The following is a 57,671-nucleotide window of genomic DNA, read 5'->3' on the forward strand; positions in this document are numbered from 1 at the left end:
ATATGTTTTACTTACCTAGTAAATTTCAACAGTTATCTTTGATATAAAAAATGCTCATAATGACGAAGTATAAAAATTTATTGATTGAAACACGAGGAGTATTTAATGAGAAAAAAAAATAGAAGCAGATCTACAGGAAAAACAGGAAAAGTCTCTTCAAAACATTTCAACTGTAGATAAGTTAGATATTGCTCCTTATGATGAATTAATGCGTTCTCTTCCAGCAGAAGAACGGGAATATATTATTACTGAATTGGATAGTAATGTGGTTATTGAACGAGCTCGATTACTCTGCAAAGAGCTTTCAAAAAATGAAATGGTGGGTTTAAATCTTGAGGAGTCACGAATTTTATTTTTGGCAGCATTAAGGAATTTAAAAGAGAACAAAATATCGGTAAATCAATTAGCAACACTCCATATTATTGATTCAGAAATTCGTACTTTATATGTAAATCCCATGATATATTTTATTCATAAATATGTGGATGATGATGAACTCACAAGAACATTTAATCTGTTTTCCTTAGCGAATCTACAAGGGATACCTACTTCGGTTAAAAGATATATTTATAACGCGATGATTCTACCCAAAACTGGTATGTCAGTATCTGATATGCCATGGCAAATGCGAAAACCATTAATGCAACGTTTTTTCAATTTTAATAACTCCGAATGGAGTCATTTTTGTGAAGAAATGAACAAAGCTCCTTCTACAGAGCAATTTTTTCATGTTCTGGTCGCTCCTGAAGAGGGGTGTTGGTCCAGTATTATTGCCAATATACAAAAAGTATTAAAGTGCATGCGTGTATTGGATTGGCTTGTTGATTCCAAAGATGGATTAGTAACAGAAAAAATAATGCTTGTGCCAAGCTTTAGCATGTTTCAGGCTGCCATCAATGCAAAAGCAAAGACTTTAGGTAGAAATCCCGTAGAATTAATTCCCACTTATGGTTATATTGACCCTGAACATTACGCTGATTTAAAATCTTTCGGAAAAATTGCTATGGCTATGTATATGCCAGAAAGAAGAATAACAAGTAGATATCAAAATGAGCGGGGCGGATTTAGAACAAAAATTGATGGCCATCCATCAGAAACAGCCTTTGCTGGTGCCATTCATGATGTGTATCATGCAATGCGCGAAATAGCAATGTCAGAGAATGTCGCTAAAGCCAGAATGCGGCTAGCATGGATAGCAAAAAACCATCCCAAAAATAAACTGAATTCTAGTAGTCGTCCAGTTGATGATATTTTGGTAGATGGTGAATTAATTCGCTCCTATCCCCCTGAGATAGATACAATCTTTGATCCTGAATATCGATCACCGAATGCGGAATCCTTTGGTGATTTATTTTATGATACTTCTTTAAAATCTGCTTTGCATGAAGATTTGAAACGTGCTTTTATTGAAGATATGGTTGTAAATAAAGAAGAATGGAAAAAACAATATCATTTAGGTAAATCAGATTTAAGAAATAAAGACCAGAAAATCTATGAAGAAATAGAATCCCAACAACTTGCAAAGCATATAGATGATACCGTTGTTAGTTTTAGAGATGTACAAACCATGAATAGAATTGGTTTTTTAGGAAATAATCCTCAAAGAAATTCGAATTTAGATTCCTCGTCAAAAAATTTATTAAGGTTCTAGAAACTATTCAGAGCTTTTTCGCAAATACTCGATCCCCTAGGCTTATTTCAAGCTAGGGGATGTGAACCTCCTCGATTATAAGGCCTAATTTAGAAAATTGATTTGCAATAATAACTTCTATTTCGCTTTTACCAAGATTTTGAATTGATGAACAAAATCCAACCTTGAGTATAGTTGAGGGTAGTATTCAATAATTTTTTCAATGCCTGGCATTCCAATAAAAATAAAGCGAATACCTGCATCATCATAGAATTCTCTAATTAATTCAAAAAATAGGTTTTACATGAGAATGTTACAACCAATTTTCCTTAACTCATCTAACCATGGCATAGACATAAGTTTATGGTTACAACGTAAATCAATTTTTTCTAAATACTTTAGTTGCAATAATGACGTAGGCAATTCTGATAAATCATTATTGCGAAGATCTAAATATAAAAGGTTTTCAAGATGACCCACCTGTTCCGGAATTTTCTTAATATGATTATTTCTTAGGTTCAGTATCTTTAAATTCTTTAAAAATCCCACACTTTCAGGAATAACTTCCAATTCATTATCTGAACAATCAAGGATACGGAGCATATTAAGTTTTCCAATTTCAGCTGGAAGTCTCTTCAATTGATTCTTCATTAAATGCAACTCTCTAATCAAAGTAAGATTTACTATCGTTTCGGGAAGATAAGTCAGTTTGTTGTTATAGGCTCTTAGCTCAATCAATGATTGCATATTGCCAATCTCGTCTTGAAATTTGGTAAGTTGATTTCCAGAGCAATTCAAATATTTTAACTGTGACAACTTACAAATTACATCCGGAAGCTCTTCAAAACAATTGTCAGCTATGTAAAGATATTCATCTAAGGGAATTTGATCTAATGTATCCGGTAAACTAGTAAGGTAATTTCCGTTCATATCTAGAGTCCTTAAATTAATAAGCTTTGCAATTTTCTCAGAGAGCGTCTTAAATTGATTTGCTGAAATATTCAATCGTTCTAAATTAACAAAATTCTATAAATAGTCTGGCAGTGAATCTAAATTATTGTTGTAAGCACTTATATGTCTCAAAAAAGTCATACTTTCAACTTCTTTGGGTATTTCAAAAATATTTTTATTATCTAAAATTAGTTGCTTATTTATAAACATAGTTAAATCTCATCGTTATTATTCAATCTAACTCTTTTAACAAAAACCGTGAAAAATCCTTTGAGAATATTGGTAAAGGCCATATAAGTTTCTTAAAAAGATAATTGAAACCGTTGCATAATCACACGCTCATTGGGACGGTTTCTCACTTTACTTGTTGACGCAGTTGCATAGGTACCGGCAGTTAAGCATCCAGGAGTATCAGGGGCATTTAATGCTCCTGTTGAACAACCTCCAATAAAATTAGTTTGATCATATTCTGTCATAATGACTATATTTCTATTAAAAAACCAATTAATCCCTATTCCCCAGGTATTAGCTTTTTGTACGGATAACCTAGGATCAGCAAAAGTGTAATTCGTTTGCTCTCCCTCTGTAGTAAAAGAATTAAAAATATGATTGTCCATCGCTAATTGTGACCACCTAGCTATTAATTGAAATGCCCCCAATGAGCCCTTCTCCCGAGGAGAGAAATTACGATTAGGATTTAATGATCCGAATGTAAAAGATTCTTGAGTCAAATTATAAACAACTTGAACTTCTGCCGCATGGTTCGTCACCGTAGCGAATTGAAGATCATCCGCATTGGAGAAAACCAGTCCTTTAGACAATGTTTGCTGAGTTTGTGTCCACTCCCCAAATACTCCAAAAGGGCCGAGGAACCAAAAAGCTTGAGGATGCAGCCGTTTTCTTGGGCCATTCCCATTTACATTCATTTCATAAAAGAAAATTGGATTTTGACCAACAGAAACTAAAGCTGGTGGATTGCGTTGATTGTTTACATCTTCTGTACTGCCCGCGATACCAAGTCCTAAATTTCTTAAAAACGGCACTGAACTGTTTAAAAAAGGATTAGTGAATAATCGAACCTCAAATGCTTTATTCGCTAAAGTTGCTGTCTCTGAATTAAAAGTAGTGGGCGAAACAGGATTTAAACCGGGGTTGCTATTATCAAAAGTGCCTGTTAATACCCCAAGTTCATAAGAAAACCAGTCATTGAATCTATTGTATTTATACTTATAAGGAGACCGATCTGTTTTTCGCTTTGGCCCCAAAGATCCATAGAATACGAAACCATATTCTCTATTTGGCCCCATCATCGTTGCATAGCCACGTTCTACTGTATTGTTCGTAGAGGCCCCCCTCAATCGATCAAATCCTGCTAAAAGACTTCTTTGTTTTCCTGCTCTTAAACTAAATACTTTAAAATAATGCAAATCAATAATGGCATCAAATAAGCGAGTTTGGCCTTGACCAAAATCCGGAGTAAATAAGAAATCATTATATTTCAAAAAAGTACCATTAAAAACGGGGCGTACACGCCTCATCCAAAATCGATCAATATTATCTTGGTTAATCATCTCTGTACTTGAGGCACCATTATTTATAGTTAATCCCTTTACATTGAAAAAAGCATCTTGGTCAAATTGATAAAGACCATGCAGAAATAATTTGTTTTGGTTATCATTTGAAATGAAGCCAAATCCATCTTGGCTAGCTATTACATGACCATATTGCGAAGTATTTTTTTCTTTTATATTAGGAGTTCCGGCAGTAATAATGTAACAGAAAGAGAATAATATGCTCCCTAATAGGTATCTAAAATAGTGGGAATTTAGATTTATAAACAACACGATCTTCCTTAATCCTCAACAGAGGCCAGATATTGCCAGAAATTGTAGATAAGTGCAAAACACAAATAAACCATCCACTGCAATTTATTGGTCTTGATGGAGCATAGCGTAATCAAGGTCTATTTCTACGCTTACTAAATTTATAAACTTTACTTTGAATTATTTTATTAGGTTTACATAATAATAGGCTGTACGGTGCTTAATCATATTGCGTGTCAGTAGGATTGATAATGAGTTGATACAAACGCTCTAATTGCTTTTGTGTAACCCTATGGATGGATAGCTCAGGAAGTTGATGGAGAGGAAAATAATCCAAATCAAGGATTTCTGTGTTAGGCTCAAAGTTTCCGGATAGAATTTGGGCGTAAAAAAATAATTTATAAGTATGCGGCCATTGTGGTGGATGATTGTGCTTTAATTTATCCCAAACAGCCAGTAACTTTATAATTTTGACCTCATAACCCGCCTCTTCGCGAACTTCACGAATAATTGCCTCTGAAGGTGATTCAGATACATCGATCCAACCGCCTGGCAAAGACCAAAGATCATCTGATCTTTCTTTGACTAATAATATCTTTTCATTCTGGAGAATAACTGCGCGAACATCTACTTTGGGTGTAGGATAGCCTTTTTCTACTTGAAAATGCTCTTGGATAATATGGGCCGATTGTGAGGAACAGTAAGCAGCCATTTGTGCCGCAATTTGCTCAATTCGCTGAAACCGTTCGATGTCGTAGCTATTCTTCGAATAAGCTAGGCCCGCTTGGCAAAGTCCCTGCAGTTCAGTTACCCATTTGAACCAATACTGTTTGTCCATTATCACATTCATTGATAAAATTTATAAAATCATGAATTACATGATGCTTTATAGATAAGATACAATATTTTTCTATTGATTCCAATTAAAAGCTCTATCCAGTTTACACAATCCTGTATGTTGTGATTTACCTAAAATCTCGATGATTTCCAAGCAGTTTAATCGCTTAAAACTATTCTATACTTTCATAAATAACGCAATTTTCATTATTAAGGAGATCTAAATGAAAATAGCTTCGATAAGTTTGCCTAGCAGATTTAAAACAGGATTTGGTCTCCTAATGGTTTTATCCTTTTTTTCACAAAATACTTCTTCTGCTGAACTTGAAAATAACTCCTGTGCTTATGCATGTATGGATTGGACCTTAGGCAGCACACAAATGGAAAAAGCAGAACAAGACTTCAAAAATAAGACTGGGCAGGATGTAAATTTTGGTGTCGGTACATTTATGGGAGAAGGTGATCAAGTTGGCACAGATAAGCATTTAGGGAGTTGCTTTCGGTTAGTATTTACAGAGAGTCAAAAAGATATCATAGCACAAGTAGTAAATACAGGATATGACATGACCAATCCTAATCAATTTGATTTACAAATGGGCGCTGGTGGGATGGGAGCCTTCAATGCCTGTGCAGGGGATCCCAACATTAGCATGTATTCCGGAAATAAATTTCAATGGGGTCTTGTATACGGTGGCATTCAAAATGAAATTGATTGCAGTAATTTGCCAGAATATCCAACGGTAGTAAGTAGCAATGGTCAAACGAATAATCTGCAAATGTTATGTAAATATGGCTTTGACAATAAATATAGAGGCGAGAGCGGTTTAAATTATAAATTTAAATATGTACCAGAGCGAGTAAAATGTCCTGATGAACTCACTCAACTCACAGGATTTAAACGTAAAGATGATCCATCTAATTATGAATTATTGCTTTTTAAACCCTGTAACCTGGGAGATAAATACTCAATTGCTTGCGCTATGACTCGTATGATGGATTGTGCGAAACCCACAGCCTCCTGGACTGATCACGTTAAAAATTTAGCTGTTTCAGGACCATTACCTGCCTGCCAAAGAGATGGTTATACACGACAGAATAACGTAAATGCCCCTTCAGCCGCCTCACCTCAGTGCACTTCCGGACCACAACAAAGTTCTTATTGTAAAGAGCATACAGGTTCGAATGTAGTTTTTTGTAGTTGGGATGAAGGAAACTCTACTGGTGGTGACTATTGCAATATTGATAAGTCCCATTGTTTAAGTTGCGGTGGTGGCAGCTGGTGTACTTGTAATAATGGCCAACTTAGCGGCTGCACTAACTCCTAAAAGAATTTAAAGCTGTGAGGTGAAATTTGCTTTTTCTTTAAAGATAGTGCATCGTTTATTAATGCTCATAAGCCAGTCAAAAGAAAGGATATCAAATGCCAACACAAGAGTGGCCAGCTCATGATTATGCAATTGGCTCCTATATTCAAGCAAGTGTAGCAAGTAACTATTTAAAATATTTAGACATACAACCAACAGATTATGTTTTAGATATTGGATGTGGCAATGGATCATTTAGTCGAAAAATTTTGAATAAATTTCCTCAAAACCATTTTTTAGGCATAGACGCTTCAGAAAATATGTTGGCATTAGCAAGAGAAGAGTTTGCTGATTACCCTAATGCTAAACTGCAACATGCTGATGCATTAACCCTAACATTTACCAATGAGTTTCACTATATTGTCTCCTTTTGGTGCTTACAATGGTGTGCATTCGCTATAGAAAAAGCATTCCTCAATATTCACAAAGCATTAAAGACGAACGGAAAAATATTCGCTCTCTTCCCTTCTGGCGATGATCCCTTTATTCTCAGCTATTATAAAGTAAAAGAATCGAACCAATTTTCTTATCTCAACGAATTTAAACCGCCTGTAGATTATCAGCATTTCCGACACTTAGAAGAAAAAATACAAAAACTCCCTTTTAAACACATCAAACTTGAACGACTCAAGCATCAAATTCGTTTACCTAGTTTGGATATTTTTCGTAATTTTGTAAATGGTATTGCTTTTTTTCAAGGCCAAGTCCCTAATGAACAAATAAACCTTATTAATGAGTCTTTAGTGAAAGTTTATGCGCAAGAATGTCAAGAGAAGTTTGCCGGTGAGTATTGGTTTATTTTTTCTGTTTATGTGGTACAAGGCGAAAAATAATTACGCTCAGGTAAAGTGAGCCTGTGTAACGAGTTTAGATACCACAGGCTGCCTTTATCCACTTTAAAATGATTAGTCTCGGGTATTTATATTGAGAAATTCTTGAATATTTTTTAATGTTAATAACCCTTTTGATCTAAGTGCTTCCTGAGTATTAAAACCTATATGTGGGGTAGCTATCAGATTAGGAGCCTCAAAAAGGTTATAGTCACTGGGTAATGGCGGTTCCATATCAAATACATCTAATGCTGCACCAGCAATTAATTGTTGTTCTAACGCTTGTTTGAGATCACTACTTACTACAATAGGACCTCTGGCACAATTAATTAAATAAGCAGTTTTTTTCATTTTAGATAAAAGTTTTAAATCAACCATTCCTCGGGTTGCATTAACAAGAGGAACATGTAACGTTATAAAATCCGATTGTGAAAATAAATTTTCTAAAGTTAATTGCGAATTTTTACCATAATCTACTGTTTTCATTTGAAATGCTTCAGCAAGTCTTTTGACTTCTGACCCAATCGCTCCTAACCCTACAATACCTAAGGTTTTATTTTTTAATTCAATACCTGTATTTGTCGTAGCTTTTTGCCTCACTTTCTGATTATTACCAGGAATATCGCGTGCTAAAGAGATCATAAGCCCAAACACAAGCTCCGCAACCGCAGTATTTGCATATCCGGCGGCATTTTTCACTAAGATATTTCTCTGATTCACAGCATCCATATCAATATGATCAATTCCTGCAAATGCAACAGCAATAAATTTCAATTCAGTTGCGGCATGAATCACTTTTGCAGACAAGGGGCGATTGGTAAGCGCAACAATATGAGCATCTTTGATATGATTGATTAATTGCTCATCAGACCAATTGCGACTATCACATTCCGTAATGGCCTGATTAAATAGTTCAGAATGGATTTCATCGCTAGTAACACCTATTGGTTCAATAATCGCTATTTTCATTTTTAATCCTTTAATAATTGGCCTAGCAGTCTAGATAATTACTCTGAATTTTAAGACACATTCATTAAATCAATTACATGCGTTAACCGGCCCCAAATTTCATCCATCCAATCTAAATGTTCCGATTTCATCAAGCAAGAACGTAAAAGTGTGACATATTCATCATCCCATTCCAGGAGCGCCCAATGCGATTTTAATATTGATTTTGGTAACCTGATTAATGCTAAATGTAAATCTGATTGTGCCGATAAATCAAAAAATTGTTGGCTAAGATTTGATATCGCTTTGACATTTGGTGCTTTAGGTGCCCACACAACGATATCTAACTCAGGAGGCATTGCCACTAAAAACTTAGGATGATGAGCAAGATTATGATACAGCATCGATGCTGCCTGTTTTGACTTTTCCAAATCCATAGCAAATTGAGCATTTCGTATTAAAGGTAAAAGCTGATGCGTTGCCCATAATGCTACTGCAGAAGCACCTGGTCTTGAGCATTCTAAACTAATCTCTCCAAGATGTAGTTCAGAGGAACTAAAATAAGTATAAGGAGAATCATGTTTATAAAACTGCCCTACCGACGTATCTTTAAATAAAATGCATCCGCATCCATAAGGTTGCAATCCATGTTTATGGGGATCGACTACTAAAGAATCTACCTCAATCAGATGATTAAAATGCTCTGTTGCAGAAGCTGCTAAATTACTACATAGAGTAAAATAACCGCCATAGGCACAATCCGCATGAATTCGAAAAGAATAAATCGATTTGAGCCTCAAAATTTCAGTGAGCGGATCAAGCGCTCCAATGCTAGTGGTACCCAAAGTAATGACTACTGTTCCTACATCCCCGACTTTCAACTTATTTTCAAGATCGACTAAGTCCATTTGTCCTTTATCATTAACATCTACTGTCTCAAAAGGGATTCCTAAAACAGAACAAAGACGCTGATGTGTATAATGTGCTTGCGATGAGGCGAGAATTTTTTTACCTGGATTAAGTTTACTGGCAATCCATAACGCTTCTAAATTTGCCATTGTTCCACCACTACAGAGATGACCTAAATGTGTTTGCCAACCAAACATCTGTGCAATATGAGCAACAGCTTGTTTTTCCATGTATGAACTGGCTCTCCCTCCATCAATGGCATGATTATTAGGATTTATCCACAAAGCAAGAGTATAGGCTAAACGTGCAATAGGATGTGGCGGCTTAAGCATTTGACCCGCATATAGAGGATGAGGATAAGGAAAGTTATCACGCATTTTTTCAGCTACTGTGAGTAAAACGTTCCGTATCGATTCTCTATCTACCTCTTGCATATAAGGAGGTAAATGGCTAAAACCAGCCTCCAGACAATTAAGAATTTCAGGCATCAAAGATAATGAATTTTTTTCTAACATAAAGCATCCTTTGCAAATGGTTATACTAGAGGCTGCTTAACAGCCCCTAATCAAATCCTACCACATATAAACATGCTTTATGTTTAAGTTATTCAAGAAAAAAATTTACCTTTTTTATTATAAATAGCAATTAGATAGCAACATCAATACAAGAGTGAAATCGTTCATTGGTGCTCTGGTCCCTTCCCCATTCCGCGTATATGACATGATGGCCTGCACGCTCTGGAACATTGCAGATCATATGAAATTTATTATTTGCCTTATCGGCCCAAATAGTATTTTTATCTTGAGGCGGATTTTTATCATCCCATCCATACTCACAGAAAGGCTCTGTTTCAAAATCACTCCATTTGAGAGGTTCATTTTTATTAAATTGGTAATCAGATTTAGTGATCCAATAACGAAAATGCTCCGTATCACTAAAGTGAGGACCATAAGAAACATCCCACACAAATTCTTGAGGATTGTTAATCCCTTTATTGGTTGGCCAATCAATCGCAGCATCCCAAGGAGAGGCTTTTCCTTTAAATGTTTCACTATCAAAGCCACAAACATGTTGTGGTAAATTAACATTTTGATAATAGCCACGAGTATGACTTAATACACTCATAAATTGATAGACATCATGATTATAACCCCCATCTTCTTTTGTCAAAATAGGGCGACACTCTTCATAAGGGAGTTTATTGCCAGGTTCGATATGATGTGGTTGGGTTGTTTTGCCACAGAAATATTCTCGCGACATTGGCTTTTCTATGAGTCCATGACTGTGTGCTGAAAGTTGGAATAACATTAAAAAACCGCCGATAAATAACAAATCATACCGAGTAATAAACATACTAAAACCTCAATAATTAATTACAACGGTTTAATTTAGCACAAAAACAAACAATATGCCGTTTTTTTTAAAAATTTCTAGCGTCATTTTTAAATTTTCAAGTGAGATCTTACATGCTGAGCAATCATCAACTCTTCATTGGTTGGTATCACACCAACTAAAACGGTACTGTCTTTTTCACTAATAATTGTTGCATTATTGTTGTTCGCTTCGTCATTAATTTTAATTCCTAACCAACTTAAATGCTCACTGATTTTTTTTCGTATCAATGGAGCATGTTCACCAATCCCTGCTGTAAATACGAGTGCATCACAACCAGCAAGAGCCACTAATAATGAGCCTGTTTCCAGAGCCGCACGATAACAAAATAAATGAATAGCCTCTAATACACGTTCGTCATCTAGATGTTTTAATAATTCACGTACATTATTACTCAACCCTGATACACCTAATAAACCTGATTCATTGTAGAGCAAATGAGTTATTTGTTCCGTTGAGTACTTTTTTTGCTCCAATAAATATAAAAGCACTCCAGGATCAATACGCCCACATCGAGTTCCCATCATTAATCCATCCAATGCCGTAAACCCCATTGACGTAGTTACACTTTTTCTTTGATGCATAGCGCACATGCTTGCTCCATTACCTAAATGAGCCATAATTACACGTTTATTTCCTATTTCACCAATATACTCTGTGATTACTGAGGCTATGTATTCATAAGATAATCCATGAAACCCATATCGTAGGATTCCTTCATCGCTTAATGATCTTGGCAGGGCAAAAAGTGTTGCTAATTTCTTTTGAGTCCGGTGAAAAGTAGTATCGAAACAAGAAATCTGCGCTAAGTCTGGATATAACTGCTTAATGATTTTAATTGCCTCCAAATTATGGGGCTGATGTAAAGGAGCCAATGGTATTAAACTTGCAATTTTTTGCATTACATCATCAGTAATCAAAGTAGGATAGGAAAAAAATGTCCCTCCATGCACGACTCGGTGCCCTACTGCTTCGAGCGTAATGGAATCAGATAAATCATCTAACCAGTTAAAAAGTATCTTTAAACCTGCTTCATGACCCTGTGAAGTAATCACTTGAGTCAGTACTTGATTTTGGCTTGCATCAAAAATATTAATTTGAGGTGACTCATAAAGATCTTGAATTTGGCCATGATAATACAAATTCAAATACTGTTTATCACAAGTAAAAAGCGAAAATTTAATGCTTGAGGAACCTGAATTAATCACCAAAATAAGCTTATTCATTGATGATATCCTGATTTCGTGCATATATTAATGCCATAGCACAAGATGCTTTACGAGAATTCCCGTCACTGCTTCGGCTCGTCAAAATGATAGGAACTCGTGCTCCAATTACAATGCCTGCTGCCTCAATACCCGACAAAAAAGTCATTTGTTTGTACAACATATTACCTGCCTCTAGATCGGGTACAACAAGGATATCCGCATCACCTGCAACCTGGGAATAAATTCCTTTTTCTCGAGCTGATTCAATGGAAATTGCATTATCAAATGCAAGTGGTCCATCCACAATTCCCCCGGTAATTTGGCCTCGCTCTGCCATTTTACATAATGCGGTGGCATCTAAAGTGGAAGGAATTTTCTCATTAACTGTCTCTACTGCCGATAGGATTGCTACCTTAGGCTGTCCCAGACCTAATCTACAAAATAAATCAATTGCATTTTGCACTATATCCTTTTTAATTTGTAAATTGGGTTGAATGTTTATAGCAGCATCAGTAAGAAACAATGGTTTAAAATAGTTCGGTGTTTCTAAAGAAAAAACATGGCTCATTCGTCGCCCTGTACGCAGGCCTTTTTCTTTATCCACTATAGGACTCATTAATTCATCAGTATGAATTTTTCCCTTCATAATCGCCTCTGCCTTCCCTTCCTTAATCATTTTAACAGCAATTTCCGCTGCTTCATGACTGTGTTTCGTTGCTACTATTTCATAGGAGGAAAGATTAATATTAGCCTCTTTCGCGGCACTTTGGATTTTTTCGACTGGACCAAGAAGTATGGGGACGATTAAATGTTCTTCTGCAGCCTCAATTGCGCCTCGAAGTGAAAGCGCATCAACTGGATGCACCACTACTGTTTTAAGGGGCTCATAATTTTTTTTCATTTTAATTAGCTGCTTATACCATGAGTCCTTAGATTCTTGAAAAACTACTTTAGGCAGTTCAACACATTCTCTTTTCACTTTTTGAGTTGGCGCAATTACCATTGCAATTCCTGCTATGACTATTTCTCCATGTTGATTGGTACATTTACAGTCCAAATTAATTCGATGTTTTTCAGCTATTTTCTCCAATACAGTCACAGTAACCGTCACCGTGTCACCAGGAACTACTGGTACAGTAAATTTAAGTGATTGATCCAAATAAATCGTTCCCGGACCCGGTAATTCGGTTCCCAACACCGTAGAGATGAGGGAGGCACCCCACATCCCTTGAGCAATAATTTTATGAAATCGAGTATCTTTCGCATATTCAGCATCCACATGAGCAGGATTAACGTCACCCGACATAATTGAAAATAGCTCGATATCCTTTTCAGTAAGTGTTCGTTTTAAACTGGCGAAATCGCCAATTTTAAGTTCATCGAACGTACGATTTTCTATGTATCTCATGATAAAAGCGCTCCTAATTCAATAAAATATGCTCGATTGATTGTACTAATAAAACAATTTTAAAACTTATGCTAAGGGAAAACTCGGAAACCCATAAATTGGTTTGCTCGATTACAAATCATATTGACAACATAACACTAAAATAGACCGCTTTAACTATGAATATAGACATACGCACTAGATCCGACACTTAGCGGATATTTTTCGGGATCATAATCAGTTATTAGAATTTGAACTGGGAAACGTTGTGGTAATAAAAACCAATTATTTTCACTATTCGTAACAATTTGCTCTTGACTTCTTGGATCGGTTACTTGACGACTCGCAGCCCAATTTTTAGAAATAATAACGCCATGATAGGTTTTTTTCCAAAAATAAATTCGTGGATAAATTGTAACTTTATTGCCTGCTTTAACATTTCGTAAATCAGTTTCATTAAAATTAGCCTGAATGAACATGTGATCCGTATCAATGAAAGAAAATAGTGGCTTTCGTATTTCAACAGGTGCTCCTAATGCAACAAACATATTTTGTACAATACCATTATTTTTTGCATAAACTGTTGTTTCATCTAAATCTACTTTAGCATTATGCATATGCGCGATTAAAGACTTGATATTCATCCGTTGAACAATAACATCTTGTTTGTCTTTTTCGAGCGTTTTTTCTAATGCCTTTAACGTACTCCAAGCTGTATTTTTTTCTTGTAACAAATTATGTACGGTAACTTTAGGCACAGCACTGTCTCTAAGCGCTAATTGATAATGTTGGTATTCAAATGCAACTTTCTTATAAACATCACGTTGTGCTTGCACACTATGTTGCGTTATTTCAACTTGTTTTTGTAAGGAAATTAATCGTGCTTTTGCACTAGCGACCTTAGCCTTATAATTTTGATAGGCTAATTCATAAGGTTTTTTAAATACAGTAAATAATGGCTGGCCAAGCTTAACATACTCTTCATTTTTTACATAAATATCAGTGACATAACCTGATACATTTGCGGCAACCGGACGAATGTTAGCAGCCACAAAAGCATTATTAGTGAAAGGAAAATAATAGACAAAATAAAAAATTAACACCACGATGAAAACACAAAGAACCGTTTTAACTGGAAAATTATTTCTAATTTTAGATATCCTAAATGAAATCTTAGATAACATGAGTAAGCCCTATGTTAAGCAATATTTATTCGAACGAATTAAAAGAACATCATCGATTATCTGGTTTAATTGTCCTAATTCCTTGCCCAGCTCGACAAACATAATATCCAGGAATACCTCTGGATCATCTTCTTTTAACGAATCTTTTTTTATTTTATTAAGTACTAAGGGTGCTGATTGTGGTAATACAGGAGGTTCAACATTAAGAAGTCTTACTCGCAAAACGCTTAAATAATCGCGTACCTGAGTAATATTATCATCGATAATGATATGAGATCGTAACTCATCATTTGCTAAATGAAAAACAAGCACACTAACTAAATGATAAATACGTTTTGTATAGACAAGAGCACTCGTATTCTTACTGGTAAATGAAGGGGCTTTTCGAGTTTCAAATCGGGCTTCATCATTAAAACGATTAAAATTCGTGAGATCAGTAAGAAACTTATTTTCATGCACAAGAAAATTATCTTTAATTGTTTGTACTGATTGAGATTTATTCAGAAAATCATTCAAGATATTTATAAGCTGAAGAAGCATATCTGCTAGAGTTCTGATGACTAGATCGCGCGCATATTGCGGATAGAAATACCGCATAAGACTTAAAGCGATGATAAGTCCAATAATGATATTAAAAGGTCGCAATACAACTACATCGAGGTTGTTGTAATTAATAAGCATCATCACTAGGGTTAAATTTCCTAAAAAGCCTCCATACTGAAATTTACTTCCCATAAAAAAGTATGCATAGATAAATATACCCCCAATTAAGGCAATAAGATTTAGAATTGCAATATTTGCAAAAAAATAAACAATGATAATGCTGTAAATAACCGCTGATAGTGTTGCCGTTATACGTAAAAAACTCTTCGTAAGCACTCCACCTACAGTAGAATATTCAAATAGAACAGATAATGCTGTTACATAACACCAGCCAGGCTCTGGAATAACTAAATAAGTAGTTATCCAGAATATAATCAAATAGGCCAAAGATAAGCGCATCGAACGGAGTAATTTCTGCGAATCAAACCCCATGATAGCCACCACCTAAATCTTGAAATAATACAACGAGCGTTAGCATTTTTTCCAATTTATTTTGATTGATTACCAACTTGAAGTAATCCAACTTAATCTGACAAGACACTACCTCCGATAAACTGACAATACCACGACGGTAACGAGAATCAACCAAAGCACAACGTTTTTTTTCATCCAAAAATCCAGATTGATTTTTGAGTAATTGTTCGCTATACGCCGAATAAGCAGATAAAGCATTATCCACTTCTTGCAAAGCCTTTTTTACCGTATCAAGGTACGCATAATAGATTGCTTGTGATCGTGCTTTACTTGCTTGAATAAGCCCAAAGACTGGTGGATTAATCGCCGGTGTATTTATATAGGCTTCATTTAAAGTAAAAGCTCCGTTTGATATTTGACTGAAGCCTAAGAGTGAATCAAGGCGGACAGAAGGTAATAAATTAGCCCACGCAACTCCTATATCTACATTGGCAGCCTTTAATTTTGCTTCTGCTTCACGTACATCAGGACGATTTTTTAGAACTGTTGCCGGTAAATTCCCAGGGACTATCATTAAATCGTTCAATTGATTAAATGAAACTTTAAAAGGTAGAGTTCCTGGATTTTGATTTAATAAAAAATGTAAGGTGTTTTGACTTACAATAATATTGTGCTGTGTAATAACATATTGTGATTGTGTTTGTTTTATTTGACTGCTTAATGTATCTATTTTATCTTTCGAAATGAGACCAGCACGGTATTGGCTTTGATATAATGAAATCAATTTATTTTCATCATGTAATAAACGTTGATATATTTGTTGTGCTTCACGCTGTGCCAGAAGGGTAAAATAACTGGCTGATACTTGACCTATAAGGACCAACCTTATGCCATCTTGAGCATGAGAACTTGCTTCGACCTGATATTTAGCGCTTTTTTGTTGCTTTATTTGCTGAAAAATATTGAGAACATATTGTGGAAATAAAGCCACAAATGCGCCCGGATCTCCTAAATTAGGCATTTGGCTATAACCAGACAGGATATTCATTCCGGGGATCCAATTTAATTTGACTTGCTTTAGTTGTGCTTGTGCATATTGAAGATTAGCTGCGGCGATGTGAATACTATTATTATTACGAAGTGCTTGTTGAATCATTTGATCTAATTCAGGGTTATTCAATTGTCGCCACCATGCCATGTCAGGCAGATCGATACGATCATCCATTTTTACTTGAGTGGTTTGCTGAGGCCATTTTTTAGGAACTTGAAGCGATGGTTGATTCTGTCGCGGTGATAAACACCCTTGTAGAAAAACTCCCATCAGAAAAAGTACAAAAAAAAGAGGATTAAATTTCGCTAGACCGTGCACAATGATGAATGGAAGTTTTGATATCGTGGTTTTTATCATAATGTCATCATCTTAATAAATAATAGATTTTGATGATAAAGTTGATTTATCCATGAGCGAATAGTACACATTAGGGAGTTTCGAAAAATTACATCATTTGCAATATACCAGCGGGTTTATAGGATCGCAACAAATCGTTTTATCTCTTGGAACTCATTAAAATAGGGTTTTTCAAGGTGTACACAGTATTATATCATTGCTATTTTTTTATTTAATAATAACTTATGTTTCATATTGCTCTTTACCAACCTGAAATCCCTCCAAATACGGGAAACATCATTCGCTTATGTGCCAATACTGGAGCAAAATTACATTTAATACATCCTCTAGGTTTTTCATTACAGGAAAAAGCATTACGGCGTGCGGGATTAGATTATCATGAATGGGCTTGCATTTCACAATATGAAAATTGGGAAACATTTATTCTGCAGCATCAGCAAAAAACAATTTATGCGTGCAGTGCTAGAGCTGAAAAATGTTACTCGAAGGTGCAATATGCCTCCGAAGACATGTTTTTATTCGGACCAGAATCCAAGGGATTACCCAAAGAAATTTCACAAAAATTCACCTCTCTTAATATCCCGATGCGTGAACATAATCGCAGCTTAAATCTTTCTAACGCGGTTGCTGTCATTTTATATGAAGCATGGAGACAATTAGGTTTTGAATAAAACACCAATATAATTGCAACGCTCTCCCAACAAATTAAAAATATCATGCAAATACACGTTTTATAAAATGATTCTATTTTTAACACGCAATCCATTGAATCATATAAATAATTCCAATTATTTTAGTTTTATGTTAAAAATACAAAGTTTTATTGAGATGTCCTCATCATATTTTCATGAAAAACCAAGAGTTCATCTACATATCAAGCCTATTCTAGTTTTTGCCTACATAAAATTATATTACATCTCGAATAAAACAAGGATAAAACGACTAACGAATAAGGAAATTGCCGTTAAATCATAATCCTAGAACGGAAACAAACTGTCCAACTAAAAGGAATAAGAACAATGAAAAAAATAAATCTCTTCATGATCCTATATGTCATGATTATCATCCCATGTTATTGCAACAACCGTTATTTTCTCTGTGGCCCTGATGAAAATGGTTGTTTTCCTGATATCTACCGGTACTGCGCATGCATCCCTTATCATGAGTGGGAAGCTAATAACGCATATTGTCTGGATTTCGATAAACTCATTTGTACTCCTTTATCGCAAACAAAGCATTGCGACTCAGCTTTAATTTTTAAGAATCAAGGAGAATGTTTAGCAACCATTTTCCAAAGCGAGCCTAGCCCTCCTTGTCAAATAACCACACATCAATTTTGTGTTGAGCACCATACACCTATCTGTGATAAGACAGGTCAACCAAACTCATGTCATTAAGGGTTATTAAAAATAATGAAACAATGTAACTTCGATATAAAAGGCATGAAAATGCCTTTTCACTAAAAAACGTTATTTCGTATCTTGGAGAATTGTCAGAATGAAAGCACGGATTTATATTGGCAAAGTAACCAATAATTCCTTTTATCACAGAGAAATGAGCTGTCTTATTGCCACTATCCCAAACAATATAAATTTCTAATCATAAATCTCTGGATTTTGTAGGCATATAGTGAGTAGATCTTCAGGTTGTTTCACAAGATAAGTAGGTTGATACTGTAATAAGACTCTCTCGGAATTATAGCCCCAAGTCACTGCAATTGATGGAATATTATTCCTTTTTGCAGCCTCAATATCTCGAGCCTCATCCCCTATATAAAAAACTTCATTTTTATCAATCTTATACTTTTTTAAAGTCCTTTTCAGCAAAGAACGTTTAGAGAAATGATTTGATTCATCATGGATAAAACTAAAAAAGTGGTGAATTTGGTTCATCTCCAACCAAATACGAACATTTTCAATCGAATTAGAAGTCAAGATACCAAGACAACATCCAGACTTATAAAAAGTCTCTAATACTGTAGAAATATTGGTAACTGGTTGTATATTCACCATTTGATCGAATAAATGCCGTCTAATTTCTCGTATTAACGAAGGTATTTTATAAAAGGGAACTCCCAAAAAGCTTTTTACTTCTAGAAATGAAAGATCGCGTAGATGTTCGATTTCATGTTTCTCGATCTTTCTTAAATTAAATTGTTCAGCCAATAAATTGGTTGTTTCAATAACACAGTCATAACTATTTACTATCGTTCCATCAAAATCAAAAAGTAAATACATAAGTAAAAATCCCAAACCCTCGATCGATTATTCTAAGTGTGACATGGTATAATGGATTTGACCATATCAATTTAGTGCCAATAACCATCTAATAGTCTATTTCAGTGGGCTATGGAATAGATGTTACAGCTTACAACGCTCCTTTTCTTTATTCATTATGAAATGTTTTATAAATCAAGAACAAGCAAAAAGAGGAGCAGGATCATGTTCAGGGTCAAGATTAATGGACTCCGATAAAGAAACTAAAGCACAACCCACAGTAAAAACAGTAGCGGCTAAAGCCCACCCAGCCAATAACGCGACACCAACTTGAGGTACACCTAAAGCAAAAGATAAACCTACAGCAATCAATGAGGTTATAGGAGAAACAATAAGAAGTGGTAATGGTTCAACTCTTGGCCCCCAAAACATAGTTCCTAAAATCCATCCGGTCATAAAATCATTATGATGCTTTTCGGCATATGTCAGTAATACAAGATCAATAGCTATGGTTCCTACAACAGCCATAACTAATAGACCAGCACCTCCACCATAAATTAAACCTTTGCCAATAATTAAACTAAAATCCGCAATACCCTTTTGAACTGAAGACTCCAAAGACATATAATATTAGCCTTATAAAAAATGGTTTATTTTAGAACAACTGCAAGAGAAACTCAACATAGAGCCAAGACAGAGATTTATGTAATCGAAGATAAGTTAAAAAGAAATGCTTCAGCACAACTCATCTCATTGAAAATAATTTATTAATTAATCAATTTGATTTACTATACACTACATTTTTCAATGTGGTGACCGTATTGGCATCTCCAAATATTATTTAAACTAAGGGGGCTATAAATGCGAAAATTATTGGCGTCATGTTTGTTTTTCCTATTTGCACTGTCTGCAACTGCTCATAGTTATGGCGTTCACGAAGATCATCCTTATGATTTCATCGTTACAAAACATATTTATAAACTTTCTGAAATTTATCAGATCAAGTCAACTCAAAGAGAAACCTATCCTGGCTCAGTAAAAAAAAGCGCTTTTCGTATCCGTACAAATTATGATTTATCCAATAAAGATGGATGGCAAGCTACCGGAATTACACGAATTATTTCCTTAGGCTCTTTATACAATTGGGCTAAAGAAATTGATGTTTATGACACTCGTGGCGTACAAATTGGATTCATAGACGGAAATTTAGCAACACTCGAATCAGCAAAATTCACAATTTATGAATATGATGAATCAGGAAAAGCGACTGCAATCGGCTTTGCCTACGCCAATTCAAGCTTTGACCGATTTGTCATTTTACCATCCACAAATAATCCCCACCCAATTGCCGAGTTCAATCGAAATTTCCATGACAACAATTGGAGTGTCACTGTGCACTATCCAGAACAAATTGATGATCGAATCATTCGAATTTTTGCCGCTTTTGTGATTGATCATGAAGATAAGTTTTTAACAAACTCAGATGACTTCAAAAAAGAATGAATAACTCCATAAATCATTCAAAATATGATTAACAAAGAAAAATGGGATAGGTTAACAGAGTTAATGATGAGATTGAGCATTAGCGAAGCAGATCTCGTCGAAAAATTTATATTGGGCAGTGGCAAAGGAGGACAGAAGCTGCATAAAACAGCTTCAACAGTCTATTTAAAGCATGAACCTTCTGGCTTGGAAATAAAATGCCAGGAATCACGAAGCCGTGAAGACAATCGATATTTTGCAAGAATGCGGCTTTGTGAAAAATTAAATGCGATTTTGAGCCTTGAAAAATCTCAAAAACAGCAAAAAATTGAAAAATTAAAACGCCAAAAGAAAAGGCGCTCAAGGCGCGCCCAACAAAAAATCTTAGATGATAAATCCAAACAAAGTGCGCTAAAAGTACTGCGAAAAAAACCTGAATCCCATGAATAAGTAATTTTTGTCGATGCAATTAATGTTGGACCTATGCTCAAACTGCAAGGCTACCCTAATAAATTATTAATCCCCCCAGTTATAAAATAAAAGATATTTCAATAATTGGAGTTTCATAATGGCTGCAAATGAAGAAGTGATGAAAGAATACTTAAACAAAGATTATTATAAAATTCTTGGTCTTGATGACAAAGACAAGGCTAATGATAGTCAATATTTAAAGCAAGCTTATAAGAACAAATCAAGAGAGGTCCATCCAGATAAGCATCAAACAGAAAAAGAAAAATGGACTGAGGCATTTCAAAAAGTGAATGAAGCATATACGGTTCTGTCCGATCCTGATAAAAAAGCATTATACGATCAATCGATTGCTCGTAATGAAAAATTACGTCCGGAAGTTTATAAACGGTTCTTTAATAGTGCCAAAGACTCAGCCAATAAGGATAATGACGCAGGATACTCTGCATTGAACCCCAATGAGCTAGCATCAGATCTTACAAATGGTAACACCAGAGTCTATGTTTATATTCCCCCTGATTTTCTCAATATGGGAGTTGCTACAAGAACTCATTGTCATGGACGTGACACTTCCGTCAGTTTTGAGGTTGATTTTCCAGAAGGTTATTACACAAGTGCTCAAAATTTATCATATAACGAAAGCCAGGACAGTATTAATATTACAATCAGAAAGTTCAGAAATTTTACAGACACATTTCCATCAATCAATTATAATTTAGAAGCAAAGACCTTTTTACTCGCAATGCAGAAAAAGGATGATTATGACTCGTCTCCATTGGTTATCGGACTTATCACTGTAAGTGAAAATCATAAATTTGCAATTTTTAGTTTTATTGAAAATCTACCCGAAGAAACCATCATCGAAGGATTATTATGGGATGGTTTTAAAAGTCTTCCTAATCAATTCGGAAGTGCATACAGAGCAGATAAGAACGGCTATTTTAGCATTACTCAAAATTTAGTGACTTCCAATGAGCATGCAACTTTACTACGCCAAAAACAAGAAAAACTAGAGAATCCAGGGGAAAAACCCAAATTTAGTATGGAGTTATTCAAAAAAGAACTTGCACAAGCGCAAGAAAACAGCATGAGAGTCAAATTTTTTGGCACGAGTGAATTTGTTTCTGATCTATTAAAAGGTAAGCCAATTAGTTTTCATGAGATACATGCTCATGCTCAAAGTTTCCCATTGGGTACAGTGAAAAAGGTATTGGATAAATTTGATATTAGTAACCAAAAAATAGCACTTGATTTTAAACCTTGAATGTTTAAAAAAGGATAAATCAAGTGCATGGCTATCCCGTATAAACACGATGTATACGGGATAGTAGCTATTGATAAGCAGTGATGATCTCAGGATTTAATTTTCTACCCATTGCAAGATAATCCGTATTATGCAGCAATGACATTGCATCGATAATCGTTTTAATGCCACGAACATCAACACCTAAACTTTCGCCTAAGGTATACCAAGGAACTAATATAAATGGCACATCTTCTTGGACATATCGAGTTTTTGTAGACGCAGGAAAAAATGAAATGGAATTATGAATCGGTGAGTTTTTAAAATAATCATAAATGGATGTAAATTGATGCCCATAATACCTATTTAAGACTTCATAATGAGAAGGTATGGTATATCCCAGCTTGCTGCCTATTGACAAACGCTCTTGATCTAAACGCATCAATACTTGCGCTGTTTCTTCTGAAATCCCCTGATTATAAAAGTAAAACATATCTTGATTGCCAATTCTCGCTGCATTAAACAAAATTGCTGGAGTATGACCAATACCGCTTGTATTATAAAGACCCACTTCAAGCACACTCGATTTGGCATGCAATGGGCAGGGTATGACATCTGATAATTCTTTGATTATTTCATGAATCTGATTTTTAGGTACACTTGCAATACCAACAAATTGTTTGGTGGCGACGATGTGTACACCGCCTTCATTATTTGCTCTACACGCGTAAGGAAAAGACGTAAGCTCAGCTAATCTAATCTCTTTTTCGTAGGAACTATTGGCTATCAATTGATGGGCAAAAACAGAGGAAAAATATCCTGCTAAATTAACAATGATTTGGCCTGCACGAAGATGGGGTAATAAATCAGGCATTAACTGATCGCATGCAAAAGCAGGCAAAGCCATAAGAATAACCTCTGCTTTTTCTATACAAGGTTGTAAATCAGTATGCATCGCATGGATTGGTGCAAAACCCTCTATTTCACCAGTTAAGTAAATGCCTTTTTGCTGGTAAATGGCATGAAAAGCGCCTGGATGTTGCGGATGGGCATACAAAGATACGTCATGTCCCATGAGACTTAAATGCCCTGCCAGTGCTTGACCACCATGACCACAACCTAATACTGCTATTTTTTTCATATGCATCTCCAATATCAATTAGCTATGGCAATGATCTCTTTAGTTGGAGTATTGCCTAAAAACCCCGTTTGAATTCCTTCTTGATACATTAATGTCAAAGCTTTAAGCCCATGCGACTTTCCCCATATGTTACGATCCGCGAAATAAACTTTATGATTTTTAACCGCAGTGAGTTGTTGCCATAATGGATTTTTCTGAAAATTAACAAAAGCACTGCGATCATTACCTGTAAGCAAGATAACGATTTGATCGGGATTTTTTCTTAGTAAGCCCTCCACTGAGAGTTCATACAATTGACTCGAAGTGCTTTCAGAGATCATGTTATGTTTTCCAAATTGGTCGAGAATTTGGCTGGTAATTGAATTATGAGCAAGAGCATTGAAGCTGTTGTTGGCTGTAGGGAATCCGATAAGCACTTTAGAACTCCCTCCTTTTTTAGCAAGCTTTTGCGCCACTGTATATTGCTTTTGGTAGTTTGCTACAATTGAAGGAACTTGAGATATAGTATTAGTTTTCTGAGCGATGATTTTAAGGTTTTCTATCTGTTGTTCTGGCAAGCCAAAAATCCCTTTTAACAAAATGGTAGGTGCAATTTTTTCTAATTGCGCTTGAATGGCTTGATTAAAATCAATATCTCCAATGATTAAATCAGGTTTTAAAGAGGCTATAGCCTCAAGATTAGGTGCTTCACGCGCACCAACACTCGGAGTTTTCGCTATAATAGGCTCTAAATACTCTGGATCAGCACCCTCATATAAGAATCCACTAGTACCAACCCCCACTGGTTTTAAACTGAGCTGATTTAAATTATCCAACAGACTAAATTCTAATACTACAATGCGCTTAGGAGTTACAGTCTGATTCATTTGAGCTTGAGTGCTAGCATGAGCAAAATTGCATAAGATTACAACGAAAGAAAAACAGATTGCTTGCCAATATTGTTTTATTTTAAACATCATTTCACACATTTGTCATTTTGAATGAAATTGCATTCTAGATCAGCAAAATTAATATTGCAAATGATAATCATTATCATTTATGATGAAGAACTTTCAAATCATAACTCGGGGAAAGTAGTGAGTTGTAGCATTCTAAGTCGTGTAGTAATACTCGATCTCTTTTCCGGGTTTAACCGAAATGGAGAAATTTTATGAACAATAAACGCATTGATTTTATTGGTGATTTATTAACTGTGCGTTTATTACCAATAGAGATACTCAAACCTCATGAAAAATTTTGCCCAAATAATTTTAGTTATTGGTTGAAAAAAATTACGTCCATGCAGTGTTGGACTCATCCTCTATTGGTTGATAAAAACACTAAAGTTATTATGGATGGTCATCATCGCCATCAGATTGCACAAGAATTAGGACTAAAATACATTCCTTGTATTTTGACTAGCTATAAAAACCCTTACATTAAAGTTTATTTCTATAAAGATAATTCAGAAATCGATAACCAATTGATCATCAACGCCGGACAAAGCGGTAAATTATTCGATAGCAAATCAACACGACATGAAATAACCATTAATTGTATTCCACAAATCAACGTCCCTTTGGTTTTACTACAGTAGATAGAAATTATGAAAAATAAATTACAGCGTATAGATGAATTAATTGGTAACACACCAGTTATAGAATTTACTCATCCACTTTTATCGAGTAGAAAACAACTCTTGTTAAAGCTGGAGTCTTTTAACCCAACTTTTAGCATTAAGGATAGAACTGCATTAGGCTTAATCCAACATGCTTTTTCATCAGGAAAATTACAACCCGGCGGAATAGTTATTGAATCAACGTCGGGTAATTTAGGTAAATCATTGGCCATGCTTGGTGCAGTGATGAACTTTAAAGTGATATTAGTCGTTGATCCCAAAGTTCCACAAACATTTAGAAATTGGTGTGAGGCCTATGGAGCGGAAGTGGTGATTGTGACAGAAACCGATGACGAAGGAGGATACCAAAAAACCAGAATTCAAAAGGTACGAGAGTTGCTGGAACGCTATAACCATGCTTACTGGCCCAATCAATACGACAATCAAGCTAACCCAAACTTTCATTTTTCCCAAACAGCTAAAGAAATCTTGGATCTTGAGATGAATAGCATTTTTGGAGCAGTCAGCACTGGTGGACATATGACGGGCATTGCTCGATACATCAAATATCATAAACCCGATGTTGAGGTGATTGCTTGTGATGTTATAGGTTCAGCAATATTTGGTAAGCCATTTAAACCTTATTTATTAAATGGTGTTGGCTTGTCTTGGAGAAGTGGGAATGTCGATTTAGATGTTTTTAATAAAGTTTGTCATGTGAGCGATCAAGATGCAATTTCAATGTGTCATTTAATGGCAAAACATGCAGGAATGCTGCTCGGTGGATCCGGTGGTTTAGTCATTTTTGCCGCAATGAGTTATTTATTACAGGATTATGCAGATAAAGCGGTATGTATTATTCCAGACAGTGGCATCAATTATTTACATCAGATTTACGATAAAGATTGGTTGGTAAAACAGCAAATTTGCTTATTGAATCAGACCCAGTTAGCAAGCAATTTACAGAACTTTTCATTTCGAGCTGATTAAAAAATGAAGCTATTTGCCACTTATTTTATGCTGGGTATGGTTTTACTTGCTTTAATACTCTTTTCTTTAAGCGTTGGAACTATCCCCATTTCTATAAGCAAGATCATTAATTTCATACACCATAAAGATATGACTGTAGAATCGATTCTTTTAGAGAGCATACGTATTCCTCGTACTTTTTGTGCTGTCATTGTCGGGGCTTCTCTGGCATTAACAGGGGTAATCTTATTTTATATTTCAGGCAATGAATTAGGCTGTCCCAGTTTACTTGGTATCAATCAAGGTGTTTTTGTTGGCATCATCGCCAGTGTTGTGTTGACGCAGTCCATGATGATGAAGAGTCTATTTCTTAGTGGCGTTTTTGCAGGAGCAGGTGCAGGGTTAGTCACTTTTCTCATGTCGTTCAAACTCGGTTTCTCTCCGTTGAAATTGATACTCATAGGGCAAGCAATCAACTTGTTCTGTTATGCGCTCTGTCAATTATTACTTATGCTTGCCCCCCAATATGCAGACTCATTATTAATAAGTTTGAATGGATCATTAGCAAACAGTAATTGGGCTTTATTAGAAATTTTTGGTTCGGTTCTTTTATTAACAAGCTTGTTAGCCATAGTTTTTATGAAGCACGGTTATCTCTTATCTTTAGGAACCGATGTTGCAAAAAATATAGGTATACACGTGAATAAAATACTGTTCTTATTTTTAGGTGTTATTTTGATCCTAAGCACAGGTTCAGTTTTGATTGTTGGACCGTTATTATTTTTTCCTCTTCTAGCCCTACATTGTAGCAAGTTATTTATTTCAAGTAATAAACCACATCATTTTGCTTTAGTCACTGCATGCGTAGGGAGTATATTGCTGTTAGCTAGTGATCTGTGTATGCGCGTCCTCTACCCAGATTGGGAAGCACCACTCAATTTATTTATTGCCATCCTGGGGGTACCTTTATTAATCATGCGTGCGAGGAGTTTGCACTAAATGTTTTTTAAAATTGTCCTATTAATTACTATGGTCATTGTTTTATCAATTGCTACCCTACTCTTTGGTAAAACAACATTCACATTGTATGACTTATGGCAAATGAATCACTTGGATAAAAGTAATTATTTCATTCTCTTTGACATGAGAATACCACGTTTAATCACCAGTCTTTATACTGGGGGATTATTTGCTTTAGCGGGCAGTATTTTTCAAGCAATACACAAAAATCCTGTAGCCTCTCCAGATATTTTGGGAGTCAATGCTACTGCAATCTTTGCCATTCTATTTTTTTCTCATGTCTTTGATACTCAGCATGGCTTATTGGGATATGCCTTAGTAGGGGCCCTCGTTGGTTTTGGATTAACCACTATACTAAGTACAAACAATCGGCAAATTGATAACACGCGTTTAATTATTATTGGCATTGCCTTGAGTATTTTATTCAAAGCATTGAGCCAGTTTTTAGTGATTGAATCCAAGGAAAATATTCATACCCTCTTACATTTTTTAAATGGGACTTTGTATCAAGCCAGTTGGCAACAACTCAGTTTTATGACTTACTCTGTTCTTATTTGTGTCACTCTCTGTTTATTCTGTGCGCCCTACCTAGATATCATCATGCTTCACACAGATATTTCTCGATCTGTTGGATTACAATTGAGATTTTGGCAAATTTTTTTCATTGGATTAGCGTTATATATGTCAGCAAGTGCTATAAGCACTTGCGGCAGTTTAGGCTTCATTGGATTTATTGCTCCTAATATGTCTCGAATTCTCTTTGGACATAGTCATCGCTTTAACTTATATGGCTCTATATTGATTGGTTGCAGTTTAGTCCTCGGAGCAGATTTAATCAGCCGCGTTATTTTCTACCCTTTAGAAATTCCCATAGGAATAATCTTAATTTTTATAGGAACACCCTTTTTTCTCTATTTATTAAAAACAATGCACAGGAACTATTATGGTTGAAATTAACGCAACAGATCTTAATGTTTTTTTAGATCGCAATCATATTATTAAAAACTTAAGCCTAACAATTCCTGCAAATCAAGTGACTGCAATTATTGGACCCAATGGCTCTGGCAAGTCCACACTTTTGAAAACACTATCAGGTTTGATGAAACCGCATAGTGGCAAAATATACATTGATAAACAATCAATCGATTTTTATAGCCGCAAGCAATTGGCACGAAAAATGTCTTTTTTAATGCAAAATCCAGAGGCCCCGGGATCAATGACCGTTAAAGAGTTAGTCAGTTTCGGGCGTTTTAGCCATCAAACATGGTTTGGTTCCAATAATACCGATCATGATCAAATCCAGTGGGCGATCAAACAAGTGAATTTAGAAGATAAAAGTAATCATTGTTTGTCTAAATTATCTGGAGGACAACAAAAGCGTGCATGGATAGCTATGGCCCTTGCTCAAAATAGTGATGTTTTGTTACTTGATGAACCCACCGCTTTTTTAGACATACGTCATCAATTAGAAACTTTGTTGTTGTTGCGAAAATTAAAACGAGATTTAGGCAAAACTATTGTGGTTGTATTGCATGACATCCCACAAGTTATTCAATTTGCAGATTATTTGATAATTATTGATCAGGGCAAGCTGATCCATCAGAACCCAATTCAGCCTAACCTCGATCCCCAATTATTTGAAAAAGTGTTTGGCATTGAAGTGGAACTCAAACACAACCAACTTCAAGGAACCTCATTAACCATACACGGAGTAGCAGAAACCCAAGGCAGTTAAAACCGTTTCTATTCAGAACTAACTGTCACATTTAAAGTACGATTGAGAGTTTATAAATATGTTGCAATTATCGAGCTATTCTACCAAACAATTATTTGCTGTAATTATTATTGGTACCATGATGATGATGGAAAGTATTGATACCAATATTTTAAATGTAGCTATTCCAGCTATGGCACAATCTTTAGGAGTTCCCACCCTAAGTTTAAAACTCCCTATTACGAGTTATTTAATTAGTTTGTCTGTCTTTATTCCCATTAGCGGCTATTTAGCAGATAAATTTGGTACTAAAATCATTTTAATGATTGCAATTTTTTCCTTTGGCTTATTTTCTTTATTATGTGGTTGGGCAACCTCTTTATTCCAACTCACTTGTTTTCGCGCTTTACAAGGAGTTGCAGGAGCTTTATTAGTTCCTGTAGGCCGACTATTGATGTTACGGGTATTTTCCAAACAAGAATTAGTCAAAGTTTATATGTTCATTTCTATGCCTTTATTATTGGGCCCTTTATTAGCCCCTTATATTGGAGGATTATTAGTCAGTCATTTAAGTTGGCGCTTTATTTTTTATGTAAATATTCCCTTTGCGCTTTTGATGTTGTTTGCGACCTTACGCTTTGTTGACAATTACACGCAATCAACTCAACCCTTTAATTGGTCTTCTTTCATTCCACTAGCTCTATTTTTGGCAATTACAGCTTATTGGTTAGATACCACCTCCGAAATCACCAGCATCATCAATCAGTTATTAATCATAATGCTTATCATAATTAGTTTTGTTATTTATTTAATTATTGAACACAAATCAAAACATCAGATAATTCATTTTAAATTGTTTAAAATTAGAACTTATAGACTGTGTTTTTTTAGCAGTGCGCTAAGCCGCATTACTTTAGGAGCACGAGCATTTATCATTGTGCTGTACTTACAACTTGCGTTGATAATGTCACCTACTGAAAGTGGTTTATTAATTTCCTCCATGGCCATTGGATATCTATTTAGCCGAATTTTTATTGCTCGATATCTAAAAAGATTTGGATTTAAAAAAACGCTACTTTGGTCTAACTTTGGAACATGTCTTGCTACTGTGCTGTTATGTTTCATTGAACAAGCGAATATGTTTGCATGGTCGGTAATGATTGCACTAGGCTTTTTTTCTGCCATTATTTTATTATTACTCAACGTATTATGTTTTTCAGACATTGAAAGTGAGAAATATGCTGCGGCAACCAGTTTAAACAGCACGACACAACAATTATTCGTATCGCTTGGAATTTCTATTGCAGCTTGGAGCATACATTTATTCAATTACTCATTTGGTACTTTTACTATGACCTCCTTCCATGCAACTTTTATCTGCATTGCGGTGATTAGTTTAATTGGGCAAATTCCTTTTTTAAAACTACAAAACTCAGATGGGAGTAATTTACTGTGATACATCCAAAAAGTACGAATGTTCATACCCTAAGATCACATTTTTATTCTAAACTTTGAGTAACAAGCAGTGATTAAAGAAGTGAAAAATGTCTCCAATTACAAAAAATTTACAAACACAATTAACCATTGATCAGCAAACTATAGAATCAATCGAAAACGCTTTAAAAGCAAAAAAGATTAAATGTCTATTACAAGCTTATTTTGCTGAGTTGGATACAATTCGCCTTCAAAAACATGTCAGTCATGGTGAAAAACAAGCAATTGATCGTGCTAAAAAAGCCGAAATTATTGCTCAAATTATGGAGCTTACAAGTCAGGGCAATGAAATTACAAAACTATTTGGTGAAATTGCTGATAACGCTCATACACTTATTCGTATTCCTGAAGAGGCATCCAAATTATTGATCCACGGCGGTGGAATTGGTGCCTTAGTAACCGGTATACTTGGATTTACCACTATTCCTCTTTTATGTGCTTTAGAAAAGCGAAAACCCAAACCTAACGAGGCAATAATTATGGGGCTTTCTATTGCCACAATTGTGCTTGGATCGTTAGCCATTGCTGCAGTAGGAGGACCTATAGGAGTAGGTGCTTTTGTATTAGCGATTACTACTATAGGTTTAGGTAGAACCGCATTTAATTATTTTCATGAATGGCGTGAAAGAAAAGCACTAGAAAAAGAAGTACATCAATTAGAGCAAGAACTAAATGATTTAGAAAATACCCTTGATCAGGAAGTCAATAAGATTGCAAAGCTCAAAAAGAAACTCATGAATGAGCTCAATCAGCCGTCCTTAACCATTGACCCAAAAAAAATTGAAAGCCTAAAAACAGAACTCAAAAAATCATCGGATCATTTGGAGTCTGTAATTAAAGAATTAGACAATAAAAGCGTTGTTTTTGCTAATAAAAGCTCTAAACTTTTAGAACTCCAAGAAAAACGGACCAGTCGATGGGAGCTCGCAAGAAAAGGAATATATGTTAGCGCAGGTATTCTAGCCGTAGTTGGTGCAATCTTAATGTTAACACCCGCAGCCCCAATAGGAGCAACATTGATGCTGGCGGCGAGTGCTATCACCGTCACTACTCTTGTCAGCTCATTTGTAGTCAACCGAATTAAAAATTATCAAGCCCAAAAATCTCAAGCTAATGCGCAACATTCTTTACATCAAGCGCAAGATATTGAAACCAACGTAGGACATAGTTCTGAATATATTATTGCTCAATCTCTTACTCCCGAAGGCGAAAAGGTACAACATACATTACAAAAGGAAATTGAAAATGCATCTCATATGCATGAGATTAGCAAAGAAGATAGAGATCCTAATCCATTAAAAATGAAAGAAGAAAAGACATCTACCCCCACGAAGACGCCTCAAATAGAAGCGCCTGAAAATAGCTCCCTGAAGAAAAGTGAAGCAATTCATAAAGATGGAGTTCCAGCTCCTAAAATCCACGAAGATGAAGATAGCGAAGGCTCTAGAGATGAAGTCTCGCCATGCTAAAAAATAGCTTCCCCCTTTCTTAATATGGAATATGAAAGGACACTTAAAACAATGCGAAGTACATTCGGACAACTTGATCCTTCTCACAATACTATAAATTATCGAAAGCTGCTGCGATTGATGACCGAAAGAGGATTTCTAACCCAAAATATTGAAAAGCCATTGAAGAGGTTTTTGGTAAAAAACAAGAAGGATTGAATACCCCATAAGGAAAGCACATAAATCAAAATTTAATACATCGTTGATTGCCCTACACTTATTAGGTCTTGGAATCGCAGTAGTCAGACTTAGTGGCAAATATTTTAAATATATCTAGCCTCTTTTCCGCTAAGTATTTTTTGTAAGATAAATTCATTGAGTTTTGAGCTCATTTATAATAAATAGCTATAGACCAAAGGTATGTATCTTCGCAGTAATATATAATGCAACCATTTTGGCGTGTCCAGAATGTAAACATGAAGTTTTAACGCTGGTGAGCTCATGGATAGCGCCAAATTAATTATGACAATTTTAAGGGCTGGGTGGTTTTTCAGCTCTCTCTATATTGTTAGATGGGCTAAAATTAGAAGTAACAGTAGAAAAAAACAAAGGCGATATCCCCGTTGAATAGAATCTACGGTCTGATTCTTTTCCTGAAACACAAGACCCATAGGTGAATGGTGGCATATTCTCTAATATTAATTTTTCTAAAAACTCTAAATACTCCTCTCTATTTCCAATTGGATTCTCTTCAGGCATAAGTGGATTTTTTGTATATTTTTCGATTTCAAGTTTTTCTTGTGCCATTAAATTATCCTTAAGCAATCGGTGGTACCATCAGCTTCTAGAAATAGAATTAGTGAATTTAAAAAGAAGCCATTTTTAATGAAGGTGAAATTCTTTTTAGAATTTCACCTTCATTCATTGTAATCAAACTCGTATTTTCCAATCAAACAAGTGCAGTTGACTGTCCACTTACCTCTTTCCCTTAAATGCTTTATTCTCGTCCTGAGGAGGAGTTCGTTTTGCATCTAGGAATAATGTTTATATGCTGACGCAATCAGAAAACTTGCTCATTAAATTAATCGAACTAATGTTTGATTTAAAAATTAATCAGACTATCCCAGGATATCTATCTATTGCCCTACTTTTGCTTTACTGGATTAGTAATTAACTTAGATATAAACATTAAAGATAATGACGTTCCTCAATTAAACTTTCATAAGGTATATGTAATTCCTTATGTAATTTGACAATCTGAGGCAAGGTTAAGTTACGTTTTCTATTTAAAACATCACTGACACGACTTTTGGGGCCAAGAAAAGCCTCCAAATCTTTTCGTGTTAAATTCAGCTGATCCATTAAAAAAAGAATAGCATCGACAGGATCTGATGGAGGCATTGGATGATGCTTATTTTCATATCCCTCTACAAGAACAAGAAGTATATCTAACTCATCCCCTTCAGGAGTATCTTGCTTGGCCCCCCAAAGAGAGTCAATTCGTTCTAAAGCAATATTATAATCACTTTCATTATGGATTGGTTTAATCATTCTCCACCTCCGAAGCATTTACTCGGTCGTATTCTTTATGAGTGCCAACAAATTTAATAAACATCGCTTGTCTTGGATAATCCATTGCGCAAATTATGCGATAATCATTACCTTTTATATTAAAAACAACACGGTTATTAGCAATAATAGATGCATTCCGTAGCATATCTTTAACATCTTGAGGGCTTTTCCAAATCTGTTTAGAACAAAAATGATACCACTCATTTAAATAAGATTGCGTGTGCTTATTGCCAGGCAATTCCCAGTAAGCTTTAAGTTTACTTTTTGCTATTATTCTCATAATTTAATTATATGTTACCAATTTGGTAACGTCAATAAAGAATATCCTCTAACCAGAAATAAAACGGGGCGGCCTGTTGAAAAATATGATCAAAGTTGGATCAAAATTAGTGCTATTTCGTAAAGAATAAAAAATATCAATCTCTTGATATTTAAAGCCATAGCAGCAAAATAGGCTTGAATTTGTGTGTTTTCAAATCCTCTGTATAACCATCAATCACGCCAATTCCTAAAGAACCAATATGCGCAAATACTGGTCTATCAAGCGGACTTATATCACACCATCCAATAAGCTTCCCTTCATGAACAGCCACCAATTGAGGCCAATCATTGTTAATATGTTCTAAGACAAATTCTCGTGTACGTTCTATAGGAGGTCCTTCTAAAAAAGCTAAATACTTATGTTCACGAGATACACTGTCTACTGCAGACCAAAACGCTTCAATGTGCTCTTCCTGAATAGGAATAATTCTCAAATCCATAAGTACCCCAGTTATTTTTTATTCAGCAGTAAATTTGGTTCATTTACCAAATTATCTTTTTCTAATCGGGTTAATTTTTTAATTGATCACTCTAATTGCATCGCCCTGCTCTTCCCTTCTTTAATTTCCCATGTTTGAGCCAACTTGATGGGCTTAAAACTTCGCGTATATTTACAACCACCTGTTCCATTTAAATGAGACTGATACCTTTTTTCAATATTATCTGTATAACCTGTATAATAGGTATTATTGTCACAGAGCAACATATAAACCCAATACCTTTTTCCATCCATTTTCACCGCCATTAAGCAAAAAGAACCTCTATCGTTTCTTGTATCTCATTCTGGCTAGGCCATTATCTAAATATTTCTTTAATAGGCTCAAAAAAGTAACCAGCATCTTTTAAGTTAGAATTAACACTTTTGGTGGTTATTCCACACGACCCATATTAAAGCTATTATTAGTTTTTTAAAGATCCTTTCATAGACAAGCCATGTCAGCACTTGAATTTTTTGACAATAAAATTAGTCCCTACTGATCTTCCTCTATTGGTCTCACTACTTAATAAGACTTCATTATTTCTAAATTAAACAAAGGTAACTGTCTCATCTCATATACCTTTTCTTGTTTTAATTTAATACCAACCCCTAAAAGTCTTACAGGAAGACGTTTTCGCGAGTATCCTTCTTGTATTAATCGGAATAAAATAGGCAAATCAATTTTATCACGTACTTGTTCTACCGTGGTTTGTTGAAAGTCATTAAATTTCAATTTAACAAAAAGAGTATGAATTCCCGAAATCGTTCCTGCACGATGGATAATGAGCGGATTAATTCATAAAGCATTGTTTGCATTCACCTCTGCTCGCTTGGCGATCACCCGTTTATCCATAACCCGTCGCCATAATGGAGGGAAAAGTGCTAGAATCATCATTCCTAAATACCCGGAAGGCAATTGCGGACTTGAATCAATATGTCTTAATATTTGATAAGGACGTGCACCATAAGTATGATGATCAGAATGTCTTTGCAAATGAAAAAGAAGCATATTACTGAGCCAATGATTCGCATTCCATGAATGTTGAGGGGAAACTTTCTCATAATACCCATTTGCTAGTTTCTTACGCTCTAACCCATAGTGCTCAACATAGTTAATGATCTCAAGCAGTAAAATAGCAGTCAACGCCTGAAGAATAAAGAAAAAAAGAGCGCTCCACCCACCATAACAAAAAACAGCCAACGCCAAAATAATTGGGGCACTAATTATCCACCAAAATTGATTTTTTAAATGATAAGGTGAATATCCTAAACGCTCTAAACGCTTACGTTCAATGAGCAAAGAAGATTGAAAAGAACCAATAAGTGTTCGTGGTAAAAACTGATATAAACTTTCTCCTAATCGCGATGTCGCTGGATCTTTAGGTGTGGCTACATGAACATGATGCCCTCGAACATGCTCAATAAAAAAATGGCCATAGCCCACAGTTACTAATAAAATTTTACTTAAAGTTTGATCAATTATGGAGTTTTTATGCATGAGTTCATGAGCAAGAGTAATGCCTACTCCCCCAGTAATAAGGCCTATTGACACACTAAAGCCAATCAGCTCAATAAAACTTAAAGAATAATGAACAACAAGATAAACTGAAAAAGTCAAAACGCAGCATTGCAAAGGAACATAGAACCATGTAAGAAGTTTGAAATAGCGTTCTTGTTGCAATTGTTGTTCTTCAGTAGTACTTGGATTACTTGGATCAATGAACCAATAATCAATGATCGGAACCACCGTAAATAATACAAAAAAAGGAAGAAATGTATAAAAATCACCGTAATAAAAACCAATAAAAGGCAATAGCACCAACAAATAAGCCAACATAAAACATAATTTTTTAGATAATTTCATGGATCAACACCTTTCAGATCTTCTCTATAAAATAGAGAGAATACCTATAATAAAATAATAGCAACAGCAGAGCTAAGTATAAAGTTTTACAATCTTAACAAAAAGAATTTATAACAATCATTTCCTTGTTCAAAATAAACCTGAAAAACTAATACCATCATTATTCAAAAGCGATTATATCACCACCCAATAATACCATCGTCAGAGCTGGTGCATACATAACTTTAAAAATAACACTATAATTTATATCAATGAACATTTTAAATCGATAATCGATATTCAAAGGATGGAATCAAATGGCTACAAAAGGTCGTGTAAAAAAAAATAAGTCCACAAAAAAACAACCTGTTTTCCTAACAAATACAGCCGATATCGAAAGTTATTCTGAATATATGAATAAAATTGATGATTTTTTTTATTATATTAATAAATTATATCAAGCAAATCTAGGCAAGATTACTATGGGGATGAGTCCAGCTGTAATAGGAACTGCTCATTGTGCTTGGCTTTTGCAATTAGCTCAATCACCAGGACATCTCTTAGCACTGAATTTTTATCCTCTAATGCATACTCCCGAGTTTTTGACTCATTTAATTTATGACAAACAACCAGCACAAGGAAAAGATGTCCGTTTTCATAAGGAAAATTGGCAATTATTGCCTTGGCGTTTCTATGCTGAAGTTTTTCTCCATATTGAAGATTGGTGGCGTCATGCTACAACAAAAGTACCTGGGCTATCTAATCGTTCAGAGCGCACTGTTTCTTTTTATATTCGCCAATTACTCGATGCTTTATCACCTTCAAATTTTGTCATGAGTAATCCGGATCTTTTTAATGAAACCATTCGCTCAGGTGGTGTAAATTTGATTCGTGGAACTCAAATTGCGTTTGATCACTTGTTGAGAAGGTTAGCTGGTTTACCGCCACCTGGGGCTGAAAAATTCAAACCCGGGAAAAATGTTGCAATTACCCCAGGCAAAGTAGTATTCACAAATCACTTGATTGAATTAATTCAATATCAACCAAAAACTGACATGGTTTTTAAAGAACCGATTTTAATAGTGCCCGCCTGGATAATGAAATATTACATTTTAGATTTATCTGCAAAAAATTCTTTAGTTAAGTGGCTTGTTGAACAAGGACACACAGTTTTTATTATTTCATGGCGTAATCCAGATGAAAATGACCGAGACTTAGGAATGGATGAGTACTACCGTCAGGGTGCAATGGCGGCAATTGATGTGGTCAATGATATTTTACCTAAAACAAAAATTCATTTGATGGGATATTGCCTTGGTGGCACACTCACGATGATCGTCGCTGCTGCAATGGCAAGAAATCATGATAATCGCCTTAAAAGCCTTTCTCTACTAGCAGCACAAGGAGATTTTACGAAAGCCGGTGAACTCATGCTGTTTATTAACGAAAGCGAAATAAATTTTCTCAAAAATATGATGTGGGAAAAAGGCTATCTGGATCCCAAACACATGGCAGGTTCTTTTCAGATGTTACGTACCTACGATCTGATTTGGTCAAAAATGATTGATGATTATATGACAGGGACAAAACGAGGTATGATTGATCTACTTGCCTGGAATGCTGATGCAACTCGTATGCCCTATAAAATGCATACAGAATACCTTGATAAGCTATTCCTTCATAATGAATTTGCAGAAGGACATTTTCGTGTAGAAGATGAAATAGTAGCACCTAGTAATGTGCATTTGCCTATTTTTGCAGTAAGCCCTGAAAAAGATCATATTGCTCCGTGGGAGTCTGTATATAAAATACATTTAATGATGCACACAGATATTACGTTTGTACTAACAAATGGTGGTCACAACGCAGGAATTGTTAGTGAACCTAATCATCCTAGACGTTTTTATTTTATTCATGAAAACAAAAAAAACATGCCTTATATTGGCCCCAAAAAATGGTTGAATAAAGCAGAAAAAAGAGAGGGTTCTTGGTGGATAGCCTGGCATGATTGGTTAGTAAATAACAGTTCGCAAAAACTAGTTCCACCACCAGATATTGACCCATCGCTGCCTGATGCCCCAGGAAAATATGTGTTCCAAAAATAGGCTACTTCAGAGATATAATCTAATATATTGCCTCCCAATGGCTGTAGTCTCTGATATACATATGCAATGACTATAGGAACAGAATAGCCATGAGTAAATCAGCACTATCAAAAACGCCTATGAAAAACGAAAACTTCAAAGATACTCTAACCAAAAAGTAGCTCATATTCTACTTTGCTAATAAGAGCTACTCGTACTATTTATAAAGAGGGAAGTAAACTTTTACCTGTTACTGGTTGGGTGTAGACTCCGCTCTCATATTGTTGCCAGTTCGCGGCGGGTTTAATACCACACTTTTTTGAAACCATGTGCCATCCCGGTTGATTCTTATGACATGCTGCTTGGGTAGGTCCTACTGCAATAATCATAGCAGTAGCGATTATTAATCCAGCTGCAGATGATTTGATCTTCATTTAAATCTCCTTATAACTTGCCACATTAAAAGACTCAATGTGAATCAATATGATTATATTATGTACAAAGAAGATATGCAAATTAGAGCCATTGTTATAATGACTATTTTTAGACTTATGCAGTATCGATAGAACAGAATCTGGCTTTAAGAGGATTAGCTACCACTTTGTTATAAAGGTTGTATTATGCTCTCTTTTTTCGGCGTTATAGTATGCAGAGAAGTTTGTACCTTTTTAAGGTATTTTTTTAATTTTTTAACATAAAAATAGGCCGAATTACTGGTTATATCAACAAGCATATAAATGCCCGCAATACCACAGGGCGTCACTGATGTTGGGATATAATTAGGATGATTGCCCAGAGCAAAATAATAAGACCACGCTGAAAAAGCGGTACCTAAAAATTCTAAATAGTAAGTTATGGCAAACATAGTCAAATAAAATAAAGGTTTTTTTCGTTGTCTAAGAATAACAAGAAAAAACAAATATCCTAAAAAACCGGCAACATCATTTAGTAAAATTAAGGACATAAAACAGACAATAAAAGCAAATTTGTGCAAAAAGTTTTCAAAATTAATATGATACTTCCATATAAATGGTTGGCGAGATATTTGAAATACTATGGCATAGGTCACTGCATGTCCTAAAGGAATAAAAGGAGGAATGTTATCCAGATGATACCGATATAAGGTTAATATCTTTGATCCGATTACTTCCGCGCAAAAGCTCGCAACGATCATAATTAACATCAACCAATGTAATCTGCGGCCAGCAAAATAAAATATCCAACCATAGATAAGGAACATAATTACATTAGTTATATCTTGTCCCACAAAAAAATGATCAGCAAACCAAGGACTATCCAAAAATACAAAAATAGGAGCACCCAACAAAACTGCAACAATTTGCATTTGAATGATGATATTTTTATTCAAAATTTGACAACCCCTCGTATGAATAGTACAAATTCTAATTCACTTCACGGTGAAAAAAATATCCTATTATCACTAGGTGCATAATACAAATATAAAGTGGATCAAATCAATTGGTCATGAATCAATCCCCACGCATATATTGTCTAGTATAGAACACCACTTGTATTGAATAAAGCAAAGAGAACTACTTCGATAAAGATTAGATTGTCAATAGATACCATTATTGTTAAATTAATAACATTAGAATGTGTGGGATTTCTAGCTATCATGAACATGAGCATTGAAAATGGTTTTTTATTTCTTCTAAATCTTTTAAAAAATCCTAATTTATATGTTGCAGCCGTCGTAGGCTCAGTCCCCGGAGGGATTACAGGAGGTGCTGTTGGTGCTTTATCTGGTGCTTTTATTACCCCTTTATTTGGATTATTTACCGGATATAAAGATTTTCAGTTTGGCATCGATGTAAATTTTATTGTTGGGAGCGCTTTTGGTTTTATTATTGGGATGTTCCTTGGAGGCGCACTAACAGGAAGCATAGCAATTTTTAAAATCTATAAAAACAAAAATGAAATTGAAACACTTTCTAAGGACAATATTGCTGATATTTTCCTTCCTGCACTTGGAATTAGCATTGAACTATCTATTGGGATGGCCGTAGGTGCAGTAATTGGTAGCTTAAAGTTACTCGGTATAGGAACTGCTGTTGGAGCAGCAATAGGCACTGTCTTGATACTTATCACAACAGAAATAATAAAAATGAATGAAAAAAGAAAATTAAAGAAACATTGAGTTAAGATTGCCGCAGGCAACAAGCCCAATGTTTTCATTGTTCGCTTTAATTATATTTTAAATGGAAGATACATCGTTAAAAGAGTATTCGTTGTAATTAAATGTTCACTCAGTACTTTTGCGATATTATAAGAAATCAATAATGCATCCAATTCCTTTGAGTAAATACGTATCCTGAAGTCTTCGCCTTCAATTTTTAATAGCCGAGAATCGACCAACGCGCGAACCGATGCAGAACGTTTTTGTTGACCAAATACACATAACTCCCCTATTAAAGCTCCTCTCTCGCGTGTGCCAATGACTTGCGGTTTCTGGGAATCTGATTTTGCTATGCCTTGATCTAATACAACTTCTAATTTTCCCTGTTCAACAATATACATCGCATCACCGATTTCATTTTGATGAAAAAGAAACTCACCCTGAAGAAGCTCAACATGCACGCAACTTGCCAAAAATTCATCAATATATTGTTCATCTACTCCTCTAAATAAGGAACAATTATGTAAATCAAATTCCTCCATGCGATAATCCTTAATCTTTAGCTATCCAATATTGACCGATTTTTAATTGGATTTAAAATTGATAATATGTACCTAATGCAATCGTTTTATTGTAAGGTAAACGATAAAACTGAATATCGGGTACAGCATTACGTATCATGAGAGAAAATAAATGTTTTTGCCATAAGCACATACCTTTAAGTCTTTCTCTTGTCATTTCGACAAAAACAATCTCTATAAAATAAATTAATTTATTTTTACTGATTTCAAACGGCAATTGAACTCTTTGAAACAGTTCGTCTAAGATATTAGGTAAATTAATATCTTCAGTAAATCCAAAATGAATATAAATGAGATATAATCCTTTTGCTTTTGTAATGAGTTCAAATTTATTTTCAAGAGGAATATAAGGCTTATTTTCAATTTTAACACTTAAAAAAACCATATTCTCCGAAAAAATACGATTGAGTCGCAGATGATGTAAAAGACTGTCGCCATCACGATCATAAGGATCAATAATATATACTCCCCCTGTTCCAGATTGTCTTGAAATTTTATTTTGATTTAATTCATCAATGATAAATGCATCCATTAAAGCATCTCTATGATGTAATTCGCGTAGCTTCTCGAAGCCACAATGCCAAGTATACATCACAATAACACCAAGAAATGCAATTAAAATAGGAATCCAACCTCCAGTCAAAAACTTAGAGCTATTTCCTGCCAAAAATCCAAGTTCAATAATCAAAATTAAAGGGAAAACAATTAACTTGAGCACATTCCAACGCCAACAACGATATGCAATGATCCCTACTAAAATAGTGGTGATAAGCATATCTAAATTAACAGCAATTCCGTAAGCATCTGCGAGGTTTGATGATGATCTAAAAGTTAATACAAGCGCACATGTACCTATAGCTAAAATAAAATTTATAGCAGGTAAATACACTTGGCCTTTTTCAATTTTGGATGTATATACAATCTTAAGCCTTGGAATTAGGTTAAGTAATGCTGTTTGTTTTAAAATAGAAAATGCCGCAGAAATAATTGCCTGTGAAGCAACAATAGTTGCAGCCGTAGCCAAAATCACCATAATAGGAAGAAACCAATGTGGCGACAAACTGTAAAATGGATAGCTGATCTCTTCTGGATGCATTAATACAAGAGCACCTTGACCAAAATAACATAAAAATAATCCAGGAAAAACGATAGTAAACCATCCTATTCGAATAGCTTTTTTGCCAAAATGTCCTAAATCAGCGAATAATGCTTCACCACCCGTCATCACTAAAAATATTCCACCCAATATAAAAAGAGCAAACTGCTTATGTAATATAAAAAAATGAATCGCATAATAAGGATTAATTGCCGTAAGTACTTCAGGGTTCTGAATAATTTGTAAAAAACCCAAAGTTCCTATTGTGATAAACCAAATCATCATAATAGGGGCAAAAAAAACACCAATTTTCCCGGTACCTACTCGTTGCAGCTTAAATAACAGCACTAAAATAATTAAAGTAACTGGTAGAATATACTTGGATAAATGTGGCGATAATGGTTCAAGCCCCTCTACAGCACTTAATATGGATATTGCTGGGGTTAATATTCCATCACCAATAATAAGCCCTATCCCAATAAGAGTAATAAATAACAGCCAAGCTCCTGTTTTTTTCATTTTCTGTCTTAGGATTCCAGCTAAGGCCATAATACCGCCTTCACCATCATTGTCTGCACGAAAAACAATCAGGAGATATTTAAAACTGACTATGATGAACAAAGACCAAAAAATGAGTGATAAAATCCCATAAACATTATAATCACTAATCGGCAAATACGTTATTACTTGGCTAAATGCATAAAGAGGGCTTGTGCCTATATCACCAAAAACAACTCCTAGGGCCGCAAATGATAAGTTGAATTGATTTGTTTTCTCTGGTGAGGATTCATCCATCATTTAGGCCTACTCCAATTTTAATACCAGATCCTTTGTTATTAAATTGAGTATAGTACTCTCTAAGATAAAAAAGTAAATTTTCTTCAGATATCATATACCTAGTGAACACCCATTCTCAACTTTGCATGATTGGCTTAACCACTAAAATTAAGGTACAGAATCGCTGTTTTTGTACTGTTAAAAAGCCACTGGCCACTCTTGTGCTAACAGCAACGAATGCTACAATATGGCGCATGGAGATCAAATTAAGTACTCAACCAATGAAGCTCCCCTTACAAGAACCCCTCTTTGCCAAATACCTGTATCTAAGCTCAGACAACATTCTGCATGCATGGATGCCCATAGTCAGTGGGGAAGCCATAGGACTGGATAATACCTGCAAAGCGGTTTATGCCCTACAGGAATTTTTTGGCAAGGGCTCTAACTCAAACAAAAAAGTCTCTCTCAACAGCTCACTATTGGCGTATCAAGAGGCATTGGAAAGTGATTTTTGTCTATTGAATCTATTGGAAACAAACTCGCATCTTGTCAAACAAAAACTAGAACGATTGACACAGATAAATTGTTATTTGGAGACAATCAAGCATCTGGAGAAACATGAAGAATTAAACTGTTTAAATTCAGGCTTTCCAAGTTATCCAAGACCGCTGGAAGGGTTGATGCAAGGCGAAACATCCAATTTATACAGCATAATCTTACACCCTACACACCAAGATGCCTTCCTTCGCTCAGAAGGAGCCAACCCACTATTCAGTGTTGCACACATAAGCGTGGCAAGAGGCATTCACCACACCGAATCGCTACTACAACAAGCGCTGATTCAAGCATATGGGCCCTTGAACTATGAGCGTAAGGACTTAAAATCTCAAGTGATTGAAAAGACCGCATTGATAAGACGAGAACAAAAGACCTCAAGCAATCTCTTGGAAATCTTGCTGCACCATCAATCTTACAGGAACCCACTTTCTCCAACAACAGTTCAATAGCAATACCAGCTATTTGAGCATCATAACAAGTATGAATAAATTGGGATAAAAGGGTTGAGACTCTAGCTTTGACTCGTCCTCATCCACAATGCACGTTCTAATTGACGTTTTTGTGTGGCATAAGATAATGATGCCGTCTTGATAACGCAGATAGACCACGCCCATTGTATCAAATGCATCATCCTGTGGTTTTAAATACAGTGCGCTAATAAATGGGGACAAGGACCAAAAAGCACAATGCCATTATCGGTGTTTTTATATCCTCTAGATGATTCAATGGGATTTCTGACAATTGATTGGACGTTACTATTTATTAATCTCTACGTGCTCATTAAGGTTTGTATCCAGTGTTTGATCGCTATGAACAGGATCTCCTGCCCCTTTTTTCATTTTGATTAACCCTAATGTACTTAAACACAACATAGGTATAGCAAGAATCAATGGATCAGGAGTCCATTGAGTAATCAGAATACCAACCAAACCCGAGAGGCCAAACTGACAAGCACCCAACAAAGCAGTAGCAATGCCCGCTTGTTGTTTATAATCTTTTAATGCAAGAGCAGTTGCTGCTCCCATACTAAGACCTATGCCAAAGGTTAAAGAAAGCATAGGCATCATAAAACGAACTGTACTGAATTGATGAAAATTAAGAACTATCATCAAAAAACATGACATAATCATCAAAACAAGGCCACAATATACTGTCTTTTCTAAAGGAAAAGAATAAGTGAGTCGTGCAGCAATAAGGTTTGTGAAAAATACAGTCATTGCATTTAGGCCAAACCATAAACCATATTGAGTTGCACTAAGATGAAGCTGGGTCATGAGAATACCCGAAGAAAGGGCACAAAATAAATACAGACCAAGCAGATTGACTGAGGCAATAAAAGTATAAAGCCTAAAACCAGGATGTTTAAAGATATTTTTTGTACTCCTGACTAGAGAAAAGTTTGATAACTTCTGCTGACAATAGTCATAATCAGGAATGTAACGAAACGCAACCAGACTCATTAAAAGACCAAGTATGATTAAAAAATAAAACTCACTGTGCCAATCATGGGTCTGATCCAGTAGCAATCCACCAATGACCGGAGCAGAACTTGCAATCAATGAATTAGTTCCACACAAAACGCTAAAGAGACGTGCACAGACAGTAGTTGAGTAATTATCTCTTACTATAATAAAGCAAAGTAAATAGGTACCACAAGCTCCCGCTGCTTGAATGATTCGTGCAATAATCAGTAAGTGTATTGATAAAGCAAACACCGCGAGAACAGAGCCGATCAAAAAAAGAAGTGCAGAATATACAGCAATTCGTCGACGTCCAAAACGATCGGCTAAAGGCCCTACAAACAATTGCCCCAAAGCTACTGTCAGCATAAATACATAAAGACTTGCTTGCATCACAGCGCTGTCTGTTTTAAAAAAATAACTCATTTCCGGAATTGCAGGAACAAAAACATCCATAGCAAAAGAGATACTAATAATTAATGGAAACAAGTGCAAAAGACATTGTCTTTCTGTCCAACGAATTACATTCAATTAATGATGATCCTGTGCAGTATTGTTTAATAACAAAATAAGGACAAATAGAATTGAATTATAACAGATTACCCCAAAATCTAAATACTCATTAAACAAGTTATTTAAAAATCAAATGTCTCTAGTTGTTTCATTTTTGGCATAAGAAGCGTAAAATTTAACCAAACTGATTCGTGCAATGATGTACTATGCCTACAAATATTAAAAAATTTAATCTAACTTATGATTTAATTCCTAAAGTATTCTCTTTACCTGAACAACTCTATCTAAACTACGAAAAAATAGCTACATCAACTCCCGAAGATGTTTTGGAACAAACCACAGAGCAGAAAGAATATATAGCCTCGACGATAAAACAACTCGACATGGATGCAGATAGAACGTGTTATGTAGACTTTACAGGCCTTAAAGCATCTCAATTAAAAGCGGAATGGTTAACAAGAAATCTTGCTGATGAAATTAGAATAACACGAGGAGTTTTTCCAACGTTCACTCAAGGAGATAATACGGGCGCATGCGTGAGTGAAATTCTCCATACAACACAAGTAATGTCACCGCTCTCTGTAAAAAAAAACGACTCCCTAGCACAGTTAATGGCTTCCACTAAAAGAATTTGCTTTGCTTATCGAACTGATAATGGAGAGTCTGCTGGTTTTTCATTAATTGTGTCTCCAAATGGTGATGCGGATGGAAAACATAAAGGATGGATCATTTCTACAATTCAAAATACTACCGATCATTATAAAAAAAGAAAAATAACTGTGTTGGCATCCTCTAATTACATAAGTACCAAAGCACCTGTGATGATCACTATGGACAGTCCAATGAGTATCGAGGCTGAGTTAAAAGCTGCAATACATAATGATAAAGTAGTTAAATTAATCAAACGCATTTTTAATCAAGACGGCTCACTCAATGAAATGGAGATTAAGCGGTTAAAATCCAGAATTAAACCATCCATCAATATTGACGATCGCAATAGAAAAGAAGCTCAATTCAATTGCCTACATGAATGGTTACAACAAAGAAGTAATACTGATTTACATATTGATATCGCTACAGAAGATATTGATTTTTTTCAAGACGGAATATATGAGTTTCATTTAAAGAAAAAATTAGGGACTCTTGCTGCTCTATTACGTCAAAATTCAAATGTGACCAAAACGATTAGTGAACTGACGCTAATTCTAAACAACATCTCTGAGCGAGTTGCAAGTTTTGAAATGCTCGCAGAAGAATCTTATAGAAATATAGAATTGGCTAACACGTACAAAGCACTTGCAAAACGCATTAAATTAGAAACAGCAAGCTTAACATTTGATGGAACTCGGCCAGATGAAAATAAAATAATAGGGCTCAGCCAATTGGATATTACTCAATTAGATAAAAAAATAAAAAAATTTTATGCCACTGATCCCACTATACAAAAGTATTACGAACATAAAAAACAATCGAACCAAAAAATACAAGAAAAACTCACCCAAATCCCTAATCCTCAGAATAGTAGTTTTCTTAGCCGAAACAGTTTCTCTCTAGGATTTGGTACGTTAAGTGGTTTATTCACCGCAGCTGCCCTAGGCTTTATATTCTTTGAGCTATTACCCCCATTAACACTTGCATTAATTCTTGTTGGAGCAGCAGTGGTTATTGGTGGAGTATTATCTGCTGTTGATATTTATATTAATGAAAAAGAACATGCTGAAAAAATAATTCAATATCATGATAAAGTTTCTAAAATCAAATTAGGACATAATCAACAATTACAAATTGCAGAGCAAAATCTTCAACAAAGGATTAACCTTGATGAATTATTAGAGCCTGAAAAACCTGAATTTTTATCAACCATAAAGTTCTCTAAAAGAAAACCGCTAACCCCTGAGAAGGTAGCCCATGCTTTATGGTTAAATGATAAAGATGCAAAAACCACTTCAATAGCAAAAAATAAATTTGCCTTATGGGCAGCAACGCATGAAGACCTTGGTTTTGGAATTGTGGAAGTAGATAATGTAATTCAGAGACAATATGAAATGCAATCTTAAATCGGTACCTGACTCAGTAAAAACCCATTGAAAATTTCACTTAGACTACCTCTTGCTAACCCAATATCATCCTCTTCCACGGAAACGGGAGATCCCGATATCAATGGGATCCCACACAAATTGCTAATACGCTTAAGTGCTATCTATAAAATGCCGCACCCTCCTTTTAGATTGATTTATTACCTTTTTGATGATATAATGTTCAGTTCGTGCGCTCGTCTGTTTTCCAAGGAGTACAGTAATGTGGTTTACTTTTGCAATTTTTGCTGCCATTTTATGGGGATTCAATTACGCATTAGCTGAAAAAGTATTACGCAGCATATCACCCGTTACGTTATTAGCATTGGAAATGATCATGGGCGCTTTATTATTTACCGGTATTTCTTTTTTTACTACGATGAAAAAAGATGTTCAGGTTTTAGCTGCTGATGCGGGTCTTTTATGGTTAACAATCGCAGAGATTGCTGTTCTTCTTCTTGCAAGCTTTTTCATTGCTACATCAATTAACCTAAAAAATGCCACAATCGCAGGAATATTGGAATTAATCTATCCTTTATTCACCATTATTTTTACTTGGTTTTTATTTAATGAAACTCATGTGAACTCCTCAGTCATTATTGGCGGTTTTTTAATTTTCGCTGGGGTAATAGTAATAAGCCTTGCCTAAAAATATGGTATTAACTATAAATATCGTATAACACCAACAGCTTTCGAAAAGACACATTAATCTCCTCATCATTCTTAATCAATTAAATGGAAGAACTGCTTATTTCATATAAAACATCTAAAAATCTTGCCCGTGAAGATGTTACCGAGAATGAGAATGGAGATGAGGATGTTCATAGGATTTCCTTACATTAAATTTAAGATCAGCTCTGAATAAAAAAGCAAAAATCATTACCCTGACACATTCGGGCTAAGGGATATTTAAACTCTCGAAGCCTCATTATGTTTGTGTTGAAGCCTCGAAACTGCATAAGCGCATCCTAATTTTTTTCTAACTCCTTGCTTATGCTCTAAAACAACATCAATTACATATGCAAGGACTCTAATCTACTCAGGCTTGGGAACACTATTTACATCCTCCAATTGCTTTACCGGCTTATTACGCGAAAAAAAGGAACCCAAATAACTTAAAACCGACGAGCTGTTAGAACTTGATTCGACCTTTTTTTCAATTTCCGTTGATTTCAGCGGAGGATATACACTATCCTGCACCATTCTAAATCCTGAAAAAATGCTTTTTAGAACTAGAGGCAAAAGACTCAGCATAATGAACATGCTCGTGAAATTAGTAGACTCATTGAAGAAAGCATAATTTGCCAATGATTGGAAAAGAGCGATTGTCAAAGCAATTGCCATGGTATTGGAAATCAGCCTTGAAGCATTTATATTCCGATTATCCATAGGCAAATCAGCGCTTTCATTAATTTCATAAAATGAAATCCATAACCACAGTAAATCAAAAACAACGCTATACCAATGCTGCTGATTCATTTCTGTTACATTTGCGCCAACAGTTTTAGCCAAATCAAAAGTCATTTTTCCACTTTTAAGCGCTAAAGCCATTGTTGGTTTTTCTTGTGAATTTGCTAAAGGGGCAAATTGTTGTACAAATAAACTTTTTGGAAGATTAATATCAAAAAGCTCATAGAATGTTTTTTGAGAGCCAAATAATCTTCTTAACTGTTCGTCACTTATATTTGATAGAGAATCGACTCCAGGAGCAAAAGTACCATCATCTGAATGATGTGCTATTACCATATTCGAATTTTTCATCATCATCACATCATTAGTGCCATCACCATTGGCAACAACAAAATAATGATGGTCCTTAAGATAACGAGCGAGTATCCCTTTACCCTCTGTACTCATTTCTGCAAAAATAATTACAGGACGCTTCGTGTGCTCTCTATCCATCAGTTTCTGAAATCGTGCCAAGATTGCTTCATTAATCCCCGAAAATATGACCGTCGAATCTGCTGGATAATTTTCTTCATTTAAAAATTCAAGAGTACTTTCTTTAATTTCCTTTGCACGAATAGTAAGAATATTCTTTGCATTTTTCGGACATAATACCTTGGCAATATTCTCTGCAGCCTTAGCAGTGTCACCAGTAGCTACAAATACAGGAACAGATACTTCTCGGCATTGAGCAATAAATTTTTCTGCGTCTTTTTTTACAGGATTATCAATAATAAAAGTACCGTAATACACCATATTTTTAAGTAATGCCGGTCTTTTTAAAATAAAATGTTCAATTTCCTTTTTATCATCCTTATCCATTAATTCTTGTAAAGCAACAAACTCATCTCCACTGAGTTTACTTCTAGCAATACACCAATCACGGGATAATACCTCGGTACGGCTTTGCATCATAGTATAGGCTTGCAACACGGGAGTTTCCTTAAATGAATCTTGATTAGGGACCCCACAAAAAACAAGAAAATAATCCATCCCCTCCTTTACCAAGGTGAAACGTCCGCCAAAGGTGCGATATAAACCTAAATGAAATGTCTCGAGTTCTTTCTTCTTGTCTTTAATCGTAATTATTTTTTTAAAATGATTATTACCATAAGTAGTTACTTCCATGCATTGTGGATTATCTAACAAAGATTTGAATAGATCCAAGATGGCATGTTCTTCGGGTTCCAACTCTTTTTTGTTGTTAGTAAATGCCTCACAAAATACCTCAAGAGACTCAAGCCATTGTATTTCTTGTGGTAAAAGCAAGCCCTCCTTCTCTTTCAACATCTGTTGCACATTGGGAGCCATATCCGTAGTCCATAAACCCAATACATCCATTCTAGTTGTAGTAAGCGTTCCTGTTTTATCTGAAATAACGACAACACCATTTGGAAATCGGTCACGATAATATCCACCTAATGCATTACATAAGTCCACCACACGAAGTGCATCTATAGTCTCTAAAGGTTGATCTCCTAGATTATTATTTAATGTGTTCATTAAACGGCTGTTTACTGTTTCCCTTAAAAAAGCCTCAGAAAAAGGAATCATCGTTTGAAAAAGTGTAAACATAAGTTTTAGTGTTTCTGCAGGCATTAAAGTAATGTCTCTTTGTAAAAAAGCTGCCATGATGATAGAACCTAAAATAGAATATAAAACACTTCTTTGCTTACGGTCTGCAATAATTTCATTAATCACAGCCTTTTTCTCATAATTACTATTTAATAAAAGTTCTTTTTCAGGTTTAATTTGAATAAAAATATTGTCATTGCCATATAGATTTAACCTATCTCCGACCAACACTCCTGCCTGTTTGCCTTCTCTAACTGCATACAAATCTATTTTCTTATAGTTTGAAGTAAAATCAGGTTTCGTTTGATGTTCGATCCAAATATCTTCACCATTTTGCGCTTTAAGATTTACACTAAATTTTTTTTCTTCTAATACCTGAATGAAATTTCCTTTCTCATCCCGTTTTAAGGCAAGAAGCTCTCCAGATACAGGTACACAAGCAAAATCAATACTACTGTCACAGTAAACTAAATCCCCCGTACGTAGTTGATATCTAGGAATACTAACAAACATTGGCCCATTTGATGTAAATCTTAAAACTTGATGCAACTTATGATTATACTCATAATCATGCTCAATCTTTTCTTGCTGCACACTCATTTTTTTTAAGGTAGATGGAGCCAAATCAGCCAATAATGCGGGCAAGTTACGAAATTTCTGGATTATTTTATCGGCATGACGAATATTGTGAGAAATCAACCCCAATTGAAAGGTACGAGAACTCACCATAAGCTCATTGGCAATAAAATGATTGATTTGAAAATACAAATTTGATATTGGAGTGAGTCCTCCAGAAATAAGTGCTGTATCTGAACGTTGCGCCCCCTGATTGTATTGAAATCGAACAAGAAGCTCTTGCGCTTTTTGTGCTAGATAAGAAATACCACTTGGAACAACCAATGCACTCGTTCCAAGTGATGCTATTAATGAATATTCATCAGATACTGTATTATTTAATAAGAAAGTAGTCCCTTTAAACACTGAGCTATACATATAAGTTATTGCCATAACCTCACTAGCTACAGCTAGAGACAACTCTGCCTGAGACGTAATTTTTTTATCTGTAATACGATTCAACGCACAATAACCTAATATGGCTGCGCCAAAGAGAAATTTAAAAATAAAATCATATTCTGGGCTCCCCATTTGATATTCACTCGCATATTGAGTGAGATAATGCCCAAGAAGCAATGCAGCCCCAGAAGAAATTGTGGGCCAAATATATTTTTTAAAACTACTCCAATCCATAGAATCTAAAGAAAACGTCATGGCTAGAGTATGATACAATTCTTTAACCCGTGTGGAAAAAAAATTTCCTATTCCTTCTATAGTGCTTCTTAAATAAAAAGTGCGATCCGGCTCAATATGCTGCACCAATTGAAGCGGTAATGCTCTATTCCCTTTAGGATTTGTTTCTTGTGAATTTTGTGAAGTGGATTTTAATTTCTTCATGTCGTAAATCCCTTGATCGCCCATAAAATTTTATATAGTGTAACTTCTCAATAAGTCCCTACATTCTGCGGACAAGCTACAACCTAAGAGGCTAGCATTTGTCGGGACTTATAGAGAAATTGCTGGATATTTAGATACCATCTTGATAATTAACTTATCTTTATAAAAGGTTCAAGAGAATTTGAAAAAATATTAGGATAAAATAATTATATGAAACAATTTAGATTATTTGCTCTATATCTGCTTATCTTTTGGTTATTAGGTAGTGTACTTTGGCTCACTGTCTTTGGTTATAAGGCAGCAGTTTCTACACTTATCGCCTCACCATACTCAATGCTCAGCGGCATTTTAATTTTTCTTTCTTCTCTTATTGCCACAGCTGTGTTGTTTGCATTCAAAAGCAAAACACTTGCAACTCTACCTTATCCCTATTTTATTTTGGGATTTTATATAGGTAACCTTTCATTATTAATATTATTTATATTAGATGCTTTTATTCGTCAGCTGATTGTATGGAAATTCCCCGAGTTCTTCCTTATTTTCTTGGCGCCATTTATTGAGCTTTTTTTCTCCTATTTATTTGGTTTTGCTTTCTTAACAATAATTCCAGCAATTACCAGTGCACTTATTCTCTACTGGACTCAAAAAACAAAATAAAACCTTGTACTCATTAAAATCAAAAAATATTTCAGCTTGAATATAGTTTTTTCATCCACAATAAGTGTCTTATTAAATCCATTGTGTATATAATGCACCCACTATATACAAATAATTATCTTTGATTGATTTAAGTACGGTGATTTGGAGAAAAGATGAATAAAAGTCTCATTAATTTAGCTAGAGGTATACTTGAGTTTAGCAAAACAACGAATGCAGTCATTCAATCCTCCAAATCGATTAGTATCTGGGCTAATCATGAAAATGTACAACGTCACATTAATGGATTAACCGAGCCATTTAAAAAGCTCGTGGCGCTTCAAATGAAACAATATAATAAAATCGCAGAATGTACACCAATTACCCCAGAATTTAACGAAGAATACATAAGTCATTGTGATGACGAAGAAGAATTGTTAAATAAAATCAATGAGTTTATTGCGCATTTATTAACGAGAGTTAACTCAGAGTTCAGTACACTATTTCTTGAGCCCAGTAAAATGGTTGGCGTTTATTATGAATCAACCATGAAGTTATTTCAGCCACCACTCAATGAGTTTAAGAAATCAATAAAATATAATTCATTATTAGATGGGCTGATTCACCCCATGCAACATCTACTTAAAATGCCCTTGTTAATTAAAGAATGGCAAAAAATAAGCCACCCTGATTTACATTCACAAAAGATTCAGCAATTAAATGGAGCGCTGAAAAAGTATGCAGAAGATGCCGATAAGAGCACTATATTGTTCCACTCAATTTGTACTCATATTCTTGAAGAAACATTTATCCATAGACTCCATGAAGTTTGTTTTACGCTTAGCAAATCACTGCAAAAAAAAGGAAGCGCTCCTTCAACTGGGATTACCAAAGCAGGCTTAGTCATTGAAGGTAAGACCATTAAAAATTCAAATCAATTTATTGAGGCACTTAAAACAATAATCAATAATGACGATGAAACTGTAGGAAATAAAGTCAATGATGTATGTGGCTTATTACTAAAAGTCATTAATAAGTTATCCAAACGGATAACGATACTACACCCTAATCATACTTTAGTCGAAACAAAAAATGTCCTAGAGAATTTAATTAAAAAAATAAATGAAGACATTAAAAATATAGCCGTCATAGATCCGTTGTTTACCGATTGCTTACTGACGTTAGAGCCGGTGAAAATATTTGCGCTTATTGGACTGGAGCAACTCACGAACAAACTCCAACAAAATACTATGTCCACCCAAATCGAGAACATCTCCTCATATTATTATTGATTTTATAGATTTCACTGCTAATGAGGAGCCGATTTGGCAATTATTTTATTAATAAAAGGAACTTTTCAATTTAAAATTAAATAACTTTCTCTTAATGTTGCATCATTTATCTAAGGAATTTACTCTTTTCTTGCCAAAACTCTATAATTATCGATTATAATTGTTAATAATAAGGACAGCAGGAATAATAAGCATGGGCAGAAAAATTAAAGAAGAAGCAACCTCAAAACATCATAAAAGCCCTTTATGCCGTATCAACAAGCCTACAGCCACTTTAAAAAATACCAAACAAACTTACGAAAGAATTGCCTGTGTATTTCAGGGAGGTGGTGCATTAGGGGCTTATCAAGTTGGGGCATTTTGCGCTATCCACAAAAAAGGCTACAATCCTGATTTTCTGGCAGGAGTCTCGATCGGCTCCATTAATAGTGCGATTATTGCCGGCAATCCAAGAAATAAACAAATTGAAAAATTAACTGCATTTTGGGATACCATTGTACCCAAAATATGGACAGATATATTTTATGAGAAAGAAATTCCAAATTTTTTACATCATGTGCACAATCAAATGGGCGCTATGCATGCAGTTCTCTATGGTTTGGAGGGTTTTTTTAAACCACGTGTTATTCCACCCACTCCCATAACTTATGATACACCTGATAACCTCAGTTATTATGATACCTCCATTCTCAAAAAGACATTAGAAAATTTAATTGATTTTGATCGCATTAATGATAAAAAAGTGACCCTCTGTCTGGGAGCAGTCAATCTGTCATCTGGTGAAATGGAGTTTTTTAATAATCAAAAAATGACCATTACACCAGAGCATGTTATGGCAAGTGGAGCTCTTCCTCCAGGCTTCCCAGCAATTAAACTTGGTGATGATTATTATTGGGATGGTGGTATTTATGCAAATACGCCCCTTGTAACCGTGCTGGATGCCTTACCAGAACTGGATACATTATGTTTTGTAGTTGATTGCTTCAGTCTGCGCGGACGATTACCGCAAACTATGGATGAACTTGAGGAAAGACAAAAAGACATTCGTTATGCCAGTCACTCTCGACGGCTCACAAATGTTTACACCAGCCGCCAAAACTTACAGGCAGCCATACAGTTTTTAGGTGAAAAATTAAGTCCAGAAGCAAAAAAAGATCCTGAAGTTCAAAAAATACTTGAATTGGGGCATAGCAAACATTTCAGCGTGGTGCATATCATTTATCGCGGTACTCCTTTTGCCCATTCATTCAAAGATTATAACTTTGTTCGCTCGGCGATTAATTATCGTATGAAAACAGGTTATGAAAATGCAATGGAGGTGCTTAAAAATCCTGATTGGGAAAATAAATCCAGTAAAGCTTTGGCTTGCTCCATCTATGGCGTACCACCTGATTATTTTGAACAACATTAGAGTCTTTTCAAACACACTAAAAAGATACGAAACCATAGCTGTATGTGAGTATCATAAATTCTTAAGAATAAACGATACTCACAAATAACTGATTAGGTACTTGGATTTACAGCAAGACCCGATGCCCCAGTAATTGTGGCGCTGCCCTGAGTACAGTTGTTAAGCCCCCCATTATTATTCATGTCACAACTAGTTACCGTATTTGGAGTAGTTACATACAACTGAGGCTGACTGTGACCAGCAACAATTTTCTCACCAAAAGCAATATTACTTCCGAAAACTATCCCATTCCCCGTAGAAGTTAGGGAAAGACTACACTGCATCGGAGATGTACTGGGATTACATATAAAAATATTTCCTCTAGTTGAATCTCCATTTTGATTGCCCACCATGTAAAGAAGATTATGGGTAGGATTAAAGACTATATTACCGAAAAACCAATTACTAAAATTCAAAGTCATTGGTCTTGGTATGCAATTATTAGTTGTCAAATCACACTCATAAATCCCATCTTGCAAAGTACCAGCGTTAAACCCATTATAGCTTACATAAGCTTTTTGATTATCAGCACTGAGCGTAATCCCAGGAGCAACAACACCAGGGTTAAAAGTAAAAATAGAATGGCAATTAGTAAATAATCCGGAGGTACTATCTACATCACAAGAATAAAGACTGGATGGAGTAGCAGGCGCAGACGCCATAATGTTTGTTGTAAAATAAGCCTTTCCACTGGTACTCAGAGCTAAACTCAACAACGAGTGTGTGGAATCATCTGCTGGAGTGCATCCAGCCAAATTACCTTGTGGCGTTATATTGCATACAATAACAGGAAGAGGATTACCCTGGCTATCAAACTGAACCAAATAAGCTTTACTACCAGTAGAATTAATGACTATTTGAATAATTGACTGGGTAAAATTATAATCTCCCGTTTGTTGGCATGCCGTATCAAAACTTCCATTGGTAATAGTACAAAGATTTACATAAGGAGATGTTGATGCACCTACGTATGCAAGAGAACCCATTGTATTGTTCGTAACAATAATACGTACAGAAACACTAGAGGTTGTATTACTTCCCGAAATATTTACAAAAACATCCTCGGCCGTATTACCAGGAAAAAATCCAAAGATGCAGCTTTGGTTCGCCGATAATGTATTAGTGCATGTCGTATTAGAAGAATCAATAGTAACATGACTTGTTGAAGGAATTGCAGCATTTAAACCTTCAACTGCTGTTGTAGCAGAGGTATTTTGTACTGATACCTGGCCAGAAGCACCATTCACAGTGAGGGTTAATTGGGTTGGATTAACCGTGATCGTGGCTTGGCTTGCGGACGACACTTTAACCTCTACTGGAATTGCAGATGTAACATTGCTTCCTGTTATTTCTATATTAACATCTTCTACCGTATTACCTGGAAGAAATGCAAAAATACATGATTGATTTGCTGGTAGTGTATTGCTACATGTAGTATGAGTAGGATCTACAGTAAGATGGCTGCCTTGTGGGATCATGGCAGTCAAACCTTCCACTGCGGTTGTAGCAGAGGTATTTTGTACGGTAACCTGCCCATAATTTCCGCCAACTGTAAGATTTAACACGTTTGGACTAACAGTTATACTTGCTGTTGGACCGGTAACCTTAGTTACTTGCAAAAGATTTCCGGGGCTAGGTTGATAGCATTGATTTAGATTTGGTGTCCCGTTAGGGTTTTTCTGGCAAAGAGAGGGGCCACCAAAAACACCATTTGTGGGTAAGGCATTACCGGTCACAATCAACTCTAAATTGCACACTCCCTTACCTTGAACAACACAAGGAGCGGTTTGGCTTATTCCTGGAATAGGCTCAATAACCAAGCTATGTGGTTTAGGGGAATGATTTTGAACGATGTATTTAATGGTTGCGTTTCCCGTACTACTTACTTTTACCACGGGCGGAAAATTATTGTCGGATGTAAATGTCCATAAAGGACTTTGTGCCTGTGCTATCGTTACCATTGAAAATAACAACACCCCAGTAATTGTTTTATTTATTGATAGTCTTTTCATACCCATGTCCTTTTGTAAAGATATGTAAGATTTAAAAGATTAGATTTCTGTGCTGCATCAAACTCATCTCTATCCTGGTGCTGGATGAAATTTTCATTTGTACTCCATTCTCCCAAACCAATCCTGTGTTCTAATAATCCTTATCTAACTCCAATATTTCAGAAATGAAAAAGGAGTTTTTTGTCATTAATGCTTATGCATCGAAATAACTTATCCCCTTGTTCTTGATTAAAAAATATAACTCCATAGATCTAAGAGCATTATCTATAGTATTCTAAAATTTTGTATATTTAAAGAATGTTCGCTTCTCGAGGTTGCCTGCTGCGAATAAACGCTAACTCATTTTACAAAATATACTTTTTAAACTAATACTAAATTACAAAGGTAACGGAATACAGTTAGATCATAATGAAAAAATGGATTGAATTTCTCGTATCTCTAGTAGTAATTATTCTTATTACTTATGATCTCATGGGCCTGATGGTGAAAGGCACTCTAAATAAAATCATCAATACAATGCCCCAGAATTCAATAATGAGTGTTCAGCTTGATAAGTTCCAACATGGTTGGTTCTCATCTAAAGCGCTATGGGTATTCAAAATGCATATCCCAGCCCAAACGATTACAGATAAA

At 35.2% G+C, this 57,671-nt stretch carries 52 protein-coding genes and 1 pseudogene (1 of these 53 running past the window's edge); 24 read left to right on the forward strand and 29 right to left on the reverse strand.

Annotation, left to right across the window (positions count from 1 at the left end; translation table 11 throughout):
- Nucleotides 1-208: 208 nt before the first annotated feature.
- A complete protein-coding gene (locus tag Lsan_RS14710) occupies nucleotides 209-1,651 on the forward strand; it encodes a hypothetical protein (protein ID WP_058514889.1) in 1,443 nt (480 codons plus the stop codon).
- 279 nt (nucleotides 1,652-1,930) lie between these two features.
- Here Lsan_RS14710 and Lsan_RS14715 read toward each other — a convergent pair whose 3' ends face one another.
- The 3 genes from Lsan_RS14715 to Lsan_RS14725 all read right to left on the reverse strand — a co-directional run bounded on the left by Lsan_RS14715 (nucleotide 1,931) and on the right by Lsan_RS14725 (nucleotide 5,242).
- Entirely contained in the window at nucleotides 1,931-2,635 is a 705-nt protein-coding gene (locus tag Lsan_RS14715; protein ID WP_133134312.1) for a leucine-rich repeat domain-containing protein, read from the reverse strand.
- 248 nt (nucleotides 2,636-2,883) lie between these two features.
- Nucleotides 2,884-4,422, reverse strand: a complete 1,539-nt coding sequence (locus tag Lsan_RS14720) for a porin (protein WP_058514891.1) — start codon at nucleotides 4,420-4,422, stop codon at nucleotides 2,884-2,886.
- 202 nt (nucleotides 4,423-4,624) lie between these two features.
- Entirely contained in the window at nucleotides 4,625-5,242 is a 618-nt protein-coding gene (locus tag Lsan_RS14725) for an NUDIX hydrolase (RefSeq protein WP_058514892.1), read from the reverse strand.
- A 223-nt stretch (nucleotides 5,243-5,465) separates the two neighbouring features.
- Here Lsan_RS14725 and Lsan_RS14730 point away from each other — a divergent pair, with 223 nt between their 5' ends.
- Entirely contained in the window at nucleotides 5,466-6,566 is a 1,101-nt protein-coding gene (locus Lsan_RS14730) for an endoglucanase (RefSeq protein WP_058514893.1), read from the forward strand.
- A gap of 95 nt (nucleotides 6,567-6,661) precedes the next feature.
- Nucleotides 6,662-7,438: a class I SAM-dependent methyltransferase gene (locus Lsan_RS14735; RefSeq protein ID WP_058514894.1), complete on the forward strand. Its 777-nt coding sequence runs from the start codon at nucleotides 6,662-6,664 to the stop codon at nucleotides 7,436-7,438.
- Nucleotides 7,439-7,510: 72 nt separating this feature from the next.
- Here the strand turns inward: Lsan_RS14735 and Lsan_RS14740 are convergent, their stop codons facing one another.
- The 8 genes from Lsan_RS14740 to Lsan_RS14775 form a co-directional block, all read right to left on the reverse strand.
- Nucleotides 7,511-8,404: an NAD(P)-dependent oxidoreductase gene (locus tag Lsan_RS14740; RefSeq protein ID WP_058514895.1), complete on the reverse strand. Its 894-nt coding sequence runs from the start codon at nucleotides 8,402-8,404 to the stop codon at nucleotides 7,511-7,513.
- A 50-nt stretch (nucleotides 8,405-8,454) separates the two neighbouring features.
- Nucleotides 8,455-9,807 (reverse strand): pyridoxal phosphate-dependent decarboxylase family protein, encoded by a 1,353-nt coding sequence (locus Lsan_RS14745; protein WP_058514896.1) that lies wholly within the window; start codon nucleotides 9,805-9,807, stop codon nucleotides 8,455-8,457.
- Nucleotides 9,808-9,937: 130 nt separating this feature from the next.
- Nucleotides 9,938-10,645: a lytic polysaccharide monooxygenase gene (locus Lsan_RS14750; protein ID WP_058514897.1), complete on the reverse strand. Its 708-nt coding sequence runs from the start codon at nucleotides 10,643-10,645 to the stop codon at nucleotides 9,938-9,940.
- Between the two features lie 89 nt (nucleotides 10,646-10,734).
- Nucleotides 10,735-11,910: an acetate/propionate family kinase gene (locus tag Lsan_RS14755; RefSeq protein ID WP_058514898.1), complete on the reverse strand. Its 1,176-nt coding sequence runs from the start codon at nucleotides 11,908-11,910 to the stop codon at nucleotides 10,735-10,737.
- Nucleotides 11,903-13,300 (reverse strand): bifunctional enoyl-CoA hydratase/phosphate acetyltransferase, encoded by a 1,398-nt coding sequence (locus Lsan_RS14760; RefSeq protein WP_058514899.1) that lies wholly within the window; start codon nucleotides 13,298-13,300, stop codon nucleotides 11,903-11,905. Before Lsan_RS14760 ends, Lsan_RS14755 begins: the two co-directional genes overlap by 8 nt.
- A gap of 152 nt (nucleotides 13,301-13,452) precedes the next feature.
- Nucleotides 13,453-14,463, reverse strand: a complete 1,011-nt coding sequence (locus tag Lsan_RS14765; RefSeq protein WP_058514900.1) for an HlyD family secretion protein — start codon at nucleotides 14,461-14,463, stop codon at nucleotides 13,453-13,455.
- 9 nt (nucleotides 14,464-14,472) lie between these two features.
- Nucleotides 14,473-15,498, reverse strand: a complete 1,026-nt coding sequence (locus Lsan_RS14770) for an FUSC family protein (protein ID WP_058514901.1) — start codon at nucleotides 15,496-15,498, stop codon at nucleotides 14,473-14,475.
- Nucleotides 15,488-16,888: a TolC family protein gene (locus Lsan_RS14775; protein WP_058514902.1), complete on the reverse strand. Its 1,401-nt coding sequence runs from the start codon at nucleotides 16,886-16,888 to the stop codon at nucleotides 15,488-15,490. Before Lsan_RS14775 ends, Lsan_RS14770 begins: the two co-directional genes overlap by 11 nt.
- 224 nt (nucleotides 16,889-17,112) lie before the next feature.
- Here Lsan_RS14775 and Lsan_RS14780 point away from each other — a divergent pair, with 224 nt between their 5' ends.
- Nucleotides 17,113-17,559, forward strand: coding sequence for a tRNA (cytidine(34)-2'-O)-methyltransferase (locus Lsan_RS14780; RefSeq protein ID WP_058514903.1), 447 nt, complete (start codon nucleotides 17,113-17,115; stop codon nucleotides 17,557-17,559).
- 348 nt (nucleotides 17,560-17,907) lie between these two features.
- Nucleotides 17,908-18,285 carry a hypothetical protein gene (locus Lsan_RS14785; protein WP_058514904.1) on the forward strand — a complete coding sequence of 126 codons (378 nt, stop codon included), beginning with the start codon at nucleotides 17,908-17,910 and terminating at the stop codon, nucleotides 18,283-18,285.
- Nucleotides 18,286-18,483: 198 nt separating this feature from the next.
- Here Lsan_RS14785 and Lsan_RS14790 read toward each other — a convergent pair whose 3' ends face one another.
- Both Lsan_RS14790 and Lsan_RS14795 read right to left on the reverse strand, forming a co-directional pair.
- Nucleotides 18,484-19,125, reverse strand: a complete 642-nt coding sequence (locus Lsan_RS14790; RefSeq protein WP_058514905.1) for an HAD hydrolase-like protein — start codon at nucleotides 19,123-19,125, stop codon at nucleotides 18,484-18,486.
- Nucleotides 19,126-19,299: 174 nt separating this feature from the next.
- The gene (locus tag Lsan_RS14795; RefSeq protein ID WP_058514906.1) at nucleotides 19,300-19,728 is read right to left on the reverse strand and encodes a hypothetical protein; all 429 of its coding nucleotides are present in this window, start codon (nucleotides 19,726-19,728) and stop codon (nucleotides 19,300-19,302) included.
- A gap of 237 nt (nucleotides 19,729-19,965) precedes the next feature.
- Here Lsan_RS14795 and Lsan_RS14800 point away from each other — a divergent pair, with 237 nt between their 5' ends.
- The 3 genes from Lsan_RS14800 (at nucleotide 19,966) to Lsan_RS14810 (ending at nucleotide 22,318) form a co-directional block, all read left to right on the forward strand.
- The gene (locus Lsan_RS14800; RefSeq protein ID WP_058514907.1) at nucleotides 19,966-20,607 is read left to right on the forward strand and encodes a hypothetical protein; all 642 of its coding nucleotides are present in this window, start codon (nucleotides 19,966-19,968) and stop codon (nucleotides 20,605-20,607) included.
- A 24-nt stretch (nucleotides 20,608-20,631) separates the two neighbouring features.
- Complete coding sequence (locus Lsan_RS14805) at nucleotides 20,632-21,036, forward strand: peptide chain release factor family protein (RefSeq protein ID WP_058514908.1); 405 nt, start codon at nucleotides 20,632-20,634, stop codon at nucleotides 21,034-21,036.
- 118 nt (nucleotides 21,037-21,154) lie between these two features.
- Nucleotides 21,155-22,318, forward strand: coding sequence for a J domain-containing protein (locus Lsan_RS14810; protein WP_058514909.1), 1,164 nt, complete (start codon nucleotides 21,155-21,157; stop codon nucleotides 22,316-22,318).
- Between the two features lie 67 nt (nucleotides 22,319-22,385).
- On the opposite strand, the gene Lsan_RS14815 is transcribed toward Lsan_RS14810, so the two are convergent.
- Nucleotides 22,386-23,438: an NAD/NADP-dependent octopine/nopaline dehydrogenase family protein gene (locus tag Lsan_RS14815; RefSeq protein WP_237762149.1), complete on the reverse strand. Its 1,053-nt coding sequence runs from the start codon at nucleotides 23,436-23,438 to the stop codon at nucleotides 22,386-22,388.
- 14 nt (nucleotides 23,439-23,452) lie between these two features.
- Nucleotides 23,453-24,397, reverse strand: a complete 945-nt coding sequence (locus Lsan_RS14820; protein ID WP_058514911.1) for an ABC transporter substrate-binding protein — start codon at nucleotides 24,395-24,397, stop codon at nucleotides 23,453-23,455.
- A 191-nt stretch (nucleotides 24,398-24,588) separates the two neighbouring features.
- Between Lsan_RS14820 and Lsan_RS14825 the strand changes: the two genes are divergently transcribed.
- From Lsan_RS14825 to Lsan_RS14855, 7 genes are all read left to right on the forward strand, one after another.
- Nucleotides 24,589-25,014, forward strand: a complete 426-nt coding sequence (locus Lsan_RS14825) for a ParB N-terminal domain-containing protein (protein ID WP_058514912.1) — start codon at nucleotides 24,589-24,591, stop codon at nucleotides 25,012-25,014.
- Nucleotides 25,015-25,023: 9 nt separating this feature from the next.
- Entirely contained in the window at nucleotides 25,024-26,025 is a 1,002-nt protein-coding gene (locus Lsan_RS14830; RefSeq protein ID WP_058514913.1) for a PLP-dependent cysteine synthase family protein, read from the forward strand.
- 3 nt (nucleotides 26,026-26,028) lie between these two features.
- Entirely contained in the window at nucleotides 26,029-27,003 is a 975-nt protein-coding gene (locus Lsan_RS14835) for an iron ABC transporter permease (RefSeq protein WP_058514914.1), read from the forward strand.
- Nucleotides 27,004-27,975: a FecCD family ABC transporter permease gene (locus tag Lsan_RS14840; protein ID WP_058514915.1), complete on the forward strand. Its 972-nt coding sequence runs from the start codon at nucleotides 27,004-27,006 to the stop codon at nucleotides 27,973-27,975.
- A complete protein-coding gene (locus tag Lsan_RS14845) occupies nucleotides 27,968-28,759 on the forward strand; it encodes an ABC transporter ATP-binding protein (RefSeq protein ID WP_058514916.1) in 792 nt (263 codons plus the stop codon). Before Lsan_RS14840 ends, Lsan_RS14845 begins: the two co-directional genes overlap by 8 nt.
- 58 nt (nucleotides 28,760-28,817) lie before the next feature.
- Complete coding sequence (locus Lsan_RS14850) at nucleotides 28,818-30,194, forward strand: MFS transporter (protein WP_058514917.1); 1,377 nt, start codon at nucleotides 28,818-28,820, stop codon at nucleotides 30,192-30,194.
- Between the two features lie 88 nt (nucleotides 30,195-30,282).
- The gene (locus tag Lsan_RS14855; protein ID WP_058514918.1) at nucleotides 30,283-31,701 is read left to right on the forward strand and encodes a hypothetical protein; all 1,419 of its coding nucleotides are present in this window, start codon (nucleotides 30,283-30,285) and stop codon (nucleotides 31,699-31,701) included.
- A gap of 510 nt (nucleotides 31,702-32,211) precedes the next feature.
- Here the strand turns inward: Lsan_RS14855 and Lsan_RS14860 are convergent.
- From Lsan_RS14860 to Lsan_RS14890, 7 genes and pseudogenes are all read right to left on the reverse strand, one after another.
- Nucleotides 32,212-32,487, reverse strand: coding sequence for a hypothetical protein (locus Lsan_RS14860; protein WP_058514919.1), 276 nt, complete (start codon nucleotides 32,485-32,487; stop codon nucleotides 32,212-32,214).
- A gap of 381 nt (nucleotides 32,488-32,868) precedes the next feature.
- Complete coding sequence (locus Lsan_RS14865; RefSeq protein ID WP_058514920.1) at nucleotides 32,869-33,231, reverse strand: helix-turn-helix domain-containing protein; 363 nt, start codon at nucleotides 33,229-33,231, stop codon at nucleotides 32,869-32,871.
- Nucleotides 33,224-33,532: a type II toxin-antitoxin system HigB family toxin gene (locus tag Lsan_RS14870; RefSeq protein WP_058514921.1), complete on the reverse strand. Its 309-nt coding sequence runs from the start codon at nucleotides 33,530-33,532 to the stop codon at nucleotides 33,224-33,226. Before Lsan_RS14870 ends, Lsan_RS14865 begins: the two co-directional genes overlap by 8 nt.
- Before the next feature lie 151 nt (nucleotides 33,533-33,683).
- Nucleotides 33,684-34,013: a GNAT family N-acetyltransferase gene (locus tag Lsan_RS14875; RefSeq protein ID WP_237762150.1), complete on the reverse strand. Its 330-nt coding sequence runs from the start codon at nucleotides 34,011-34,013 to the stop codon at nucleotides 33,684-33,686.
- 86 nt (nucleotides 34,014-34,099) lie between these two features.
- Nucleotides 34,100-34,306, reverse strand: a complete 207-nt coding sequence (locus Lsan_RS14880) for a GIY-YIG nuclease family protein (RefSeq protein ID WP_083505158.1) — start codon at nucleotides 34,304-34,306, stop codon at nucleotides 34,100-34,102.
- Between the two features lie 268 nt (nucleotides 34,307-34,574).
- Nucleotides 34,575-34,832, reverse strand: a pseudogene (locus Lsan_RS14885) (DNA polymerase IV); the annotation flags it as partial.
- Nucleotides 34,833-34,847: 15 nt separating this feature from the next.
- Complete coding sequence (locus Lsan_RS14890; RefSeq protein ID WP_058514923.1) at nucleotides 34,848-35,915, reverse strand: alkane 1-monooxygenase; 1,068 nt, start codon at nucleotides 35,913-35,915, stop codon at nucleotides 34,848-34,850.
- Nucleotides 35,916-36,211: 296 nt separating this feature from the next.
- On the opposite strand from Lsan_RS14890, the gene Lsan_RS14895 reads away from it, so the two are divergent.
- Nucleotides 36,212-37,999 carry a PHA/PHB synthase family protein gene (locus Lsan_RS14895; RefSeq protein WP_058514924.1) on the forward strand — a complete coding sequence of 596 codons (1,788 nt, stop codon included), beginning with the start codon at nucleotides 36,212-36,214 and terminating at the stop codon, nucleotides 37,997-37,999.
- A 200-nt stretch (nucleotides 38,000-38,199) separates the two neighbouring features.
- On the opposite strand, the gene Lsan_RS14900 is transcribed toward Lsan_RS14895, so the two are convergent.
- Nucleotides 38,200-38,412: a hypothetical protein gene (locus Lsan_RS14900; protein ID WP_058514925.1), complete on the reverse strand. Its 213-nt coding sequence runs from the start codon at nucleotides 38,410-38,412 to the stop codon at nucleotides 38,200-38,202.
- A 170-nt stretch (nucleotides 38,413-38,582) separates the two neighbouring features.
- Nucleotides 38,583-39,347: a hypothetical protein gene (locus Lsan_RS14905; RefSeq protein ID WP_058514926.1), complete on the reverse strand. Its 765-nt coding sequence runs from the start codon at nucleotides 39,345-39,347 to the stop codon at nucleotides 38,583-38,585.
- Between the two features lie 165 nt (nucleotides 39,348-39,512).
- On the opposite strand from Lsan_RS14905, the gene Lsan_RS14910 reads away from it, so the two are divergent.
- The gene (locus Lsan_RS14910; RefSeq protein ID WP_162265613.1) at nucleotides 39,513-40,136 is read left to right on the forward strand and encodes a hypothetical protein; all 624 of its coding nucleotides are present in this window, start codon (nucleotides 39,513-39,515) and stop codon (nucleotides 40,134-40,136) included.
- 50 nt (nucleotides 40,137-40,186) lie between these two features.
- Here the strand turns inward: Lsan_RS14910 and Lsan_RS14915 are convergent, their stop codons facing one another.
- Both Lsan_RS14915 and Lsan_RS14920 read right to left on the reverse strand, forming a co-directional pair.
- Complete coding sequence (locus Lsan_RS14915; RefSeq protein ID WP_058514928.1) at nucleotides 40,187-40,657, reverse strand: cyclic nucleotide-binding domain-containing protein; 471 nt, start codon at nucleotides 40,655-40,657, stop codon at nucleotides 40,187-40,189.
- Nucleotides 40,658-40,709: 52 nt separating this feature from the next.
- Entirely contained in the window at nucleotides 40,710-42,590 is a 1,881-nt protein-coding gene (locus tag Lsan_RS14920; protein WP_058514929.1) for a potassium transporter Kup, read from the reverse strand.
- Nucleotides 42,591-42,715: 125 nt separating this feature from the next.
- Here Lsan_RS14920 and Lsan_RS14925 point away from each other — a divergent pair, with 125 nt between their 5' ends.
- Nucleotides 42,716-43,576 carry a hypothetical protein gene (locus tag Lsan_RS14925; protein WP_058514930.1) on the forward strand — a complete coding sequence of 287 codons (861 nt, stop codon included), beginning with the start codon at nucleotides 42,716-42,718 and terminating at the stop codon, nucleotides 43,574-43,576.
- 306 nt (nucleotides 43,577-43,882) lie between these two features.
- Here the strand turns inward: Lsan_RS14925 and Lsan_RS14930 are convergent, their stop codons facing one another.
- Nucleotides 43,883-45,118 carry a multidrug effflux MFS transporter gene (locus Lsan_RS14930; protein ID WP_058514931.1) on the reverse strand — a complete coding sequence of 412 codons (1,236 nt, stop codon included), beginning with the start codon at nucleotides 45,116-45,118 and terminating at the stop codon, nucleotides 43,883-43,885.
- 188 nt (nucleotides 45,119-45,306) lie between these two features.
- On the opposite strand from Lsan_RS14930, the gene Lsan_RS14935 reads away from it, so the two are divergent.
- A complete protein-coding gene (locus Lsan_RS14935; RefSeq protein WP_058514932.1) occupies nucleotides 45,307-47,157 on the forward strand; it encodes a hypothetical protein in 1,851 nt (616 codons plus the stop codon).
- Between the two features lie 241 nt (nucleotides 47,158-47,398).
- Entirely contained in the window at nucleotides 47,399-47,824 is a 426-nt protein-coding gene (locus Lsan_RS14940; protein ID WP_058514933.1) for a DMT family transporter, read from the forward strand.
- A gap of 386 nt (nucleotides 47,825-48,210) precedes the next feature.
- On the opposite strand, the gene Lsan_RS14945 is transcribed toward Lsan_RS14940, so the two are convergent.
- Nucleotides 48,211-51,648: an HAD family hydrolase gene (locus Lsan_RS14945; protein ID WP_058514934.1), complete on the reverse strand. Its 3,438-nt coding sequence runs from the start codon at nucleotides 51,646-51,648 to the stop codon at nucleotides 48,211-48,213.
- A gap of 210 nt (nucleotides 51,649-51,858) precedes the next feature.
- On the opposite strand from Lsan_RS14945, the gene Lsan_RS14950 reads away from it, so the two are divergent.
- The 3 genes from Lsan_RS14950 (at nucleotide 51,859) to Lsan_RS14965 (ending at nucleotide 54,987) form a co-directional block, all read left to right on the forward strand.
- Nucleotides 51,859-52,305 carry a hypothetical protein gene (locus Lsan_RS14950; RefSeq protein ID WP_058514935.1) on the forward strand — a complete coding sequence of 149 codons (447 nt, stop codon included), beginning with the start codon at nucleotides 51,859-51,861 and terminating at the stop codon, nucleotides 52,303-52,305.
- A gap of 155 nt (nucleotides 52,306-52,460) precedes the next feature.
- A complete protein-coding gene (locus tag Lsan_RS14955; RefSeq protein WP_237762151.1) occupies nucleotides 52,461-53,576 on the forward strand; it encodes a RhoGEF domain-containing protein in 1,116 nt (371 codons plus the stop codon).
- 193 nt (nucleotides 53,577-53,769) lie between these two features.
- Complete coding sequence (locus Lsan_RS14965; RefSeq protein ID WP_058514936.1) at nucleotides 53,770-54,987, forward strand: patatin-like phospholipase family protein; 1,218 nt, start codon at nucleotides 53,770-53,772, stop codon at nucleotides 54,985-54,987.
- Between the two features lie 92 nt (nucleotides 54,988-55,079).
- Here Lsan_RS14965 and Lsan_RS14970 read toward each other — a convergent pair whose 3' ends face one another.
- Entirely contained in the window at nucleotides 55,080-57,038 is a 1,959-nt protein-coding gene (locus tag Lsan_RS14970; RefSeq protein WP_058514937.1) for a hypothetical protein, read from the reverse strand.
- A 408-nt stretch (nucleotides 57,039-57,446) separates the two neighbouring features.
- On the opposite strand from Lsan_RS14970, the gene Lsan_RS14975 reads away from it, so the two are divergent.
- Nucleotides 57,447-57,671, forward strand: the beginning of a protein-coding gene (locus Lsan_RS14975) for a DUF945 family protein (protein WP_058514938.1). It continues 1,182 nt past the right edge of the window; 225 of the gene's 1,407 nt are visible here — the first part of the coding sequence; the start codon lies at nucleotides 57,447-57,449; the stop codon falls past the right edge of the window.

Origin of the sequence: Legionella santicrucis (assembly GCF_001468135.1) — a bacterium.
Lineage (GTDB): Bacteria > Pseudomonadota > Gammaproteobacteria > Legionellales > Legionellaceae > Legionella > Legionella santicrucis.

Coding starts and splice junctions, on each gene's coding strand:
- Lsan_RS14790 (WP_058514905.1), bottom strand. CDS start 19,125: ATGTATTTACTTTTTGATTTTGATGGAACGATAGTAAATAGTTATGAC.
- Lsan_RS14800 (WP_058514907.1), top strand. CDS start 19,966: ATGCGAAAATTATTGGCGTCATGTTTGTTTTTCCTATTTGCACTGTCT.
- Lsan_RS14875 (WP_237762150.1), bottom strand. CDS start 34,013: ATGGATTTGAGAATTATTCCTATTCAGGAAGAGCACATTGAAGCGTTT.
- Lsan_RS14825 (WP_058514912.1), top strand. CDS start 24,589: ATGAACAATAAACGCATTGATTTTATTGGTGATTTATTAACTGTGCGT.
- Lsan_RS14850 (WP_058514917.1), top strand. CDS start 28,818: ATGTTGCAATTATCGAGCTATTCTACCAAACAATTATTTGCTGTAATT.
- Lsan_RS14835 (WP_058514914.1), top strand. CDS start 26,029: ATGAAGCTATTTGCCACTTATTTTATGCTGGGTATGGTTTTACTTGCT.
- Lsan_RS14770 (WP_058514901.1), bottom strand. CDS start 15,498: ATGGGGTTTGATTCGCAGAAATTACTCCGTTCGATGCGCTTATCTTTG.
- Lsan_RS14795 (WP_058514906.1), bottom strand. CDS start 19,728: ATGTCTTTGGAGTCTTCAGTTCAAAAGGGTATTGCGGATTTTAGTTTA.
- Lsan_RS14710 (WP_058514889.1), top strand. CDS start 209: ATGCGTTCTCTTCCAGCAGAAGAACGGGAATATATTATTACTGAATTG.
- Lsan_RS14920 (WP_058514929.1), bottom strand. CDS start 42,590: ATGATGGATGAATCCTCACCAGAGAAAACAAATCAATTCAACTTATCA.
- Lsan_RS14755 (WP_058514898.1), bottom strand. CDS start 11,910: ATGAATAAGCTTATTTTGGTGATTAATTCAGGTTCCTCAAGCATTAAA.
- Lsan_RS14955 (WP_237762151.1), top strand. CDS start 52,461: ATGAATAAAAGTCTCATTAATTTAGCTAGAGGTATACTTGAGTTTAGC.
- Lsan_RS14730 (WP_058514893.1), top strand. CDS start 5,466: ATGAAAATAGCTTCGATAAGTTTGCCTAGCAGATTTAAAACAGGATTT.
- Lsan_RS14925 (WP_058514930.1), top strand. CDS start 42,716: ATGATTGGCTTAACCACTAAAATTAAGGTACAGAATCGCTGTTTTTGT.
- Lsan_RS14775 (WP_058514902.1), bottom strand. CDS start 16,888: ATGATAAAAACCACGATATCAAAACTTCCATTCATCATTGTGCACGGT.
- Lsan_RS14785 (WP_058514904.1), top strand. CDS start 17,908: ATGAAAAAAATAAATCTCTTCATGATCCTATATGTCATGATTATCATC.
- Lsan_RS14950 (WP_058514935.1), top strand. CDS start 51,859: ATGAAACAATTTAGATTATTTGCTCTATATCTGCTTATCTTTTGGTTA.
- Lsan_RS14860 (WP_058514919.1), bottom strand. CDS start 32,487: ATGGCACAAGAAAAACTTGAAATCGAAAAATATACAAAAAATCCACTT.
- Lsan_RS14810 (WP_058514909.1), top strand. CDS start 21,155: ATGGCTGCAAATGAAGAAGTGATGAAAGAATACTTAAACAAAGATTAT.
- Lsan_RS14945 (WP_058514934.1), bottom strand. CDS start 51,648: ATGAAGAAATTAAAATCCACTTCACAAAATTCACAAGAAACAAATCCT.
- Lsan_RS14890 (WP_058514923.1), bottom strand. CDS start 35,915: ATGAAATTATCTAAAAAATTATGTTTTATGTTGGCTTATTTGTTGGTG.
- Lsan_RS14880 (WP_083505158.1), bottom strand. CDS start 34,306: ATGGATGGAAAAAGGTATTGGGTTTATATGTTGCTCTGTGACAATAAT.
- Lsan_RS14750 (WP_058514897.1), bottom strand. CDS start 10,645: ATGTTTATTACTCGGTATGATTTGTTATTTATCGGCGGTTTTTTAATG.
- Lsan_RS14965 (WP_058514936.1), top strand. CDS start 53,770: ATGGGCAGAAAAATTAAAGAAGAAGCAACCTCAAAACATCATAAAAGC.
- Lsan_RS14740 (WP_058514895.1), bottom strand. CDS start 8,404: ATGAAAATAGCGATTATTGAACCAATAGGTGTTACTAGCGATGAAATC.
- Lsan_RS14940 (WP_058514933.1), top strand. CDS start 47,399: ATGTGGTTTACTTTTGCAATTTTTGCTGCCATTTTATGGGGATTCAAT.
- Lsan_RS14855 (WP_058514918.1), top strand. CDS start 30,283: ATGTCTCCAATTACAAAAAATTTACAAACACAATTAACCATTGATCAG.
- Lsan_RS14725 (WP_058514892.1), bottom strand. CDS start 5,242: ATGGACAAACAGTATTGGTTCAAATGGGTAACTGAACTGCAGGGACTT.
- Lsan_RS14935 (WP_058514932.1), top strand. CDS start 45,307: ATGCCTACAAATATTAAAAAATTTAATCTAACTTATGATTTAATTCCT.
- Lsan_RS14915 (WP_058514928.1), bottom strand. CDS start 40,657: ATGGAGGAATTTGATTTACATAATTGTTCCTTATTTAGAGGAGTAGAT.
- Lsan_RS14745 (WP_058514896.1), bottom strand. CDS start 9,807: ATGTTAGAAAAAAATTCATTATCTTTGATGCCTGAAATTCTTAATTGT.
- Lsan_RS14765 (WP_058514900.1), bottom strand. CDS start 14,463: ATGTTATCTAAGATTTCATTTAGGATATCTAAAATTAGAAATAATTTT.
- Lsan_RS14815 (WP_237762149.1), bottom strand. CDS start 23,438: ATGAAAAAAATAGCAGTATTAGGTTGTGGTCATGGTGGTCAAGCACTG.
- Lsan_RS14805 (WP_058514908.1), top strand. CDS start 20,632: ATGATTAACAAAGAAAAATGGGATAGGTTAACAGAGTTAATGATGAGA.
- Lsan_RS14820 (WP_058514911.1), bottom strand. CDS start 24,397: ATGATGTTTAAAATAAAACAATATTGGCAAGCAATCTGTTTTTCTTTC.
- Lsan_RS14970 (WP_058514937.1), bottom strand. CDS start 57,038: ATGAAAAGACTATCAATAAATAAAACAATTACTGGGGTGTTGTTATTT.
- Lsan_RS14900 (WP_058514925.1), bottom strand. CDS start 38,412: ATGAAGATCAAATCATCTGCAGCTGGATTAATAATCGCTACTGCTATG.
- Lsan_RS14845 (WP_058514916.1), top strand. CDS start 27,968: ATGGTTGAAATTAACGCAACAGATCTTAATGTTTTTTTAGATCGCAAT.
- Lsan_RS14865 (WP_058514920.1), bottom strand. CDS start 33,231: ATGATTAAACCAATCCATAATGAAAGTGATTATAATATTGCTTTAGAA.
- Lsan_RS14840 (WP_058514915.1), top strand. CDS start 27,004: ATGTTTTTTAAAATTGTCCTATTAATTACTATGGTCATTGTTTTATCA.
- Lsan_RS14870 (WP_058514921.1), bottom strand. CDS start 33,532: ATGAGAATAATAGCAAAAAGTAAACTTAAAGCTTACTGGGAATTGCCT.
- Lsan_RS14760 (WP_058514899.1), bottom strand. CDS start 13,300: ATGAGATACATAGAAAATCGTACGTTCGATGAACTTAAAATTGGCGAT.
- Lsan_RS14780 (WP_058514903.1), top strand. CDS start 17,113: ATGTTTCATATTGCTCTTTACCAACCTGAAATCCCTCCAAATACGGGA.
- Lsan_RS14735 (WP_058514894.1), top strand. CDS start 6,662: ATGCCAACACAAGAGTGGCCAGCTCATGATTATGCAATTGGCTCCTAT.
- Lsan_RS14830 (WP_058514913.1), top strand. CDS start 25,024: ATGAAAAATAAATTACAGCGTATAGATGAATTAATTGGTAACACACCA.
- Lsan_RS14895 (WP_058514924.1), top strand. CDS start 36,212: ATGGCTACAAAAGGTCGTGTAAAAAAAAATAAGTCCACAAAAAAACAA.